The organism is Streptomyces sp. NPDC059355, from assembly GCF_042752335.1.
In the GTDB taxonomy this organism is placed as follows: domain Bacteria; phylum Actinomycetota; class Actinomycetes; order Streptomycetales; family Streptomycetaceae; genus Streptomyces.
Genome location: NZ_JBHYXN010000036.1, coordinates 1 through 54,909, shown reverse-complemented (window position 1 = coordinate 54,909; position 54,909 = coordinate 1). Strand labels below are relative to the sequence as shown.

Genomic DNA, 54,909 nt, shown 5'->3' with positions numbered 1-54,909 from the left:
GTCGGTCGGGGGCGCGAGAGGCGGGGGCGCAGCGGTGGAATTCATGGTCGGCGGCATGGCGATCAGCACGGTGGGGACGGACGGCGACGACCGGGCGATCGAGTTCCTGGTCGCACCGCGGAGCGGGGAGGGCGGCGGGGGCGGGGCCGGCGGCGCGGGCGGTGGGGGCGGTGGGGGCGCCGAGGAGGTCGAAGCGGCGCACTTCGCGATCCACCGCGAGCACGACCAGGGCTGGGAGGCCGCCCGCCTGACCATCGACCCGCTGTCGGGCAGCGTCCCGATCGCGGCGGTGGAATGGGCGATGGAATTCGCCCGCGAATACCTGTAGCCGCCGGACGCCCAGCCGGCCCAGCCCCACCGTGACATCGGAGCCGGCGCCGTTGTCGGTGGCCGCCCGTAAGGTCGTGGGCGGGGGAAAGGGGCGGGACATGGAGCAGCTTCGGATCATCGCGGGGGACGCGACGGGCCCGCAGGCCAAGGGGCCGAAGATCATCGCGCACGTCTGCAACGACATCGGCGGCTGGGGCAAGGGCTTCCTGCTGGCGCTCTCGAAGCGCTGGCCCGGGCCCGAGAAGGACTTCCGGGCCTGGCACCGGGGGCGCAGCGGCAACGACTTCGGCCTCGGCGCGGTCCGGCTGGTCCAGGTGCGGCCGGACACGTGGGTGGCCAACATGGTCGCCCAGCGGGGCATACGCACGGGCAGCGGCGGCCCGCCCATCCGCTACGACGCGCTGGAGCGCTGCCTGGCGGCGCTCGGCGGGCACGCGCTCGCGCTCGACGCCTCGGTCCACATGCCCCGCATCGGCTGCGGTCTCGCCGGGGGCAAGTGGTCCCGCGTCGAGCCGCTGGTCACCGAGGCCCTGTGCGCCCGGGGCGTGGCCGTGACCGTCTACGACCACGCCTGATCACGGGCGCGGACGCCGCCGGGGCTACGGGGTGATGATCACCAGGGGGATCGCGCGGGGGGAGGCGGACACCTGGTAGTCGTCGAAGAGGGGCCACAGGGCCGTCATCGCCGGCCAGTACACCTCGCGCTCCACCGGGCGGGCCGTGCGGGCCGTGGCCTGGAAGACGGCCGCGCCGACCTGGAGGCGGACCTCCGGGTGGTCGGTCAGGTTCCGGTACCAGGCCGGGTGCTCCGGGGCGCCCCAGTGGGCCGCGAGCACGATGTGGCGGCCCCCGTCCTCGACGTAGATCAGCGGGGTCCGGGAGGTCCGGCCCGTGGCACGGTCGAGCGTGGTGAGCAGGAGGGTGGGGACCCCGTGCCACAGGTGGCCGTCGAGTCCGCCGGTGGTCACGTAGTCCCGTACGTGGTCCCGTTCGCGGCTCTGGCGCGGGTCGGTGGGGTGGTCCCAGTCGATGGTGAGCGTCTGCATGGCGGTGCCTCCGAAATCAGACCCCCGCGCGGCTTAACGATCCTTCACCGATTCTGGATGCGGTCGGCCGGAAGCGCGCCGAAGTGATCGCCGCGGCGGCCGGGATCTCCGTCATCAACGGCCGCTGGACGCCCCGAACGCGGTGGTCGCCTGGATCGCGCTCGTGGTCGGACTGAGGCCGCCGCCGGCAGCGCTTCGCAGCGGCGCGTGCGGCCCCGGCCCGGGAACGGCGCCGCCCCCGGTCGGGGCCACCAGCAGCTCCGTGCGGCGTCACTGCCCTCCCTAGGGCAGGTAGCGCTCGATGACCTGCGGACCCTCCTTCTCGATCAGCTGGCGCGCCTTCTCGAGCCGCTCCGGAGTCGGCTCCATGCCTTGCACCATCACGAGGTCCTCAGGGTCGTACGGCCGTTCCCCGCCGCTGAAGAGCTTGGCCGGCCGATTGGGCTGCTGGCCCGATTCACTGTCCATCGGGATACCTCCTCGGAAATGCGCCTGCTTCCATGCCCCCGGTTCCCTCATCCTCCGGCGCCATCCCCATGAACGCACTTCGGACTCGTACCCTCCCTCCATGGACAAGATCGTTCTACGGCTCGAGGCCGCCGCCACGCCGACCGCCCCCGCTCTCCTGCTGCGCCCGTGGCGGCCGGCCGACAGCGGCGAGCTGGTCGAGGTGTACCGGGACGCCGCCCTGCGCCGCTGGACGGGCGCCGCCGTCCACGACGAGGCGAGCGCGGCGCAGTGGGTCCGGGACCAGCAGCAGGGAGGGGAGACGGGCAGCCGCCTCGCCTTCGCCGTCGTGGAGTCCCGGGCCGACGGGGAAGAGGAGGGGCGGATACTCGGGCACGTGGTCCTCAAGGGCGCCGTTCCCGGAGCCGCGTCCGCCGAGGTCGGCTACTGGACCGCCGCACACGCCCGCGGCCGGGACGTGGCACCGCGCGCCCTGCGGACGCTGACCGACTGGGCCTTCGCCTCCTTCGGCGTCGGGGGGCTGACGCGCCTGGAGCTCCTGCACCAGGTGGACAACCCGGCGTCGTGCCGCGTCGCGCAGAAATGCGGGTACGAGCTGACCGGGGTCCTGGCCGCGGATCCGCCCGCCCATTCCGCCGACGGACACCTGCACGCACGCGAACGCGCCCTCTGACGTTCCCGCCGCCCGTCGCGGCGCCTACGCCGAGGTGACGGCCGCCAGCGCCGTCACGGCCGCTATCCCCGCGCAGATGCTCAGGTTCACCGTCCGGTGCTCCCAGAACACCGCGACGAACTCGCGGAGGGTGGCGCTCGGCCAGAAGTACGTGGCCGTCGGGGAGCCGAGCACCTGGCCGTTGACCCCGGCCGTGCGGGCCGTCATCGCGGCCCGGAACGCGTGGAAGTTGTTGGTGACGACCACGCAGCGGTAGCCGGGGTCCGCGTCGGCCATGATCGTGTGGCTGAAGGCGAGGTTCTCCCTCGTCGTGGTCGAGCGGTCCTCCAGCCGTATCCGCTGCTCCGGGACGCCCCGCGCGATCAGCCAGTCGGCCATCGCCCGTGCCTCCGAGAGCTTCTCGTCCGACCCCTGCCCGCCCGAGACCAGCAGCAGCGGAGTCCGCCCGCCGCGGGCCACCTGGGCGGCGTGGATCTGCCGGCCCTTCTCCAGCCGGGAAGCCAGCAGCGGGGACACCCGCTCGCCGCAGATGAGCCCGGAGCCCAGCATCACCACGTAGTCCACGTCGCCGCGCACGGTGATCCGCCCGTACAGGAAGGCGTACACCAGGAAGCAGAGGAAGATGAAGGAGACGTAGCCGACGAGCATGACCAGGCCCGCCACCATCGTGTCCACGACCCGGGAGCCCCGCCCCGCCACCCCGAGGACCAGCGCGATCAGCCCGAAGATGCCCAGGCCCGCCGCCATGGAGAGCATGTTGGTCGGGCTGCGGCCCTCCTTGCGGACCATCGTCAGGCCGTTGCGGATCAGGTACCCGCCGAGGACGAGCGTGCCGAGCGTCGGCACGACCAGCACCAGCAGGACCGCGATCGCGTCCAGCGGTGACGGCAGCTCAGGTATCCGCAGCAGCAGGCCGATCGAACCGAGCATGAGGGTGAGGCCCAGGAGGACCGCGTTCCGGAAGCGCCGGCGGTCCTCCCGCACACTCACGCAGAAGAGGACGAAAAACAGCGCGGCGGGGACAAAGGCGAGCATGCCGCCCATCGTAGGCGGGACCGTCAACGGCCCCTGTACGGCGTCCTGCGGACCGACCGCCCCGCCAGGACGTCCGTCCTGCGCCCGTCCCGCATGACGAACTGCCCGTCGATCAGCACGTGCGGGATGCCGGCCGGCAGCACGCGCGGGTTCTCGTAGGTCGCCCCGGCCGCGACCGTGTCCGGATCGAAGAGCGCGAGGTCGGCCCGGTACCCGGCCCGCACCGACCCCCGGTCCGGGAGCCGCAGTCGGGCCGCCGGCCGGCCCGCCAGATGGGCCACGCACTCCTCCAGCGAGAGCACGCCGAGCTCGCGCACGTAGTGGCCCAGGTAGTGCGGGAAGGTCCCGTATGCCCGCGGATGCGGTTTCGCGCCCTGGAGGATCCCGTCGGAGCCGCCGGTGTGCACCCGGTGCCGCATGATCGCCCGGACGTTCTCCTCGTGCCCGACGTGCTGGAGGATCGTCGGCCCCAGCCGGTCCGCCAGCAGCAGCCGCCGGGCGCCCTCCCAGTCCCGCAGGCGCGTGCCCGCGTACGCCCCGTGCGCCGGGTCCGCCGTCCCCGCGATCTCGATCGTCGCCCAGTCGACCGGGACGCCGTGGCAGCCGTCCGACCCGGTCACCTCCAGCGCGTACCGGATCCGCTCGGCCTCCGCGTCGTCGCGCAGCCGTGCGAGCACGGCCTGCGGCCCGCCCTCGTTCGCCCAGCCGGGCAGCAGCGCCACGAGGGTGGTGCAGCCGGGGGTGTACGGGTACGAGTCGAGGCTGATGTCGGCCCCGTCGGCGAGGGCCCGGTCGAGGAGGGACAGCAGCTCGCCCGCCCGGCCCTCGTTCTCGGCGAAGTTCATGGTGGCGTGCGCGAGGTGCAGCGCGCATCCCGCCTCCCGGGCCAGAGCGACCATCTCGGCGTACGCGGCCGTCGCGCCGCGCCCGTACGAGCGGTGGTGCGGGCAGTAGTAGCCGCCGTACGAGGCCACCACCCGGCACAGTTCCGTCAGTTCGGCGCCGGACGCGTACATGCCGGGGGTGTAGGTGAGCCCCGAGGACATGCCGACCGCGCCCTGCGCGAGGCCCTCGGCGACGAGCGTCCGCATCCGGTCGAGCTCGGCGGGGGTCACGGGGCGGTCGCCCCAGCCGAGGGCGTACGCGCGGACGGTGCCCTGCGGGACGAGGTACGCGGCGTTGACGGCGATGCCGGAGCGGTCGAGCCGGTCCAGGTACCCGCCCACGTCCCGCCAGTCGAACTCCACGTCCTCGCCCGCGCCGTTCCAGCCGGTGATGGCCGCCCGCACCTCGGCGAGGGTGCGGTCGTCGACGGGCGCGTACGAGAGCCCGTCCTGGCCCAGGACTTCGAGGGTCACGCCCTGCGCGGCCTTGGCACTGTGGTCCGGGTCGCGGAGCAAGGCGAGGTCGCTGTGCGCGTGCATGTCGACGAAGCCGGGGGCCAGGGCGAGCCCGTACGCGTCGACGGTGTGCCGGCCGCCGGAGCGGATCCGGCCGATCTCGGCGATCCGTCCCTCGTGGACGCCCACGTCGGCGGTGTACGAGGGCCCGCCCGTGCCGTCGACGACGCGGGCCCCGCGGATGACGAGGTCCACCGGCGCGGCTCGGCTAGAAGAAGGTGCGGACGTAGTCGGTGACCGTGCCGTCGGCCTCGACGACCGGGATCAGCGGCCACTTCTCGAAGATCGTGCAGGGGTGGGACATGCCGAGCGCCACCCAGTCCCCGACGTTCACGTCGTCCGCGGATTCGGTCTCCAGCCAGGCGTGCTGGTCGGACAGCTTGACCACGCGGACGCCGGCGGCCGGGCGCTCCTCGCCGGTGAGGGCGTCGCGGACCAGCTCGGCCTCGGGCAGGCCGAGGTCGTAAGCGATGTCGCGCTTGCCGGCGTTGACGAAGGCCTGCGTGGGGGAGGGGCGGGAGACGACCTGGGTCCAGAGCCGGAAGGCGGGGCGCAGGCCGCCCTCCTCCGGGACGCGGTTGAAGGGGGTCAGCCGGGTGTACCAGCCGTGGTCGTGCGAGACGTAGGCGCCGGAGCGCAGGAGCCTCAGCACCGGCCGCGAGAGCTCCGGGAGTTCGGCGAACACGTCGGCGACGGCGTCGAACCAGGCGGAGCCACCGGCGCTGACGACGATCTCCTCGAGGTCGGCGGCGAACCGCCCGGCCCCGTCGAACTCCACGGCCAGCGCCGTGAGCCGGCGCAGGTACGCGTGGACGGATTCCGGATCGGCTCCGGGGACCTCGGCCTCGTACCCGGCGATGCCGACGAGGCGCAGGGCGGCGGACTCGGCCACGGCGTCGGCGACCGCCCGGCAGTCCTCGTCGGTCCGGGCGCCGGTGCGGGCGCCCTCGCCGGCCCCGAGCTCGACGACGACGTCGACGACCTGGGGCTGCCCCCGCAGGGCCCGGTCCATGAGCTGCACCCCGCGGACGGAGTCCACGTAGCAGACGAAGCGGAAGCCGGGGTCGGCGGCGAGCTCGGCGGCCACCCAGCGCAGCGCGGCCGGGTCGACGAGCTCGTTGGCGAGGAAGATCCGCTGGATGCCGAAGGCGCGGTAGACGCGGGCCTGGTGGGGGACGGCGGCGGTGATGCCCCAGGCGCCGTGGTCGAGCTGGCGCCGGAAGAGCTGCGGAGCCATGCAGGTCTTGCCGTGCGGGGCGAAGGCGAGGCCGTGGCGGGCGGCGTAGGTGCCGAGGGCGGTGAGGTTGTGCTCCAGCGCTTCGGCGTCGAGCGTGAGGACGGGGGTGGTGAACCCGCCGGAGTAGAGGTCCCGCTTCTCGGCGGCCAGTTGCCCGACGGTGAGGCCCGCCCGCTCGGCATCGGGCGGAAGCCCCTTGAACCGGTGGTCGAGCGGTTCGTCGGCGAGCCGTCGGACTGCGTCGCTGCCCATGCGGATTCCTCCTCGCGTTGCATTCTCTGCAACGTGCGTTGCGTATTGTGCCGCTTGCTGTCTAGCATCCTGCATACGAGGGGTCAACGGCCGGCCGCGTGTACGGGTTCCGGAAAGCCCGCGCCGCGGACGGCGGCGGCAGCAGGGAAGGACGCGGCGTGAGCCAGTCGGTGGACAGGGCGCTCGGCATCCTGCCGCTGCTCGCCAAGGGCGCGGCGGGTCTCGGGGAGGTCGCCGAGGAGCTCGGCGTGCACAAGAGCACCGCCCTGCGCCTCCTGCGCACCCTGCACGGACACGGCTTCGTCTACCGCCAGCCCGACGGCCGCTACCGCCTCGGGGCCCAGCTCTTCGCGCTCGCCGCCGAGGCGGTCGAGAGCCTCGACGTCCGCACCGTCGCCCACCCCCACCTCGTCGAGCTCAACCGCCTCACAGGCCACACCGTGCACCTCGCCCTCCACCAGGACGACGAGGTCGTGTACATCGACAAGGTCGAGAGCCGCTACCCCGTCCGCATGTACTCCCGCATCGGCCGCCCCGTCCCCCTCACGGTCGCCGCCGTCGCGAAGCTGCTGCTCGCCGACCTCCCCGAGGCCGAGCGGCGCAGCCTCGCCGAGCGCATCGACTACCCCCGCCACACCGCCCGCTCCACCCCCGACGCGCAGGCCTTCCTGCGCGAGCTGGCCCTCGTACGGGAGCAGGGCTGGGCCACCGATCTCGGCGGGCACGAGGAGTCCGTCAACTGCCTCGGCGCGCCCGTGCGCGGGCCGGGCGGCCGGGCCGTCGCCGCCCTGTCCGTCTCCGCGCCCAGCGTGGTCGTCACCGCCGAGGGGCTGCTCGAACTGCTCCCCCTGGTCCTGCGCACCGCCGACACCATCAGCCGGGAGTACTCCGGCTCCCCGCACGTCCCACAGAACGACGAGGACACCCCGTGACCGAGAAGACCGCCATCACCCCCGACACCCACACCACCCCGCCGGCCCGCTTCTCGCACGGCGTGCGCAAGGGGAACATCCTCCAGGTCGCCGGCCAGGTCGGCTTCCTCCCGCACGTGGACGGCCAGGCGCCCACCCCCGCCGGCCCGACCCTGCGCGAGCAGACCCTCCAGACGCTGGAGAACGTCCGCTCCGTACTGGAGGCCGGCGGCGCGGGCTGGGACGACGTGATGATGATCCGCGTCTACCTGACCGACACGGACCACTTCGCCGAGATGAACGGCCTGTACAACGCCTACTTCGAGGAGCAGGGCCTGAAGGAGGCCCCGGCCGCCCGCACCACGGTCTACGTGGGTCTCCCCGCGGGCCTCCTCATCGAGATCGACGCCCTCGCCGTCCTCGGCTGACCGGGCCTCAGAAGGGCCAGTTGACGCCCACCCACACCCCGCCCGCGGAGACGAGGGCGGACCCCAGCCAACCGATCAGCCGGGCGGGCCGCCGCCCCAGGCTCATCTCGAAGTCGCCGACGCGCAGCTCGAAGTACGGGCGGCGCGGGCGTGTGGACACGGTCATGGCGGAGCTCCTCCGGTCGGGGCCGGGGCGAGCGCTCCGGCCGTGACCGCCATCACGCCACGGCCGCGCCCGCACCTCCGCGTTCACGGACGGCCGCGGATCCGTTCCGGATGTCGGCCGGGATGTCCCGAACACGGCCCGTGGCGGCAGTCCGTGCGGAAGGATCGATGCCATGACCGACTCATGGCGCCGGTTCCGCTTCGATCTTCGAGCGTTGAAGACGGCCTCCGGCATGAGCTTCGCGGACATCAATGAAGCCAACGCCGATCTGCCCCGTTCCAGCGTGCACCGCCTGATGGAGGACACGAACAGGAAGGCCGGAAAGTCGTGCACCGAGCAGCTCGAGGAACTGGTGGAACTGCTGCTCGCGCGCACGGAGTCCGGGGATCCGGCCGCCTCACCCTGGCGGGAGAGGGATGTCTGGCAGGGGCGGTGGGAGGCACTCGACGACCGGGGCGGGCGGGACGCCGTGCCGGCCGGCGCCCCGACCGGGGCGCTCGGCTGGGACGACCCGCTCGAACGGGCCGGCATGGAGCCCGGCAAGGAGTCCGCCTGGCTGACGGACGCTCACCTCGCCCGCATCGCGGCCGTCGTGGGTGAGCTGGCGGGACTGGGCCTCTACCGCCAGGCCTGCGACGTCGCCGGGGAACTCCTGCGCTGCGCGCGGCGCGCCCTCGGGCCGCACGATCCGGGGATGCTCTCGGCCCGCCACGTCCTCGCCTACTGGACCGGGGAGGCGGGTGACGTGCGTACGGCGCGCGTACTGACCGCCGCCCTGTCCGCCGACTGTCTCGAACTGCTGGGTGCCCGGCACCCGCTCACCCGGCTCGCCGCGCTCCGCCTGGCCGCGTGGACCACCAGCGCGGGCGACCCGGCGCTGGGGCGACGGCTCCACCGGGACCTCGCCGGCAGCGGCCCGGCCGACCGGATCACCCTGCTCGCCCGGCTCGGCGCGGTCCGCGCCGGCTTCCTGGCCGGCGATGCGCAGGAGGCCCTGGAGCGCCTTGCGGGGCTGCTGCCCGACCTGACCGCGGAGTACGGGCCGCACCATGCCGTGGTGCTGGCCGCCCGGGTGCGGCAGGTCCGGGGGCGACGGCAGGCAGGCGGCCGGCGGCCCTGCACGCTGGACGCACTGGACGGGCTGGTCCGAGAGGCGAGCGAACACCTCGGTCCGGCGCACCCCCTGACCCTCTACACGAGGGCCTGCCACGCGATGTCCGTGTACCGCCACGGGGACCGGGCCGGCGCGTGCGGACTCGCGGAAGAGGCGTACCTGGAATCCGTGCGGGTGAACGGCCCGGACCACCCCGACAGCCTCGGCGCCGGCAACGCGCTGGCCGTCATTCTGGCCCGCGCCGACGGTCCGGCGGCCGGGTCCATGTTCCGGCAGTTGTACGACCGCAGCCGGGACGTGCTGGGCGCGGACCACTACCGCACGCTGCACATCGCACACAACCTCGCCGTGGGGGTGCACCGAGGCGACCCGCGCGCGGCGCGGCTCCTGTACGAGGCGGTACGGGAGGCGAGGACCCGCGTCCTCGGTGCGGAACACCCCCACACCCTGCACACCCGCTGCGCCCTCGCCCACACGGTGCTGCTCGTCGACGGCGAAGCGGCGGCACGCCCGCTCTTCGAGGAGGTCCATCGGGCCCGCGTCCGGGTGCTCGGGCCCGGGCACCGGGACACGCGGCGCACGCTGGCCTTCCTCTCCGCGACCTGACACGGGGCGGGGCGCCCCCCTGGCGGTGGGGCGCCCCCGATCCGGCTCCCGGATCACGTGCAGTACTGCGCCTGCTTCCCGATCGAGCGGTACATGCAGTCCGCGTTCTCCAGCAGCTGCAGCACGGCGTCGCGGTTGCGCGCCGTCTCGCGCTCGATCACCTCGTCCGGCGGGTAGAAGCCGCCCCCGCTGCCGGACTCGGACGGGTACATCTCGAAGGTGTACGTGAAGATCTTCTGGTTGCCCCACAGCCAGTCGTCGATCGTCCCGTCCGTGATGTACAGGTCGCTCGACTGCTCCGGCGTGTAGCCGTTGCTGCGGGCCATGCTCGTGCCGATGGTCTTGTAGACGGCGAGGTCGTCCGCCGTCAGGCCCGGCGCGGTGTCGTTGTACGTCCACCCGAACGGCCACAGCACCAGCTGGCTGTACGTGTGGAAGTCGATCGACGCGGTGATCTGCTGCTTGCCGCCGATCACGCGGCTGCGCACGAAGTCCGCGACCACCTTCACCTCGGGGGCCGACTCGCCGGCCGCCCCGCGGTAGGTCTCGGAGCTCTTGCTGCTGCTGGAGCCGCCGCAGCAGCCCCACTTGTAGTCCCAGTTGCGGTTCAGGTCGGTGCCGACGTACGAGGAGCCGGCATTCGGCTGCCGGTTCTTGCGCCAGGAGCGGTACGAGCCGGTCGCGATGTCGTACTCGCCGCCGTCCGGGTTGAGGTCCGGCACGACCCAGATCTCGCGGCCGTTGACCATGTCGGTGATCCGCGAGTCGGTGCCGTACTTGGAGCCGAACTCCTTGAGCAGGTAGAGCGCCATCTCGACGGTCAGGTGCTCGCGGGCGTGCTGGTGGTGCGTGAAGAGCACTTCGGGCTCGTTCTCGTCGGTCGCGACGTTGTCGCTGATCTTGATGGCGACGATGTCCCGGCCCTGGTACGACTTCCCGATCACCTTCTTGCTCATGATCGAGGGGTACTGCGCGATGCGCTGGTCGATCTCCGCGCTGGCCTCGGCGTAGTTGTGGTACATCGAGTCCTTGGACGGGAAGTCCATCGGGCTCGCCGCGACCCCCCGCTCGGAGCGGTCGGGCGGCCCGGGCAGCGCGGTCAGCTTGTAGCCGAGCGCCCGCAGTTCCCTGGCCTGGAGGGGGTCGGCGCTGACGACGACCGAGCGGGCGTCGACCTCGTCGATCGAGACGCCCGTACGGAGCAGGGCCGTTCGCTCGGCCGCCGTGGCCGGGCCCTTGATCTCGTACTGGGTGATGGCCTCGTCCTGGGTGGCGGTCGAGGGGGTCGGCGGCGGGGCCGCCGTCGCGCTCATGCCGTAGGCGGGTGCGCCGAGCGCGAGAGCGAGCAGGGCCGCCGTGACGGCGGCCCTGCGTCGGGTGTGGAGCCGCATGCGTTCTCCTGGGTGGGAGTGTGGGGGTAGCCGTGCGGACGCGCACAGCGTGCTCTTCTGGCATGTCCCGGTCAAGAACTCCATTCGGCCAGATCCGCCGGGATGGCGGCCCGCCGGACGGCCACCCACCGGGACGGCCACCCCCACACGTACCGCCTAGGGAAGGGCGTGAACCTTCGGACCCACCGCGTTGGACCAAGCGCCACCCGCCTTGGCGTCCCAGTTGGTCGACCACGTCATCGCGCCGCGCAGTCCCGGGTAGGTCCTCGACGGCTTGAAGGAACCGCAGTTCGTGCCCCTGGCCAGGCAGTCCAGGGCGTTGTTCACGATGGCCGGGGAGACGTACCCGCTGCCCGCGCCGCTCGGCGAGGCCGGTACGCCGATGCCCACCTGCGAGGGGTCGAGCCCGCCCTCCAGCTGGATGCAGGCCAGCGCGGTGAGGAAGTCCACCGAGCCCTGGGAGTAGACCTTGCCGTCGCAGCCGTTCATCGAGCCGCTGTTGTAGTACTGCATGTTGACGACGGTCAGGATGTCCTTGATGTTCAGCGCCGTCTTGAAGTAGCCGCCCGACGTCGACTGCATGTCGATGGTCTGCGGGGCCATCGTGATGACGAGCGAGGAGCCGGCCTTGGCGGACAGCGAGCGCAGCGCCTGCGTCATGTAGGTCGGGTCGAGGCCGTTCTCCAGGTCGATGTCGATCCCGCTGAAGCCGTACTCCTGCATCAGTGCGTACGCCGAGTTCGCCAGGTTGTTCGCGGAGGCCGGGTCGTTCACCGAGATGGTGCCCTTCTCGCCGCCGATGGAGAGGACGACGGACTTGCCGGCGGCCTTCTTCGCGGCGATGTCGGCCTTGAACCGGTCGACCGTGTAGCCGCCGAGACCTGCCGAGTCGAGGTTGAAGGCGATGGCCCCGGGCGTGGTCGTGGCATCGGCGAAGGAGACCGCGATGATGTCGTACTGGGCCGAGACGTCGGAGATCTTCTGGACGGTCGCGCCGTTGTTGAAGTTCTGCCAGTAGCCGGTCAGGGCGTGCTTGGGCACCGACGGGTTCGGGTCCGGGTTGCCGCCGCCGGTCGTCGTGCCGGTCACCGCCGCCGACTTCGGGCCCTCGCCCGCCGCGTTGTACGCGCTCACCTGGAAGGAGTACGAGGTGGCGGCGGTCAGCCCGGTGATCTGGGCGGGGGGCCCGGAAACGGTCTTGACGCGGGCTCCGTCCTGATAGACGTAATAGCCGCTCGCCCCGCTGACGGCGCTCCACGAAAGGGTGAGCCCGTTCGCGCTCTGGCCGGAAACGGCGGACCCGCCCGGGGCGCCGGGGACGGACGGGCCGGGGTCGGTGCCGCCGCCCCCGTCCGGGCCGAAGACGCTGAAGTCGTCGACGACGTAGGCGGGCTGCCCGTACCAGCCGTGCGTCCACACCGTGACCTGCGTGGTGCTCGCGCCCGTGGTGAAGGTGGTGGAGAGCTGCTGCCAGCCGCCGCCCGAGCCGGGGGTCCAGGTGGACACGTCCTGGGTGCCGGTCCCGGTCACGCCGAGGTACACGTACGAGCCCTGCACCTGCTCGCTGAGCGTGTACGTCGAGTTCGGCTTGACCTTGACGGTCTGACTGCACTGCGCGCTGTCCTGACCCGCCGGGGTGCCCTTGAGGGCGGCGGCCCCCGCGTGGACGGGCGAGGAGACGACGGCCCCGCTCCCGGAGGTGCAGGTCCAGTCGGCGAGACCGGACTCGAAGCCTCCGTTGCGGACGACGTTGATGTCGGCGGCCTGCGCGGTGCCGGTCGCAAGGGCGGTCAGGCCGCCCGCGGTCAGGGTGGCGGCGCCCAGGAGGGCGAGCGAGCGTATGCGGTTCACGTGGTCTCCGTGGGGGGAGAAGGGGATGTGAAGGGGGAGGTGGAACTGGTGAGCGAACGCACCCGGGGCCGTGGGTGGGGGGAACCCCGTTGGCGCGTCGCCGCGTTGGGGCCAAGTTGGTCCAGACCAATCTCCCTGTCAAGCCTCTTTGCAATGTGGCTTGAATCGATCGGCCCTCCGATCCCGGATGTCCGGGTTTCCCGCCACCTGTGACCGGGGCCGCCGGTACGGGAATTACCAAGGCCCTGCCCCGCCAGGGACGACGCGGATATGGTGCTGGGGCAAGGGGGAAGGGCGCCGATCGTTTGCGGTCGCGCAGGGGTGCGCGTACGCGACGGCTGCGCCGACGTATGGGGCGTACGGGGTGAGCAGGGGGATTCGCGTGCCGACCGCCATTGCCGTCACCAGCGCCGATCTGGTGCTGCCGGCCCCCGACCGGCACACACCGCCGGCCGTCGTCCTGCATCCGCCCGGACAGCTCGACCTCGCGGGCGCCCTCGCCGATACGAGCGCCCTGCTGGAGCGCCACGGCCACCTCGTGGCCGTCGTACCGCCCTGGCTGCCGACCGCGACCGTCCGGCGGCTGCACACCGTGCGGGCCATCCTGGAGACCGACCGGATCGCCCTCGTCGACATCGATCTGCCCCCGCTGGCCACGGCCCTGCTGGTACGTCAGCTGCGCCAGCTCAGCGTCTGTGACTTCAGCCCCGGAGTCATCGCCTCCGCCGCCCGGCTGCTGTCCCACTACATCCACGCCGGGGCCCTGCTGGGCTCCGTCGCCAAACTGGACCGGGTCCCGGTCGGCCTCAAGGCGCACGCCCGCTCCTGGTCGCCGAGCGCGCAGTTCGCCGTACTGGCCCACCCGACCCCGCACCTGGCCAAGCTGACCGGCTCCGGCGGGCGCGGCGCGCACGCCGGGGGCTCCGCCCTGCCGCCCGGCCCCGCCTACGCCACCCACCTCACCTTCGCGCGCGGCCAGCTCGCCTCCGACTGGGTGGCGGCCGAACTGGCGCCCGCCTGGCGGGTCCAGGGCGTCATGGAGAACCCGCTCCCGGCCGACTCGCCCGCCTGGTGGGCCACGGCGAAGCTGGTCGAGTTCGCCGCCGCCATCCCCGACCCGTCCGTGCTCTACCAGCTGGTCGCCTCCGTCCGCCGTGAGGAGTGCCACTGGTGCGGCCTCGAACTCATCGGCGACCGCTGCGGCTTCTGCGCCGCACCCCTGGCCGCCCCGCCGCCGGCCGGGACCGGGGAGCGGACGGGGCCGTCGGCCTTCGCCGGCGCCCCCAGACCAAGACACTGACCGGCTGAACGATCGAAGAACGGCGAGGTAGTACGGCCCATGAACTCACGCCAGCGCCGCGGCGTCATCCTGCTGCTCCTGTCGGTCCTGTGCGCCCTCGCGGCGTTCGGCGGGGTCCTCGTGGTGATCGGCGACGTCAATTCCAAGGTCGGGGCCGAGGTCACCGCCTATCGCGCCAAGGGGGACATCCCGCCGTACAGCCCGCTGTCGGCGGGCCAGTTCGAGGAAGTCTCCATCCCCCGGCGCTGGCTGTCCGACACCGCCGTCACCGACCTCGGCCTGCTCAAGGACAAGATCGCGCTCACCACCCTGCGCAGGGGCTCGCTGCTCCAGTCGGACATGTTCGTCGACAAGCCCCAGCTCCAGCCCGGGGAGCAGGAGATCGCCATCATGATCGACGCGGCGACCGGGGTGGCCGGCAAGATCTACTCCGGGGCCAAGGTCAACATCATCGCCACCTTCAAGGGCGCCAAGGACACCGAGCCCTCCCGCTCGGTGATCATCGTGGCCAACGCCCGCGTCCTGAACGTCGGCAAGCTCACCGCCCTCGACAAGGACAGCGACAAGAAGGGCCCCGCCGAGGCGGTCCCGATCACCTTCGCCCTGAACACCAAGGACACCCAGCGCGTCGCGTACGCCGAGTCCTTCGCGGAGCACGTACGCCTGGCCCTGGTGGCCCCCGGCACCGACTCCGCGCCCGGCCCGGGCGACCGTACGTACACCCTCGACGGGGACAAGTGAGGCCCGGATGACCACCCGAATCCTCCCCGCGGCCGGCGACCCGGACGCCGCCCGCGCCATCTCCACCCTCCTCAGCCAGCTCCCGGCCGCCGAGCCGGGCGCCCCGGTCCCCGACTCCACCACGCTGCTCGACACCCTGGGGCGGCTGGCCGCCGAGTCCATCGACGAACTGCCCGAGGTCGTCCTCGTCCACGAGCGGATCGGCCCGGTGCCCGCGCTCGACCTCATCCGCGAGGTCGCGCTCCGCTTCCCGGCGGTGGGCGTGGTGCTGGTGTCCTCGGACGCCGGACCGGCGGTCTTCTCCGCCGCCATGGACTCGGGCGCGCGGGGTCTGGTCGGGCTGCCGCTCGCCTACGAGGAACTCGCCGCCCGCGTCCAGGCCGCCGCCCAGTGGTCCGTCGGCGTACGCCGCCACCTGGGCCGGGGAGCCGACGTGTTCACCGGTCCCGGGGGCAAGGTGGTCACCGTCACCGGGGCCAAGGGCGGCGTCGGCACCACCTTCACCGCCGTCCAGTTCGCGCTGGCGGCGGCCGCCTCGGGGAGGCGTACGGCCCTCGTCGACATGGACCTCCAGGCCGGCGACGTCGGCTCGTACCTCGACGTGCAGTTCCGGCGCTCGATCGCCGACCTCGCCGGGATCCACGACATCTCCCCGCGCGTGCTCCAGGACGCGGTGTACGAGGACCGGACGGGGCTCGCGCTGCTGCTCGCCCCGGCGGAGGGGGAGCGCGGCGAGGAGGTCGACGAACGCGCCGCCCGGCACATCGTCGGCGCCCTGCGCAGCCGGTACGAGCTCGTCGTCATCGACTGCGGCACCCAGGTCACCGGCGCGAACGCGGCCGCGGTGGAGATGGCGGACGTGGCGGTCCTGGTCACCACGCCCGACGTGGTCTGCGTACGGGCGGCCAAGCGGCTGGTCCGGATGTGGGAGCGGCTCCAGGTCCGCAAGGCGGAGGACACCGCGATGGTGGTCAACCGCTGGAGCAAGCACACGGAGATCCAGCCCTCGCTGATCGAGAAGATCACGAAGACGCGGGCCACCCGGACCCCGGTCCCGGCGGCCTTCAAGGAGCTCCAGGCGGTGGTGGACGCGGGCCGGGTGCAGGACCTCGACAACCGCTCCAGCGTGAAGCAGGCGCTGTGGACGCTGGCCGGCGAGCTCGGCCTGCTGACGGCACCGTCCGCGGCGGAGCCCGAGGCCGCCGGAGCGGGTAACCCGGGCGCGGCCCTCGCCGTACGGGCCGCGGGCCCGGTGGCACGGCTGCGCCGCGGCCGGGAGGGCTGACGGATGTCCGCGCGGAGACCCGCACGGGCCGCCCGGACCGCCCTTGCCGACCGGCGCGATCGCGGCCAGGTGGCGCTCGAGTTCGTCGGCATGGTGCCGCTGATCCTGCTGCTCGTGGCGGCGGTGTGGGAGTGCGTACTGATCGGGTACGCGTTCTCCCTGGCGGGCAACGCGGCGGACGAGGCGGCGCGGGTGGGCGCGGTGCACGGGGAGGGAGCCTGTGACGCCGCCGCGCGGCGGCACATCGGGACCGCCTGGCACGTGAGCGTGAGCTGCGGGGAGTCCGGCGACGTCTACAAGGCGACCGTGGAGCTGGGTCTGCCGGTCTTCTTCCCGGGCCTGGACATCGGCACCCCGATCACGGGCGAGGGCGGCTCGGCCAAGGAGGACGAGTGAACCGACACCGGAACCGATACCGATACCGACACCGACACCGGGACCGGAGCCGGAGCCGGAGCCGGGATCAGGACCGCGACCGGGGCCAAGTCGCCCTGGAGTACATCGGCTTCATCCCGATCCTGCTGTTCGTCGCGCTCTGCGGGATCCAGCTCGGCTGGGTCGCGTACGTGGAGCAGCAGGCGGACACCGCCGCCCGCACCGCGGCCCGCGTGGAGGCCCGCAGGGGCGAGGGCGGGGCGGCGGCCGGCAAGGCCGCGATCCGGCCCAGCCTCGCCTCGCTCGCGCAGATAGACGTAGATCCGGGGCCCGACGCGGTCACGGCGACGGCCCGCATCACCGTCAGGTCGATCGTGCCCGGCCTGGACTCGTACACGGCCGTGCGCACTGCCGTCATGCCCAACGACGATCCGAAGGGGTGAGCGCACCATGAGCCTGCGTTCCCGCGTCAACACCCCGGACGACCGGCACAGTCCCCGCGAGGACGGCCGGCTCGTCTCCGCGTACCGGGCCAAGCTGCTGGAGGAGATCGACCTCGCCGAGATGTCGGCGCTCGCGCCCGCCGAGCGCCGGGCCCGGCTGGAGCGCGTACTCGGGCACATCATCAGCCGTGAGGGCCCGGTCCTGTCCACCGTCGAGCGGGCGCAGCTGATCCGCCGGGTCGTGGACGAGGCGCTCGGCCTCGGCGTGCTCGAACCGCTCCTCGAAGACGCCTCGATCTCCGAGATCATGGTCAACGGACCGGACCAGATCTTCGTCGAGCGCGCAGGCCGCGTCGAGCAGCTGCCCCTGCGCTTCGCCTCGAACGAGCAGCTGATGCAGACCATCGAGCGCATCGTCTCCACCGTCAACCGCCGCGTGGACGAGGCGAATCCGATGGTCGACGCCCGCCTGCCCAGCGGCGAGCGCGTCAACGTGATCATCCCACCGCTGTCCCTGACCGGGGCCACGCTCACGATCCGGCGTTTCCCGCGCGCGTTCACCCTGCACGAGATGATCGGCCTCGGCTCGCTGGACGAGCAGATGCTCCTGCTGCTGTCCGGCCTGGTCCAGGCGAAGATGAACGTCATCGTGTCCGGGGCCACCGGCACCGGGAAGACCACGCTCCTCAACGCCCTCTCCGGCCTGATCCCGGAGGGCGAGCGGATCATCACCATCGAGGACTCGGCGGAGCTCCAGCTCCAGCAGGCGCACGTCATCCGCCTCGAATCCCGCCCGGCGAACGTGGAGGGCAAGGGCCGGATCACCATCCGCGACCTCGTACGCAACTCCCTGCGCATGCGCCCCGACCGCATCATCGTCGGCGAGGTCCGCGGCGGCGAGACCCTCGACATGCTCCAGGCGATGTCCACCGGCCACGACGGCTCCCTCGCCACCGTCCACGCGAACAGCGCCGAGGACGCGCTCATGCGCCTGCAGACCCTCGCCTCGATGTCCGAGGTGGAGGTCCCCTTCGAGGCCCTCCAGGACCAGATCAACAGCGCGGTGAACGTGGTCGTCCAGCTGACCCGCTTCGGCGACGGCTCCCGCCGCCTCACCGAGATCGCCATCCTCGACTCGCACGGCCGCGAGCCCTTCCGCATCACCACCGTCTGCCGGTTCGCCGCCCGGCCCATGGGCGCCGACGGCCGCGTCCACGGGTACTTCGAGTACTACCCGCTGCCGCGCCGGATCGCGGACCGCCTCTACATGAACAACCAGCCGATCCCCCAGGCCTTCGGGGTCGCCATGTCCGACGACCAGCTCGCCACCCGCATCACCCGGACCGTCCTGTGAACCCACTGATCCTCCTCACCCTCGGCGTCACCCTGCTGGCCTGCGTCCTCGTGGTCGCGGGCGTCCAGGCGTACGCCGCCGGCCGCGCCCAGCGCGCCGCCCTCGTCGAACGCCTCGCCGCCGACGGCGCGCCGGAGCAGTCGGGCCGCAGGCGCCGCTTCTCCGGCGTGGACCGGCGCCTGCGCCGGACCGCGCTCGGCAAGCGGATCGAGCTGAAACTGGCCGTGACCGGCCTGGACCTCACCCCCGGCGAGTTCTTCGTCTACGTGCTGATGTCCGTCGCCGGGGTGTGGCTGGTCGCGGCGAGCTTCCTGGCCCCGTTCTTCGGCCCGGTGGCCGCGCTGATCGGCCTGTGGGCGGCCGACGCCTTCCTCAACTGGCAGCGGGCGCGCCGCAACGAGCGCTTCATCAACCAGCTGCCCGAGCTCGCCCGCATCCTCGCCAACGCCACCCAGGCCGGGCTGGCCCTGCGTACGGCGATCGCCATAGCGGCGGAGGAGCTGGAGGCCCCGGCGGGCGAGGAGCTCTCGCGGGTCGCCGACCGCCTCGCCGTCGGCCACTCCGTCGAGGAGTCGCTGGGCGAGATCGCCGAACGGCTGCCCTCACGGGAACTGGTCGTACTGGTGTCGACGCTGGTGCTGTCCGCGCGGGCGGGCGGCGCGATCGTCGGCAGCCTGCGCAACCTGACCGTGACGCTGGAGCAGCGCAAGGAGACGCGGCGCGAGGTCCGCACCCAGCTCTCCCAGGTGACCGTGACGGCCTATCTGGTGCCGGCGATCGGACTCGGCTCGCTGCTGCTGGTGAACGCGATGATGCCGGGCGCGCTGGACCGGATGACCGGAGCCTTCATCGGCCAGACGGCGGTGCTGGTGGCGATCGGGCTGTTCACGCTGGGCTTCGTGCTGATCCGCCGGCTCTCGAAGATCGACGTGTGAGGGGGCGACGACGGACATGACGGCTCTGCTGCTGGCCCTGTTGCTGGGGATGTCGGTCTTCGGCGTCTTCCACGGCATCCGCCTCTACCGCGCCGAGGTCAAACTGCCGAGCGACCTCGCGCTCGCCCTGGAGGTCGGCGCCACCCGTACGACGGCCGTCGGCTCCGCCGTCGACCGGCTGGGCATCCGCTGGGCACCGCTCGTCCTGCGGCTGATGGGCCCGAACCGGGTCGCCCGCAAGCGCCGCCAGATCGACCTGGCGGGCAATCCGGCGGGCCTGACCATAGACCGGTACGCGGCGCGCCGCGCCGTGTACGGGTTCCTGGGGGCGCTCGGCGCCTTCTCGATGCTGATCAACGGGCAGCTCGTACCGGCCCTGCTGATGGTCGCGTTCGGCCTGTTCTGGATCGAGGTCGGCCTGTGGTCGGCGATCCGGGTCCGCCGCGACCACATCGAGCGGACCCTGCCGGACTTCCTGGACGTGCTCGCGGTCGTGGTGAGCGCGGGGCTCGGCTTCCGGCAGGCGCTGGAGCGCGTGGCGGCCAAGTACGACGGCCCCTGGTCGGACGAGATCCGGATCACCCTGCAGCAGATGGACATGGGCGTCAGCCGCCGCCAGGCCTTCGACGAACTGCGGCGGCGCAACGACTCCGAGCAGGTGGCGCAGTTCGTGACGGCGCTGCTGCAGGGCGAGGAGCTGGGCTCGCCGATCGTGGACACACTGATCGCCATCGCCGAGGACATGCGCCGTACGGATGCCCAGAACGCCCGCCGCCGGGCGGCCCGGGCGGTTCCGAAGGCCACCTTCGCGGTGACCATGTTCATGCTGCCGGGAACGCTGATCCTGCTGGTCTGCGGCTTCGTGTACGGCGCGGACGTCGACTTCGGCGCGCTGCTCGGGGGCGGGTGAACATGGCGGTCCTCCACATCCCCCTCGCGGGGCGCTCCGTACGCGGGAAGACGGCGGGGGAGCCCTCCCCGGCACTGCGGTCCAACGCCCTGCAGGCGCTCTCCCGCCGGGTCTTCGCCTTCCGGATGGTGATGATCGGCCTGGGCGCGCCGCCGGCCCTGGGGCGCACCGCCGCCGGTGGGCCGGCGTACCTCGTGGGCGGCGCGATCCTGCTCACCTTCATGCTCTCGTACGTGCTCTTCCGTGACTGGGAGCGCTTCGGGCCGCTGCTGCTGCGCCACCGGTGGCTGCTGGCCCCGGACCTGGCGTGCTGCGGGCTGCTGCTGGTCACGGCGCGGCCCGAGTCCCCCCTCGGCTTCGCCGTGCTCTGCACACCGCTGCTGGCCGGGCTGGTCCACGGGTGGCGCGGCGCGGCGGTGTACGCGGCTCTGGCGGCGGTGGCCGTGGCCGCCGTGGCCGGCGGGCCGACACTGCCGGCGCTGTGCCTGCTGGCGGGGGCGGCCGGAGCCTCGCTCCGGGACCTCCTCTTCCGCTTCGGCGCGGCCAGCCAGGCCCTGACGGAGACGCGGGCCCGGCTGGCGGCGGCCGAGGCGGTGCGCGCCGAACGGGACCACCTGGCCCGCGAGATGCACGACTCGGTGGCCAAGACCCTGCACGGCCTGGCCCTGGCGGCTGACGCCCTCGCCCGCACCACGGACCCGGCGGCCCTGCGCCGCCAGGCCGTCTTCCTCTCCGGCGCGGCCCGCGCGGCGGCGGCGGAATCCCGGGCACTGCTGACGGACCTGCGCCGGGAGACGCAGGCGCCGGGGGTCTCGCCGGCGGCCGAACTCCGCCGCCTGGCCGCCGCCGCGGACGCGGAGTTCCGCACGCGGGGAGTCCTCCCGTCGTTCCCCTCCGCGGTCGCGCACCACGTCCTGTCCATCACCTCGGAGGCCCTGGAGAACGCCCGCCGCCACGCGGGAGCCTCGCGCGTGCTGGTCGAGGCGGAGGTGGGCGCCGACGACCTCACCCTGACCGTCGAGGACGACGGCTGCGGCCTCCCGCCTGACGCCTGGCACCGCGGGGACCGCTTCGGCCTCCTCGGCATGACGGAACGAGCGGCGGCGATCGGCGCCCGCCTGCACGTCGGACCCGGGCGGTCCGGCTCCGGGACGCTGGTCCGACTGGACCTCCCGCTGACGGCCCTTACCCCGGAGGCCCCGGAGGGGAGCCCGTGAAGCCGCTCCGCGTCCTGATCGCAGACGACAACCCGGTGGTGCGCGCCGGCCTCGCCGCACTGCTGGCGACGGCGGAGGACATGGAGGTCGCCGCCCAGGCGGCGGACGGCCGCGAAGCCCTCGGCCTGACCCGCCGGCACGCCCCGGACGTGATCCTGCTGGACGTGCGCATGCCGGGCGTCGACGGCATCTCGGCCCTGCCGCACCTCGTACAGCTGGCGCCCGTACTGATGCTGACGTACAGCCGGGAGTCGGAGGTGGTCCGAGAAGCGCTCCTGCTGGGCGCGGGCGGCTACCTGGTCCACGGCGAATTCACGCCGGAGGACCTGCTCCGCGCGGTCCGCGACGTACGCGAGGGCCGGGCCCACTTCACGACGACGGCGGCGAGCGCACTCCTCGCGGAACTCCGGACCTCTTCGCAACCGCAACGAAGTGTGGCACGCTCTCCTGAGCGGCTGCACAACTCGGTTCTCTTCGGCTTGAGTTCGAGGGAGGTGGAGATCATGGATCTGATCGCGTCCGGGATGAGCAACCAGCAGATCGCGGCCACCTGCTTCATCAGCGAGAAGACGGTGAAGAACCACATCAACCGCATCTTCGCGAAGCTCCAGAGCGCGAGCCGCAGCGAGGCGATAGCGCGCTGGCTGGGAACCGCCCGTCCAGGGGTGAGCGGCCATGGGTAGACGGAGTGCGCAGTGGGTCCGTAATTGGGCCCCGGGACCCTTGGTTATCACCGGTGACTCCCCGTACGGTCCGCAAACCAACAGCGTCACCGGCCCGGGAGGAAACCCCCATGTTGCAGAACACCCTGGCGAGGATGCGGCAGCGGTACGGAACGAAGGCCGCCCGGGACCGAGGCCAGACGGCCTTCGAATACCTGGGCATCATCCTGGTGGTGGTGGTCATCATCGGCGCGATCGTCGGCACGGGCATCGGCCAGACGATCACCAACCGGATCGCCGCAGCGGTCACCGCGGTCACCGCTGGGAAGTGATCTCGGCGAAGTTCGACGAACGAGGGCAGGCATTCCCCATCTACATCGTGCTGGTGGCGGGGATGCTCTTCGCCGCGTTCGCCTTCTTCGTCTTCGGGCAGGCGGCACTCACGCGCAGCAATGCGCAGGGTGCCGCCGACGCGGCTGCCCTTGCAGCGGCGCGTGATGCGCGAGATCACTTGATCCCGGGCCTGGACTTCGCGAAGTTCGAACCCGATGACTGGGAGCGGATCCTTCGCGGCGAGTTCCTGGACTCGACCGGATCCTGCGCGGCGGCGAGCAGCTTCGCGGCCAAGAACGACGCGTCGGCGACCTGCACTCCGCGGACTCGTGAGTTCGCGGTCGAGGTGACGACCGACGGGACGGTGGGTAAGTCGGTCGTTCCGGGCACCGACAGCGTGCACGGGCAAGCCAAGGCGACCGCGGCGATCGCGCCGCGCTGCACTCTGGACGCCGTTCCGGCGCCTGGACCCACCCCATCCCCGACCGCCACCCCGGGCCCCACTCCGGCGCCGAGTCCGGCGCTGCCGGTGACGTTCAACTGCAAGGGCGGGAAAGCCCTGGTGCTGGACCCTTCGAAGCCCGATCCCTGGCGCAAGATCGCCAGGACCCTGTTTGACGTGCGCTTGGTCGATTGACAGTGAATGAGAGAGGGAAGCGGCATAGATGAGCACTCGGCACTCGGTGAAGGTCCGCGGGGGAGCCGCCGCCGTAGCTGTGGCGGTTCTGGCGATCACGATGGCCGGATGCGGAGGCGGCGACGACAACAAGCCCAAGGCGGCCCAGAGCCCGTCGTCGAATTCGCAGGGAGCCGCACCTCAGTCGAAGGCGCCCGGCAGCAGCCCCACGCCCACGCCGACCGAAGTGCTTGCCACCGTCAACGGCGAGAGCGGCATGACCCTCACCATCAACTCCGCAATGCGTGACGCGGGCGGCTTCCTCACGGTCAGCGGCCAGCTGAAGAACACCGGCAGCCAGGCCTTCGCCAGTACTGCAGCCTGGCGGGGCAATGAACTCAACAGCAGTGGAGCCTCGGTCGCGGGCGTCACCTTGGTCGACAAGGCCGGCAAGAAGCGGTACTACGTGCTGCGGGACACAGACGGCAGATGCCTGTGCACCACGGGCCTGACCGTCATCGACGCCGGCCAGACGGTGCCCTTCTTCGCACAGTTCCCGGTGCCTCCGAACAACACCACTCAGGTGGACTTCAACCTCCCCACCTTCGCCACGGCGACCATCAAAATCTCCGGGTGACCCCATGAATAAACGCCATCGTGTCTCCGCTGCGACAGCCGTCGTCGGTCTCGTCATGGCCTGTGCCCATCTGATGGGGGCGACCAACGCCTACGCCGACGACGTGAAGCCGTCCGCGCCTCCCGGCACGGAACCCTCCGCCGTCGCGCCGGTGCCGATCGACTCCAACGCCCCCGGCCTGAAGATCCCCCAGGGGGGGACCCTCGCTCCGATCAAGGTCCTGGACATCGCCGAGGTCGTCGAGGACCTCGGCGGTGAGCAGCGGCGGCAGGAGACCAATCAGACCGTCATGATGGCCCTGCAGTCCGAGGTGCTCTTCCCCGAGAACAGTGCCGTCTTCAACGCCCAGGCGGCCGCCCGGATACAGGCCATCGCCAACGAGATCAACACGCAGAAGGCGACCCGCGTCCGGGTGTTCGGGTTCACCGACGACCAGGGCAGCTACGAGCACGGCAAGGAGCTGTCCAAGCAGCGCGCCGACGCCGTTCAGGCCGAGCTCGCCAAGACCGTCACCAGCCCCGGCGTCATCTACGACGTACGCGGCTACAGCGAGGACTACCCCATCGCCGACAACGGCACCGAGGAAGGCCGCAAGAAGAACCGCCGCGTCGAGATCACCTTCCCCCGCAGCACCCCCGCCGGCGCCAGCTAGCCCGTCTCGCGGATCACGGCCGGACCTCTAAAGGTCCCGCCGGGCAGCTGACGGCCGACGCCGTCGGCGGCGCGCACGGCGCCAGGAGGAGCGGTGCGGACGCCCCGCACTCGGCGCGTGCGCGTCCCTCTAGCGCATGCCTGCGCCCGCCCGGGCGAGGAGCACGGCCGCCGCCTCGCCGGCCCGGAGGGCCGGATCCGGGCCGGGGTCCAGGGCCGCCACCACCGTCGCACCCTCGACCAGGATCAGCAGCTGGTCCGCCAGCTCCTCGCGCCCCGGCCCGGCGGCCTCCGCCAGCAGCTCCCGCAGCTCCGCCTTGTGGCGGCGTACGACGTCCAGCACCGCGGCGGGGCCGGTGCCCAGCTCCCCGTACGCGTTCAGGAACGCGCAGCCGCGGAAGTCCGGCTCCGAGAACCACGCGGCCAGCCATTCGAAGACCGCCCCGACCGGGTCTGCGGCCTCGGCCACCGCGCCCCGCAGGCCGGCCGTCCACCGCTGGTCGCGGCGCTCGAGATAGGCCGTGACCAGGGCCTCCTTGGCCGGGAACACTTTGTAGAGCCGCTTGAGCGGCACGCCCGACTCCGTGCGGATGCGGTCCATGCCGACGGCCTGGATGCCCTCGGCGTAGAACAGCGCCTCCGCCGCGTCCAGCAGCCGGGTCCGGGCCTCGTCATCGTCCATGAAGGCAGCGTAGCCCAGGATCGCTTGCATTGAGAACGGTCGTTCTCTAGGGTCTGAGAACGGCCGTTCTCCGCCTTTCCCACCCACCCGCTCCCCCTCTCCCAACCGAGGTGACCGCCATGACCGACACCCCCGTCGTACGTCCGCCCCTGCCCCCCTTCACCGAGGAATCCGCCCGCGCCAAGGTCCAGGCCGCCGAGGACGCCTGGAACAGCCGCGACCCCGAGCGCGTCGCCCTCGCCTATACCGAGAACTCGTTCTGGCGTAACCGCGACCGCTTCCTCAGCGGCCGCGACGAGATCCGGGAGTTCCTCACCGAGAAGTGGGAGCGCGAGCTCGACTACCGGCTCCGCAAGGAGCTGTGGGCCTACACCGGCAACCGCATCTCCGTCCGCTTCGAGTACGAGTGGCACGACGCCTCCGGCCAGTGGTGGCGCAGCCACGGCAACGAGCAGTGGGAGTTCGACGGCAACGGGCTGATGCGCCGCCGCGAGGCCAGCATCAACGACATCCCGATCACCGCCGAGGACCGCCGCCTCACCTGACAGGTGTGCCGTCCCGCGCCCCGCGGTATGTGTCTGCGCGATCACTCACCCCCTGTGAGGAGGCTCGGCATGACGGGACGGGCTCGCGTGAACGGCGTGGACCTCTACTGCGAGGTCGTGGGCGAGGGCGAACCCCTGGTCCTCGTCCACGGCTCGTGGGTCGACCACGAGACCTGGCAGCGCGTCGTCCCCCGCCTCGCGCAGTCGTTCCGCGTACTGGTCTACGACCGCCGGGGCCACAGCCGCAGCGAGCGCCCGCCGGGCCAGGGCAGCCGGCGCCAGGACGAGGACGACCTCGCGTCGCTCATCGAGATCCTCGGCGCCCCGGCCCACGTCGCCGCGAACTCCTTCGGCGCCTCCACCGCCCTCGGCCTCGCCACCCGCCGTCCCGAGCTGCTGCGCAGCCTGAGCGCGCACGAGCCGCCGCTCATGGACATCGTGGGCGACGGGGACCGGCAGCTCCGCCCCGTGCTCCAGGCCATGGAGGCCGCCCTCGACGGCGTCCTCAGGGCCCTGCGCGCGGGTGAGGACCGGGCGGGTGCGCAGCGGTTCGTGGACGACGTCGCCGTGGGCCCGGGCGGATGGGAGCAGATGCCGGAGCGGTTCCGCCGGACGATCACCGCCAACGCCCCCACGTTCGTCGACGAACACGGTGACCCGGACTGGGCCCGCCTGGACCTCGCGCGCCTCGACGGCTTCCCGGGCCCCGCGCTGCTGACCTTCGGCAGCGAGAGCCCGCCGTGGTTCCCGGTGATCGTCGGCAAGCTCGCGACCGCGCTCGGCGGCCGGGCCCGGATGCGCACGCTGGTGGGGGACGGCCACGTACCCCACCTCACCCACCCGGACCGCTACGCCGACGACCTCACGGCGTTCATCCGGTCGACGGGGATGTAGCGGCCGGCCTCACGACGCCTGGTGAGCCTGGGTGATGAGGTCCGTCGCGACCTCCAGCGCCGCCTGGCGGGTCTCCTCCCGGTCGCCCTCCACGTGCTGGAGGAACATCATCCCCGCGTGCAGGGTGAACAGCGCGCTCACGCACCGCACCTGGTCCGCCAGCGGCCCGTCCTCCGTGCGCAGCAGCTCCACGAGCGTGAACAGCCGGCGCTTCACCGTCTCGCCGATGCTCAGCTCCCGCATCGTCGCCTGGTTCTCCTGCATGAAGCGGTACAGCGGCGCGCCCGCAGCCATCGCCTCGCTGTAGCGGCGCAGCACCTCGCGCTTCATCTCCAGCGTCCGGGGCTGCTGCTCCGCCCAGTCGATCAGCTCGTCGATCGGCCTGGTCAGGTCCTCGAAGACGCTGATGATGATGTCTTCCTTGGTCTTGAAGTGGTAGTACAGCGCCGCCTTCGTGACCTCCAGCCGCTCCGCGATCTCGCGCAGCGACGTCTTCTCGTACCCCTGCTCGGCGAAGAGCTCCAGTGCGACGTCCTGGATGCGCTGGCGCGTGTTGCCGCGGCGCGCCTGCGGACTGCTGCTGGACATGGCTCTCCTCAAACTACTTACTTACTTGACGACCGGCTAGTGACGGGTCTACCTTCCCCAGTGTAGTGAACTAGCCGGGCGGCAAGTAAGGGCCTGGAGCACATGGGTAAACGGGGAGTGACATGGCTGAAAACATAAAGGCGGCGGAGATCTCCGAGGGGGTGAAGCCGCGCAGCGTCCGTGTCGTCCTCATGGCTCTCATGATCGCGATGCTGCTGGCCATGCTCGACAACATGATCATCGGTACCGCGATGCCGACGATCGTCGGCGAGCTCGGCGGTCTGGAGCACCTCTCCTGGGTGGTCACCGCGTACACCCTCGCCACCGCCGCCTCCACTCCCATCTGGGGGAAGATCGGCGACATGTACGGGCGGAAGGGCTCCTTCCTCACCTCCATCGTGATCTTCCTGATCGGCTCCGCGCTCAGCGGCATGGCCCAGGACATGGCCCAGCTGATCGGCTTCCGCGCCGTCCAGGGCCTCGGCGCCGGCGGTCTGATGGTCGGCGTCATGGCGATCATCGGCGACCTGATCCCGCCCCGTGAGCGCGGCAAGTACCAGGGCATGATGGCCGGCGTGATGGCCCTCGCCATGATCGGCGGACCGCTGGTCGGCGGCACCATCACCGACCACCTCGGCTGGCGCTGGTCCTTCTACATCAACCTGCCGCTGGGCGCCGTCGCGCTCGCGATGGTCACCGCCGTCCTGCACCTGCCGAAGAAGGACGGGGGGCAGCGGCCGAAGATCGACTACCTGGGCGCGGCCCTCCTGACCGTCGCCATCACCTCCACCGTGCTCGTCACGACCTGGGGCGGCACCGAGTACGCCTGGGGCTCCGGCCAGATCATCGGCCTGATCGTCGTCGGCATCGCGTCCATCGCCGCCTTCCTCTTCGTCGAGACCAAGGCTGCCGAGCCCGTCATGCCGCTGCACATCTTCCGCAGCCGCAACTTCACGCTCATGTCGGTCATCGGCTTCCTCGTCGGCTTCGCGATGTTCGGCGGCGTGCTCTACCTCCCGCTCTTCCAGCAGTCGGTCCAGGGAGCCTCCGCCACCAACTCCGGCCTGCTGCTCCTGCCGATGCTGCTCTCGATGATGGTCGTCTCGCTGATCGCGGGCCGCGTCACCACGAGCAGCGGCAAGTACAAGATCTTCCCGATCGCGGGCGGCGCGCTCATGGTCGCGGGGCTCTTCCTGCTCGCGCAGATGGACACCGACACCACCCGCCTGATGTCCGGCGTCTACATGGCCGTCCTCGGCGCAGGCCTCGGCTTCCTGATGCAGATCACCATGCTGGTCGCGCAGAACAGCGTGGACATGAAGGACATGGGCGTCGCGTCCTCGTCGGCCACCCTCTTCCGTACGCTCGGCGGCTCGTTCGGCGTGGCCCTGATGGGCTCGCTGTTCACCAGTCAGGTCACCCAGACCATGACCGACCGCCTCGGCCCGGGTGCCGCCCGGGCCGCGGGCTCCGCCCAGCTCGACGCGGCCAGCCTGGCCAAGCTGGAGCCGACGATCCGCGACGCCTACCAGCACGCGGTCGCCGCCGGTACGCACTCGGCGTTCCTCCTCGGTGCGGGTGTCGCCGTACTGGGCTTCGTGGCGGCCTGGTTCGTCAAGGAGGTCCCGCTGCGGGGCGCGGGTCCGGCCAAGGGTGACGGCGCCGGCGACGGCAACGCGGCGCAGGCTCCGGCGGAGTCCCTCGCCCACTGACGCTCCGGAACCACCCGGTCCACGCGCACCGGCCCGGCCCCGGCGGATTCTTCCGCCGGGGCCGGGTTTTTTCATGGGCCGAAGCCGTTGCCCGTGGGGCAGGCGAGTGTCAGTGATGCAGGGGAGATTGATCTGGTTCCGTCCTGATTCAGGTGGGGTCCAAATCGGGACGATCAAGGGCTAAGGTCCTATTAGCTGGATTTTATAGGGGAATTGGCGGGAACCCGTCCCGTTCGAGGGTCGTCCTGGAAGGCAGAGCGCACACAAACACGGACGGGGAGGGGACGGTTCATGGGCTTCATGGCGCGCGCGGACAGGCGGGGCATCCGGGCCGGGGCGGTCGTCGTGGCGGCGGCCGTCGCGGTGGCCGGGACGGTGTGGGGAGCGGCGTCCCTCGTCGGACCGGGGCACGGGACGGGACAGCAGCCCGCGCACGAGAACGTGGCACGCCGGACCGGCGCCCCCGGCGTCTCCGCCACCCCCGGCGACGGCGCCACCCCCGGCGACGGCGCGAAGGGCGGCGGCGCCCGAGGTGCAGGCGGCGCGCCGCAGTCGCGCATACCCGACGGCATAGCCCACGCCTCCGAAAGCGGAGGCAATTTCGTCAACATCACCATCGACGACGGCCCGGACCCCCAATGGACCCCCAAGGTCCTCGACGTACTGAAGAAGTACGACGTGAAGGCGACCTTCTGCATGATCGGACCGCAGGCCAAGGCCCACCCCGATCTCGTCAAGCGCGTCGTCGCGGCCGGCCACCGGCTCTGCGACCACACCATGGACCACAACACGACCATGGACAAGAAGCCCGTCGCCTACCAGGAGCGGCAGATCCTGGACGCGAAGAAGATGATCGAGGACGCGGCGGGCGGCGGCGCCGAGGTGGAGTACTACCGCGCCCCCGGCGGCGCGTTCACCCCCGACAGCCGCCGCATCGCCGCCGCGAACGGCATGCGCCCGCTCGGGTGGAACGTCGACACCAAGGACTTCGGGAAGCCCGGCGTCGCCGCCATCGTCAACGCGTTCAAGAGCGAGATCGGCAACGGCCCGACCGCCCTCTTCCACGACGGCGGCGGCAACCGAGCCCAGACCGTCGAGGCCCTCGACCAGGTGCTGGCCTGGCTGAAGGACCAGGGCCGCCCCACCGGATTCCCCGTCCGCACCGCCCCGGACGGTTCCTGACACGCCGTCCGGCGGCGAACGGGTGAAGGTCGCCGCCCGGGCGCCGCCCGCGGTGTTCCCTGGTCGCGCACAGAGCCGGCGCGGCCTGCGCGCGGCCCGCACGGAGCCGCGCGCAGCCCGCGTACGGAAAGCCCCGTACGGAAAGCCCGTACGACCGCCCAGGAGGCCCCCGTGATCCCACCGGAGCAGCTGACCGACCCCACCGTCCGCGCCTTCGTCAACGCCGTCAACGCGGGTGACCGGAGTGCCTTCCAGGCCGTCCTCACCCCGGGCGCCACGATGTCCGACGACGGCTCGGACCGTGACATCGCCCAGTGGGCCGACAAGGAGATCTTCTCCTCCAACGGGCACATGGACGTCGAGAAGGAGTCCGACGGCGGCCTCGCCCTCATCGTCGACTACCGCAACGACACGTGGGGCGAGATGCGCACCGCCTGGCGGTTCGTCACCGACGGAGGCCGCGTCAGCCGCTTCGAGACGGGCCAGGCCTGAGCCGCCGCAGCTGCCCGCGGCACCACCAGCGGCACCGCCGCCCCGGGGTCCGTTCTCCGGGGCGGCCCCGCCCGGGGCGGCGGCCGCGCGATCGCGGGACGTCCCGTCGCCCGGATCCCGTACGGGTGAAAGCGCGCCCGGCCTCGTTCCAGCCCGCCGCGGGCCCCCGTTGGAGCGGTCATGAAGCGCACCCGTACCGCCGTTCTCGCCCTCGCCGCCGCCGCTGCGGCCCTCGCCCCGGCCCTCGGCCAGGCCGCCGCCACCGCCGCGGACGGCGGGTACCTCCAGGACCCGGCCGGCGGCGAGAAGACGATGAAGTCGCAGTGGACCAAGGACGAGATGCACAAGGTGGAAGGGCAGTTCCGCCTCTACCCCGGAGTGCAGTACAAGACGGTCACCCGCCCCGGTCCCCCGGGCGCCCCCGACTACGAGCGCCGTGTCGCCGACCCCAAGACCCTCGCGTGGCAGCCGTCGTTCGACTTCGGCTGGGCGGTGTCGGACTCGACGCTGGTGAAGAAGGCCGTGACCACCAAGGACGGCAAGCACCCGATCGTCGTGCACGCCGTACTGCGGCGCTCGTCGGACCGCGCCAAGGCGGTCGAGGTGCACCAGGAGCTGACGAACCGGCCGGCGACGGGGCGGGCCAAGGTTTTGGGTGGCAAGCGGATCGCCTGCGACACCGGCGAGTACACGGTGGAGTGGTCGGTCACGCGCTCGGGCTACGGGACGCTCACGGGAACGCTGCGCTGGGATTCCGGCTGTGAGCAGTACCGGACGGCGTTCTCGAGGGAGAACGGCAAGGTCTGAGCCGGAGGGGGGATGGCCAAGGGGAGGGCCAAGAGGGAGAGGGCCGGCCGCCCCGCGCACCTTGTGGGTGGTCGGCGGCGACTGGTCCGAGGCCTTGGATCAAGAGCCGTGGCAGCCATTCTGCCGCACGGGGTGGGGTGCGACAGGGTCTGAAGTCCCGTGTCGGACGGGATGTTCGGCAGTTTCAGCGGTCAAGTACCGCTTCGGGCAGCGCTTCTTCGGTCAGTGCTTCTTCCTGGTTTCCTCGTTCGCCTTGGCCGCGATCTCCTCGAGCACGGCCTTCGCGTCGCCGTTCGGCTCCACGGCGCGGCCGATGTTGCGCTTGATGGTGTCGCTGACCGTCACCCACGACGGGTCGTTCACCGGGTACAACTGCGCACCGCGCAGGGCGGTCAGGAAGAACTGGTCGTTGCTGTCGAGGCCGGCGCCCGACGGGTTGCGGGAGGCCGAGACGGTCGACGGCAGCAGGTGGTAGCGGTTCGCGAAGTCCGACAGGTTCTTGTCCTGGTAGACGAAGTCCAGGAACCTGCCGATCTCCACGCGCCTGCCGTGCTGCTTGAACGCCATCATCCAGTCGGCGACGCCCACGGCCGGGGGGCTTTCCCCGGCGCCGAGACCGTCCGCGACCGGCATGGGCGCGGTGCGGACGTCGATGCCCTTGGCGCGCGCCTCGTGCAGGAGCTGCGGGTAGCCGTTCAGCATGCCGACCTCGCCGCGGGTGAAGGCGGCGAAGGCGTCGGCGCGGTTGAGCCGGGACGGCGGGACGGGCCCGGTCAGGCCGGGGCCGACCAGGTTGTCCTTGAGCCAGCGGAAGGTCGAGATGTTCTGGTCGGAGGCCAGGTTGTAGTTGCCGCTGCTGTCGGCGTAGCCGCCACCGTTGCTGAGCTCCCAGATCATCGCCTCCGCGTGCGCCTCCTCCGGTCCCAGGGGGAGGGCGTAGGGGTACTTCACGCCCTTGTCCTTGAGCGCCTTGGCGGCGGACTTCAGGTCGGACCAGGTCTTCGGCTCGCCGACGCCGGCCTGCTTGAAGAGGCCCTGGTTGTAGAAGAGGAGCCGGCTGCTCGCCACCCAGGGCAGGCCGTAGAGGGTGTTGCCGACGGAGCCGGCCTCGGCCAGCGGCTGGAGGAAGTTCGCCTCGGCGGTGACCGAGAGGAGTTCGTCGGCGGAATAGAGCTTGTCCTGCGCCGCGAAGTCGGAGTACGAGCCCATGAGGGCCATGTCCGGCGCATTGCCGGACTTGACCATACGGGAGACCTCGCGGTCGATGTCGGCCCAGGGCATGAGCTGGACCTCTACCCTGATGCCGGGGTTGGCCTTGGTGAAATCCTCCGTCACCTTGTCCCAGAAGGCCTTGGAACTGGTGGCCTGGTTGTCCCCGTATTCCGCGGCGACGAGGCGAAGCGTGCCGCTGTCACCTGCACTGTTACCTGAATCGCCGCATCCGGACAGTGGGATCAGCAGACCGAGTACCACCGCGGTCGCACTCGGGCCGAAAATTCTTCGTTGCACGGGTGTATTCCCCTGAATTTCTTTTGAGTCCCGTTACTGCTTATGAGTCGCTCCGGGCCGGGGTGTCCGTCCGTGGCCCGCTGGCCGGAATTCTCTCCTGTGCGAGGGCGATTGATTCCATTGGGTCGGAACTTGTGGTCAATGCTCCAAGTGCGGCTTTTCCTGCTGGTGTTTTCCGATATGTGATCAACAAATCGGACGCGCGTAGACATGCCGAATGGCCCGATTCCGGCCCATTGGGGCCGCGGAACGGGTCGGGGGTGCGGATCAGGTCAGGGCGCCGGAGCGGCAGGTCTTCAGTCGGCGAACTCGCCGGCGTACGGATCGGGCTCGCCCGTCTCGGGGTTGCGGCCCTCCTGCCAGCGGCGCTGGGCCTTGCGCCAGTGCACGAAGCTGAGGTGCCCGCCGTCCCAGAAGGTGATGCTGACCGGGCTCACGTCGAACTCGTCGGAGCAGAGCCGGAACAGGAACTCCGCCATGCCGTATGGGTACACGGCGAAGGTGTCGGCGGTGTGCCGGCCGACCACCAGGACCGGCCAGCGGTCCGGATCGGGGTCGGTGGTGAGCCAGCAGAGGACGTCGGAGCCGCCGGTCACGCCCCACGCGATGATCGACTCGGGGTCGACGCCGAAGGCGGCCCGGCCGCCCTCCGCCTCCCAGAGCTGGCGGGCGTTGGCGGTTTCCTCGGCCATCTCGGCCGGGTCCCACTGGAGGCCGGGCTTGGGGAGGGGCAGGAGGATGCTGGCCTCGCCGTTGATGGAGCCCGCGCCGAAGCGGCCCATGAAGGCGATGAAATCCGCCGGGAACCGGGTGCGCCAGGTGGCTTCGGCAGCCGGCCAGTCGATGTCCTCGTCGGCGCCGTGCGTCGCCGGCATGATCTGCTCCAGCGCCTTGATCCGCGCGTTCTCCGTCATGCCGCTCCCCTGAGACCCCAGCTCAACCGCCCCAACCTACCGCCGTCCCCGCGCCGCGCCTAGCGAAGGCCGAGACGGGGCGGGCCGCCGCCCTCGACGGACAGCACGGAGCCGACCCGCAGGCCCCACGCGGCCATGGCGCCGGCCTCGGCCTCCAGGACGTGCCGGGAGCGGAGCCGGGGGAGGCCGAGGCGGTTCGGCGCCATCGTGGTCAGGGCGATGACGCGCAGGCGGCGGTCGAGGTACGCCACGTCGATCGCGAACCGCATCCGGAACGTGTGCACGCTCCCGGCGGGGGTCAGGAGCAGGGCGGCGCCGGGGATGCCGTCGCGGCCCAGGAGCCCGCGGGTGCGGGCGCGGTAGGAGGCCGCGATCTCCACGGGCACCGCCGGCAGGTCCGGTCCGAACCGGAGAAGGCCGTTGCTGGTGGTCATGGCGGCAGGGTAGGGGTGGTTGGGCCCCCGGGCCCATGCGGGTGCCGGTGTCCGCGCCTACGGTCGGCGGATGGTCCTGCTCGTGATCACCGCCGCCGCGGTCGCCTACGGCCTCGCCGGGGGGCTGTTGCTGCCGCGGGCGGCGTACCGCCTGTCCGTCGAACCGGACGCCGCATGGCGCGACCGCTGCCCCGAGGGCCACCCCATCCCCGGCTGGCTGGGCCTGCCCCGCTGCCGGGCCGGCGGGCCCGGTTCCGCCCGCCATCGGTACGGAGCCGGCCCCGTGTGGACCGCCGGCGCCGCCGGTGCGGTGTGCGGGGTGCTGGGGGGAACCGTCGGCGGGCGGCCCGAGGCCGTGGTGCTCGTCGCCGTGGCTCCCGTACTGCTCCTGCTCGGGATCGTGGATCTCGCCGTGCAGCGGCTGCCCGACGTGCTGACCCTGCCCCTCGCGGCCGGTCTCGCCCTCGGGCTCGGCGGTGCGGCCCTCGTTCCCGGCGCCGGGGGGTCCTGGACGGGGGCGCTGACCGGCGGGGGCGCGCTCGCGGGGGCGTACCTCCTGCTCCACCTCCTCAACCCCGCCGGCCTGGGCTTCGGCGACGTCAAGCTGGCGCTCGCGCTCGGGGTCACTCTTGGGTGGTACGGCTGGGGGGTATGGGCCCTCGGGGCCTTCCTGGGCTTCCTCTACGGCGCCCTGTACGGCCTCGCCCTAGTGCTGCGGGGCCCCGGAGGACGCCGGACGGCCTTCCCGTTCGGCCCCTTCATGACCGCCGGATCCCTCACCGCAGTGCTGCTGGCCGGTTTCGGAGCGTAATCATCTTGCGCCAATGCACGCATCAGGCTTTACGAAGGGTTATGGTGGAACCCCCCCCCTCGGGCCGGTCCGTATCCCCCCCACGGACCGGCCCGTTTTTTGTTTCCACCACTCCACGCCCAAAAGCGCAGGTCAGCCGCGCTGGGCCCAGATGTTGGTGCCGGGGGTGGACACCGCGAAGGAGTCGATCTCCTTCAGCTCCTCCTCCGACAGCGGCGCGCCGCCCAGTGCGGCCACGTTCTGCTCCAGCTGGGACACGCTCGAAGCGCCGATCAGGGCCGAGGTCATCCGCTCGTCCCGGAGCACCCAGTTCAGCGCCAGCTGCGCCAGCGACTGCCCGCGGCGCGCCGCGATCTCGTTCAGGCCGGCGAGGCGGCGGACCACGTCCTGCGACAGCAGGTCCGGGTTCAGGGACTTGCCCGCGGCCGCCCGGGAGTCCTCCGGGATGCCCTTCAGGTACTTGCCGGTCAGCAGCCCCTGCGCGAGCGGCGCGAAGGAGATGCAGCCCATGCCGGCCTCCTCCAGGGTGTCCAGCAGCCCGTCCTCCTCCGTCCAGCGGTTGATCATGGAGTACGAGGGCTGGTGGATGAGGGGGCGGATGCCCATCTCGCGCAGGATCCGCGCCGCCTCGGCCGTCTGCTCGGCCGTGTACGAGGACACGCCCACGTACAGCGCCTTGCCCTGCTGCACCGCGGACGCGAGCGCGCCCATGGTCTCCTCCAGCGGGGTCTCCGGGTCGAAGCGGTGCGAGTAGAAGATGTCGACGTAGTCCACGCCCATCCGCTTCAGCGAGGCGTCGAGCGAGCTGAGCAGGTACTTGCGGCTGCCCCACTCGCCGTACGGCCCCTCGTGCATGAAGTAGCCGGCCTTGGTGGAGAGGATCAGCTGGTCGCGGTAGGAGGCGAAGTCCTGCGCGAAGATCTTCCCGAAGTTGAGCTCGGCCGAGCCGGGGGGCGGGCCGTAGTTGTTCGCCAGGTCGAAGTGGGTGACCCCGAGGTCGAAGGCCCGGCGGAGGATCGCCCGCTGGGACTCCAGGGACTTGTCGTCGCCGAAGTTGTGCCAGAGGCCGAGGGAGATGGCGGGGAGCTTGAGGCCGCTGTGGCCGGTGCGCCGGTACTCCATGGAGTCGTAGCGCGAGGGCTCTGCCCGATAGGGATTGTTATCAGTCACGTTGTCCTCCCTATCACGGACTTGTGACAGACCGAGTTGGGTACCCGATCCCACCGCGCAGTAATGTGGCGGCCTCGGGGGAAGGACCGCATTTCGCACGGGGGCATTGCACGGAGGGGCTGGAAGATCGTGAAGCTGCGCGACCTGGTGTACAGGCTCTACGCACGCCGGGTGGAAGGCCGCCTCGACCATGACGCGTCGCCCAAGCACATCGGCGTGATCCTGGACGGGAACAGGCGCTGGGCGAAGGCGTCCGGAGGCACGACGGAGCAGGGCCACCAGGCGGGGGCCGACAAGATCTCCGAGATGCTGGGCTGGTGCACCGAGACGGACGTCGAGGTCGTCACCCTGTGGATGCTGTCCACGGACAACCTGGACCGTCCGGAGGTCGAGCTCCGCCCGCTGCTCAACATCATCGAGAACACCGTCCGGGGCCTCGCCGCGGACGGACGCTGGCGCGTCCACCACGTGGGCAACCTCGACATCCTGCCCGCGCAGACCCAGTCCGTGCTCAAGGAGGCCGAGCAGGCCACCCACGACGTGGACGGGATACTGGTCAACGTCGCCGTCGGCTACGGCGGCCGCCAGGAGATCGCCGACGCGGTCCGCTCGCTGCTGCTGGAGCACGCGGAGAAGGGCACCTCCTTCGAGGAGCTCGCCGAGATCCTCGACATCGACCACATCGCCGAGCACCTCTACACGCGCGGCCAGCCCGACCCGGACCTGGTGATCCGCACCAGCGGCGAGCAGCGGCTGTCCGGATTCATGCTGTGGCAGAGCGCGCATTCCGAGTACTACTTCTGCGAGGTGTTCTGGCCGGCCTTCCGCAAGGTCGACTTCCTCCGGGCCCTGCGCGATTACGCCGCCCGCCACCGGCGCTACGGAGCCTGACGCCCGGGCGGACTGACGCCCCCCTCGGCCCCGGCCGTCCCCCCTGCGAGGCCTTCACCAGGGATTCACCGAGCGTCCGTCATATGCCATGGCATGGCCGGGCCTGATCGGGGAATATCCCTTTCAGGTCGATGCCCGATCCACGGGTGTCGAGTCTCAGCGGGCGACATGGGGTCGTCCGCCCGGGAGGCCCTTTGCACCAGGACGCACGTGCGGTTCGCACGGACGGAGTGGGAGGGCCGGAAATCGGCCCCGCAGGGGTGCCGATGACCGGTCCGGTCTTCATGGCCCGACCTCTTCCGAGGGGGTACGTCCTTCCGTGGTGACCAGCACAAAGCGCCGCCTGCCCGACAGGCGGACCTATGTCCTCGACACCAGCGTCCTGCTGGCAGACCCCAACGCGATCACGCGCTTCGACGAGCACGAGGTCGTGCTCCCGATCGTGGTGATCACCGAGCTGGAGGCAAAGAGGCACCATCCCGAACTCGGCTACTTCGCCCGTCAGGCCCTGCGCCTGCTCGACGACTTCCGGGTTCGCTACGGTCGCCTCGACGCCCCCATCCCGTTGGGCGATCTCGGCGGCACCCTCCGTGTCGAGCTCAACCACTCCGACCCCGGTGTCCTGCCGGCCGGCTTCCGACTGGGGGACAACGACTCGCGGATCCTCGCGGTCGCCCGCAATCTCCAGGCCGAGGGCTACGACGTCACGGTCGTCTCGAAGGATCTCCCGCTGCGCATCAAGGCCTCCTCCGTGGGGCTGCTCGCCGAGGAGTACCGGGCGGAGCTCGCGATCACCGATGCCGGCTGGACCGGCATGAGCGAGCTCGCGCTGTCCGGGGAGCAGGTCGACCTGCTCTACTCCGAGGAGCGGCTGTACGTACCGGAGGCCGCCGAGCTGCCCGTCCACACCGGGCTGGTCCTCCAGTCCGAGCGCGGCAAGGCCCTGGGCCGGGTCACGCCGGACGGCAACGTGAGGCTCGTGCGGGGCGACCGCGAGGCCTTCGGACTGCACGGCCGCAGCGCCGAGCAGCGCATCGCCCTGGACCTCCTGCTCGACCCGGAGATCGGCATCATCTCCATGGGCGGCCGGGCCGGCACCGGAAAGTCGGCGCTGGCGCTGTGCGCGGGCCTGGAGGCGGTGCTGGAGCGCAGGCAGCACCAGAAGGTGATGGTCTTCCGGCCGCTGTACGCGGTGGGCGGCCAGGATCTCGGCTACCTGCCCGGGGACGCGTCCGAAAAGATGAGCCCCTGGGCGCAGGCGGTCTTCGACACCCTCTCGGCGGTGGCCGGGCGCGAGGTCATCGAGGAGGTGCTGAACCGGGGGATGCTGGAGGTCCTGCCGCTCACGCACATCCGCGGGCGCTCGCTGCACGACGCCTTCGTGATCGTGGACGAGGCGCAGTCATTGGAGCGCAATGTCCTGCTGACCGTTCTGTCCCGGATCGGTGCGAATTCGCGGGTCGTTCTGACCCACGATGTCGCCCAGCGGGACAATCTGCGGGTCGGCCGGTACGACGGAGTGGTCGCCGTCGTTGAGAAGCTGAAGGGGCATCCGCTCTTCGCGCACGTCACGCTCAACCGCTCCGAGCGCTCGCCGATCGCCGCGCTGGTGACCGAGATGCTCGAATCGCTGTAGGTGCTATGAGGGGCAAACCCCCCATAGCGGGAAAGTGAGTTGGCGCCGCCCGGCAAAGGTCCGAGAGCCTAGCCGGGCGGCGTCGTGCTGCACAGCCTTTTGGGGAAACCAACGGCAACATGCCAGGTGTGACCTTTCACACGCAATGGATAATTGCCTTGCGGTGTCGGGGTCCGGCAGAGTCTGTTTTCCGTCAGGCCCCGCATACGGCACACTCCCCCACGACTTCGTCTGGGGGGACCCCGGTATCTCCCGTTACTACGACGGGAGGTGCGCGCAGCACCACAACTCCAGAGTCGTTCGCCGTATGCCGCCCGAGTCATCACGCGGCAGCCCCCGCAAGGGAGTTGCCCACGGGCCCGCGCTTCCAGTGATCACAGCACCACGGAGGCCAGTGTCGAGGGGCACTATTGCGCCCGCCCGGTCACTGCGGACGCTGCTGGAAGGACACCGTGTGAGCCGGATCTCGGTCCGGGGATTCGCAGTGGCTTCGGCCACCGCAGTCACCACCGTTGGCGCAGTCGTAGGCGTTGCCACTGGCGACCCCGCCTCGAACGATCTCGAGACCACCGCGTCCGGGGCGACCCTCCTCGCCGACATCCCGGTCGGCGAGCAGGCGCAGGTCCAGAACGCGTCCCTGACGCAGCAGGCCGACGCCATCGCCCAGGGCGCCGACACCGATGCCAAGCGTGTCGCCGAGGAAGCCGCTCGCATCCAGGCCGCCGAGGACGCCAAGTCCAAGAAGGCCGAGGCGCAGAAGGCAGCCGACGAGAAGGCGAAGAAGGACCGCGAGGAGAAGGAGCAGATCGCCTCCCGCTCCGCGGCCCGCAGCGCCGGAGACTTCGCCGTCCAGAGCTCCTACACGGTCGCCCAGGTCAAGGACATCGCCCGGCAGATCGTCCCGGCCGGTCAGTTCCAGTGCTTCTCGAACATCATCAACGAGGAGTCCACCTGGAACTACAAGGCCGTGAACTCGTCCTCGGGCGCGTACGGTCTGGTCCAGGCGCTCCCGGGTTCGAAGATGTCCTCGGTCGCCGACGACTGGCGGACCAACCCGGCCACCCAGATCCAGTGGGGCCTCAACTACATGAACGAGCGGTACCACAGCCCGTGCGCGGCCTGGAGCTTCCACCAGGCCAACGGCTGGTACTAGAGCCCGCCTCCGCTCAACCTCGAAGAGCCCCGCACCGTCCTACGGTGCGGGGCTTCTCGCGTGTACGGTCTTTCGAGGTGTGTCCACGGGCGGGGGAAGGGAAAGACATGGCGAAGAGGGCAGGCTGGCTCGGCCGGCTCGGGAACAGGCTGAGCCGCGTGGAGGCGCGGCTGCAGGCGCGGCGTGCCGAGGTCGAGGCGGAGAGCATCGGCGCGGCAGCGGTCCCGGCCGGCGCTTCCGGCACTGCCCGTTCCGGCGTGGGTACGAGCGCGGGCGCGGGCGCCGGCGCGGCGACCCCGGCGGCCCCGGCTGCCGCTGCGGCACCCGAGACGCCGGCCGGGCACCCCGCCCACGCCCCGCACCCGCCCGCCCTGCACGGCCGCCCCGACCCGGTGAGCGTCGTCCCGTGGGGCATGCGGGTCGCCGCCGAGGTCAGCTGGCGGCTCCTGCTGCTCGCGGGGATGCTCTGGGTCGTCATGAAGGTGATCAGCGAAGTCCGCCTGGTCGTCCTCGCCTTCGCCGCCGCCCTCCTCGTCACCGCCCTGCTCCAGCCCTTCGTGGTCCGGCTGCGCCGCCTCGGCCTGCCGCGCGGGCTCGCCACCGCCGTCACCGCGATCCTCGGGTTCGTGGTCATCGGGCTGGTCGGCTGGTTCGTGGTCTGGCAGGTCATGGAGAACCTCGACGACCTCTCCGCCCGGGTCCGCGACGGCATCAACGAGCTCAAACTCTGGGCACTGGACAGTCCGTTCCACGTGACCGAGAAGCAGATCAACGACATCGCGAAGAACCTCAGCGAGACCATCGGCACCAACACCGAGCAGATCACCTCCGCCGGCCTCCAGGGCGTGACGGTCCTCGTCGAGGTGCTCACGGGCATCCTGCTCGCGATGTTCTCGACGCTGTTCCTGCTCTACGACGGCAAGCGGATCTGGACGTGGGTGCAGGGCCTGGTCCCGGCCGCCGCCCGCCCCGGCGTCGCGGGCGCCGGTCCGCGCGCCTGGCGCACGCTGACCGCGTACGTGCGCGGCACGGTGCTCGTCGCGCTGATCGACGCCATCTTCATCGGCCTCGGCATCTACTTCCTCAAGGTGCCGATGGCGGTGCCGCTGGCCGTCTTCATCTTCCTGTTCGCGTTCATCCCGCTCGTCGGCGCGGTGGTCTCCGGCGCCCTCGCGGTGGTGGTCGCCCTGGTGACCCAGGGGCCGTGGACCGCGCTGATGGTGCTGGCCGTCGTACTGGCCGTGCAGCAGATCGAGGGGCACGTGCTGCAGCCCTTCATCCTGGGCCGGGCGGTACGGGTGCACCCGCTCGCGGTGGTGCTGTCGGTGGCCGCGGGCGGCATGGTCGCGGGCATCGGCGGAGCGGTGGTCGCGGTCCCGCTGGTCGCCGTCACCAACACGGTGGTCGTCTACCTGAGGGCCTACTCCCGGGACCAGCTCCTGCACGGCGCCGCCGCCATCGGCCCGGGTCCGCACGGCTCGACCGCGTTCGAGCAGGCCGCCCGGGAGGCCGGAAGTGATCAGCGAGCCTGAGCTCGAGGGGGAGTGGGACACCCACCGGCCGCCGACGGCTGCCGAGGAGCCCGAGTCCCCGCGCGAGCGCGTACGGGGGCCCCGCAGGGGCTGGTTGTGGGCGCTCGGCGGGGCCGTGCTGGCCTCGGCCGTCTGGGCGGGCGTCCTGGTGGCGCAGGATCGTTTCGGCGCCGACGGGCCGCGGATCGCGTACCGGCACGTCGAGGACCTCTGCGAGGGCCGGGACATGGCCGCGCTCGCCAAGACCGCGGTGAAGCCGGGCAGAGGCCTTCCGGGGCACGGAGAACATCCCGCGCTGGACTGGTCGTACTGCACCTACCACGGGGAGTACACCGAGAAGGAGGCCGTCTACTTCCAGGTGCAGGCGCTGGTCGAGCTGCACAAGAAGACGGATCCGCAGGCCGAGTTCGGCACGGGAGCCGGGACCGGACGGGACCTGTTCGCGGGCGTCGACGGTCCGGCGGAGCAGGTGTCCGGGCTCCCCGGCCGGGCGGAGTTCCACTCGGCGGCCGGAGGCGGCCGGCACTGGCTCCAGGTGCTCGACGGCGGTGCGGTCTTCACGCTCCACGTCCAGTGGTTCGGGCCGGGCCCGGGCTCCGAGCCGGACACGGACGCGATCAAGGCGGCGATGGTCGAGGACATGCGCGCCCTGATCGCGAGCCTGCGCAAGTGAACGACAGGGCCCCCGCGGCCGGGATCGGCTGCGGGGGCCCTGGAGTCCGTACGGCCATCCGCACGAAGGGGTGCTACTCGGCGGCGAGGGCGGCCTCGGCGTCGAGGGTGACCGCGACGGCCTGGATCACCGAGGCGATCTTGAAGGCCTCCTGGACCGTCTCGCGGTCGACGCCGGCCTTGCGCAGGACCTGCTCGTGCGAGTCCAGGCACTGGCCGCAGCCGTTGATCGCGGAGACGGCGAGCGACCACAGCTCGAAGTCGACCTTCTCCACGCCCGGGTTGCCGATGACGTTCATCCGCAGGCCGGCGCGCAGCGTGCCGTACTCCGGGTCGGAGAGCAGGTGGCGGGTGCGGTAGAAGACGTTGTTCATCGCCATGACCGCGGCCGCGGACTTGGCGGCGGTGTACGCCTCCGGCGACAGTGCCGCCTTCGCCTCCGGCTCCAGCTCACGCAGGACGCGCGGGGAGCGGGCGGCGATCGCGCAGGACAGGACGGTGCCCCACAGCTGCTGCTGCGAGAGGGTGTCCTGGTTGCCGATGACCGAGCCGAGGTTCAGCTTCAGGTCCTTGGCGAAGTCCGGTATGGCGGACTTGAGGGAGTCGAGGGACATCCGTCACTCACCGGCCAGCAGCGCGCCGGCGTCCAGGGTGCCCTCGCCCTTGTTCCAGTTGCAGGGGCACAGCTCGTCGGTCTGCAGGGCGTCGAGGACCCGCAGGACCTCCTTGGGGTTACGGCCGACGGAACCGGCGGTCACCATCGTGAACTGGATCTCGTTGTTCTGGTCGACGATGAACACGGCGCGCTGCGCGAAGCCGTCCTCGCCCTGCACGCCACAGGCCTGCATGAGCTCGTGCTTGGAGTCGGCCAGCATCGGGAAGGGCAGGTCACGCAGGTCGGCGTGGTCCTTGCGCCAGGCGTGGTGGACGAACTCGGAGTCGCCGGAGACGCCGAGGACCTGGGTGTCGCGGTCCTGGAACTCCTCGTTCAGCTTGCCGAAGGCGGCGATCTCGGTCGGGCAGACGAAGGTGAAGTCCTTCGGCCAGAAGAACACCACGCGCCACTTGCCCTCGTAGGTCTTGTGGTCGATCTGGGCGAACTCGCTGCCGGCTTCGAGCGAGACGCAGGCGGTCAGATCGTAGGTGGGGAACTTGTCACCGACAGTGAGCACGTGCTCTCCTTGCGAGATGGGAAAATAGTCCCTTTTGGGGCTTTCCCTGAGGGGTTGGACGTGTCTCACATGCTGGCACAGGGTGCATTGATCGCGGAAATCGCAAAGGGTGGTCGTGGTGATCAGGCTTCCCTATCAATGCGTCCATGTGGACAGAGAGGGACGGAGAGTGATCAGTTCCGCGACAGCTACTTGCAGAACTCCGACGCGGCCTTCGCGGCGCCCTCGTTGTAGCCGGCGAGCCATTCGGGGTCGGGCTGGACGGCCGTCTGCGGCGGAGTGGTCTGGCAGGTGACCTTGGTCTTGTCGTAACCGAGCTTGTAGCCCTTGTCGTGCTCGGAGGTGCCCGTCTGCCCGTCCGTGTTGCCACCGCAGAACGTCTTGGCAGCCAGTGCGGCGCCGTTGTCGTAGCCCTTCTGCCAGCTGGGGTCGACCTCGCCCAGGGTCTGCGGCGGCTTGGCGCTGCAGCTCCCCCTGATCGTCTGGAACCCCTTCTGGTAGCCCTTGTCGTACTGGGCCTTCGCGTCGGCGCCCGTGTCCGTGCCCGTGCCCGTACCGGCGCCGACGGGGTCCTTCCCGCCCGCGCACGTGACGCCCCCGACCGTGTAGTGCCCCTGGGGCACGCTGCCCTCCCGGATGCTGCCATTGGTGACCTTGGAGGAAGCGTTGCTGTAGCCGTTGTCGCCCTTGACCGCGACGGTGTCCCCGGTGAATCCGGAGCCGTTGACCGACCAGTTGTTCGGTGGTGGGGCGTAGCCCTGCACGACGTTGCAGGTGCCGGCCGCGGGCGCCGCCGCCGCGGAGTGGGCCGGCACGGTCGGGCCCAGGACCAGAGGTGAGGCCGCCAGTGGGGCCAGGACGGCGATCCGGACGAGCCTGTTCATCATGATTGCCTCCCGGGCGAAGGCCGTGGTGTGGCCCTTCTCGCCCTACCTCCACTCTCACGCGCCGCAGGCCGGCCCGCAGCGCGCGGGGGTTCCGGGGGGATCGGCCGGAGCTAGTCTGGTGGCGGGTGATCGGAGGTACCTGTCAGTGGCCGTCGGGAACAGGGGAGCGAAGCAGGCGACGCTCGCGCAGCTGCGCGCGTTCGCCGCCGTCGCCGAACACCTGCACTTCCGGGACGCCGCCGCGGCGATCGGGATGAGCCAGCCGGCGCTCTCGGGTGCCGTCTCCGCGCTGGAGGAGGCCCTCGGGGTCCAGCTGCTGGAGCGCACCACCCGCAAGGTGCTGCTCTCCCCGGCGGGCGAGCGGATCGCGGCCCGGGCCCGGGTGGTGCTCGACGCCATGGGCGGGCTGCTGGAGGAGGCCGAGGCCGTACGGGCCCCCTTCACCGGGATCCTGCGGCTCGGGGTGATCCCCACGGTGGCCCCGTACCTGCTGCCGACCGTGCTCGGACTGTTCCACCGTCGCTACCCGCGGATGGACCTCCAGGTGCACGAGGAGCAGACCTCCTCCCTGCTGGAGGGGCTGGCCGGCGGGCGGCTCGACCTGCTGCTGCTCGCGGTGCCGCTCGGCTTCCCCGGTGTCACCGAACTCCCCGTCTTCGACGAGGACTTCGTCCTCCTCGCGCCGCGGGAGCACCCGCTCGCCGGGCGCCGGGACATCCCGCGCGAGGAACTGCGCGGCCTGCAGCTTTTGCTGCTCGACGAGGGGCACTGCCTGCGCGACCAGGCCCTGGACATCTGCCGCGAGGCGGGCCGCCCCGACGGCGCGGCCGTCACCACGACCGCGGCCGGGCTGTCCACCCTCGTACAGCTGGTCGCCGGGGGGCTGGGCGTGACGCTGCTGCCGCGCACCGCGCTGAGGCTGGAGACCGCCCGCAACGAGCAACTGGCCACCGGGTACTTCGCCGAGCCCGCGCCCTCGCGGCGGATCGCACTGGCCATGCGGACGGGCACGGCCCGCCAGGAGGAGTTCCGGGCCATCGCGGGCGCCCTGCGCGAAGCCGTACGCCCGCTCCCGGTGTGGCCGGCCGAATAGGGCGGGCCTCCGGGGGCGGGCGTACGGATGTGCCCGCTACTCCGTACGCAGTCCGTCCGGGCGCATCAGCCGCAGCAGCGGCGGCAGGCTGAGCAGGGTCACCGCGACGGCCACCCCCGCGCCGACGCCGATCATCGAGGCGACCGAGCTCCAGTCGACGCGCACCGGGACGGCGGCCATCCGCATCAGCACGGTGCCGAGGGTGAGCCCCACCACGGTGGCGAGTGCCAGGCCCAGGCCGATGGGGATGGCGGTCTGCCACAGCACCGACAGGCTGAGCGTGGAGCGCTTCGTACCGAAGGCGACCAGCGCGGCCAGCAGCTTCTTGCGGTCCCGCAGCTGCTCCAGCTGCGAGACCAGCAGGCTGGCGCCGATCAGGATCAGCACGCAGGTGGCCCCGGCGAACAGGCCGGTGCGGATGGAGGCGAAGCGGTCGTCGGTGGCGGTCGACTGCAGGGTCATGGGCACGGCCAGCGGGTCGGCCTTGTACGACGCCGTCCGCACCCGCTCGATCGCGTCCGGGTCCTTCGGGTCGAGCTTGACGTAGACCTGCGAGGACTGGAAGTCGCCGAGCCCCTCGGGGGCGGCCGCCGGGGTAACGAGCAGACCGCTGCGCAGGCTGCCGTTCGGGTCCTTGCGGGGGGTCACCGTCGGCGCGTCGGCGGGCACGTTCCACGGGACGGCCGCCGGGCCGTCGTTGCCGTGGACGTTCCCGGCGAACAGCTTCTCACCGGCGTGGGCGGCGACGCTGTCGTACCGGTCGCGGTCGGCGGAGGCGGGGAGCACGAAGACGTCGCCGTCCTTGCAGGAGGGCAGGGCGCCCAGCTCGGCGAGGGCGGAGCAGCCTCCGATGGTGAGCTCGACCGTCAGGCCCTCGGCGTTCGGGGTCGGCGAGGCCGAGACGGAGCGCAGCGGAAGGACGTCGGTGACGCCCTGGGCGGCGGCGATCCTCCCCGCGAGGGCGTCGACCCGCGCGGGGTCGCTGCCGCGGTTCAGGATCGAGACCGAGGCCCGCGCCGGGTCCTGGCCCGTCTTCTCGGTGTACGAGGCCGAGGTGGCGGCGAAGAGCATCTGCAGGGCGATGGCCCCGGCGACCGCGACCGCGATGCCGTTGACCAGGCGGGCGCCGGTGCCGCTGGCGATCTGGAGCCGCCGGACGGCCAGTTGCCAGGACACCGGTCCGGCTCCGCCGAGCCGGCCGACGGAGCGTTCCAGCACCCAGGGCAGCAGGATGGTGACGCCGATCAGCAGCAGGACCACACCGGCGGAGACCTGGTACTGGTTGAACCGGCCGCCGTCGTTGCCGCGGCCCGTCATCGGGACGAGCAGGCCCACGCCGGCCAGCGGGAGCAGCAGGCGCCACCAGATCCGGCGCCGGCGCGGGGTGGCCGTACGGACCACGCCGAGCGGTTCGATGACCACGCCGCGCAGGGCGAACAGGGTCACGGCGACGGCCGCGCCGGGCACCGCGACGGCGACGAGGGCGGCCAGCCAGGGGGCCGGGTTCAGGTCGGCGGGGAAGACGCTGCGCTGGTACAGGGTGAGGGCGGGGGCGAGCTGCCGGGCGAGGAGGAAGAGGACGGTACCGGCGACCAGGCCGATCAGGGATCCGGCGAAGGCCTCGCCCGCCGCGATCCGGCGGACCATCCGGGCGTCGGCGCCGACCAGGCGCAGTGCGGCGAGCCGGCGGTCGCGGCGGTCGCCGCCGAAGCGGACGGCGGCCGCGATGAACACGGCGATCGGCATGAGCAGGGCGACGAAGACCAGCACCACGAGGAGTGCGAGGACGGGGTCCAGCGGCCGCTTCTCACGCTCCTCGCCGAAGCCGGTGACCCGGTGGACGTACGCGCTGGTGCCGGCGTCGGCGGCGTACTGCGCGAGCCGGTCGGTGCCCTCGTAGAAGTAGAGGTCGCCGGGGCCGACCAGGCCCGCTTCGCCGATGACCGAGACGACGCGCCCGTCGAGGCGCTCGCGCAGGAGCTTGCCCTCGGAGGTCTTCATCAGCTCGTCGAGGGCGGGGGAGACGGCCAGCTCGCCGGGACCGGGGTACTGCTTCAGACCGGGCGGCAGCGGGGCCGAGGCGCCCTCGGGCTGTACGAGCAGGCCGTCGATCCCGTACGAGCGGTACGACTGGTCCGCGCCGGCGGTCAGGACGGTGTCGGGACCCGGCCGGCCGCTCTCGCGGGCCGAGTCCACCAGACGGGCCGCGCCGCGGTCGTCGCGGGCGGACAGGGCGCTCGGCACCGCGCTGGTGATCAGCAGCAGCGCGGTGCCGAGGCCGACGCCCAGGCCCGTGAGGAGGGTGCGCGTCCAGCCCTCGCGGCCACCGCCGAAGGCGAAGCGGGCGCCGAGGCCGAGGTCGCGGGCCCAGACCCGGAGCGTGCCCCGGCTCATACGGCGCGCTCCATGTCGCGGGACCTGCCGTCGCGTACGACGATCTCGCGGTCGGAGTACGCGGCCACGCGGGTCTCGTGCGTGACGAGGACGACGGCGGCGTTCGCGGAGCGGGTGGCCTCGGTCAGCAGCTGCATGACGAGCTCGCCGTTGAGGGAGTCGAGGGCGCCGGTGGGCTCGTCCGCGAAGAGGACCCGCGGGCCGGTGACGAGGGCGCGGGCGACGGCGACGCGCTGGCCCTGGCCGCCCGAGACCTCGCCGGGGCGCTTGCGGCCGATCTCGGCGACCTCCAGGCGGGCCATCCACTCCAGGGCGGTGCGCTCGGCCTGCCTGCGCTTCACGCCGGTCAGGCGCAGGGGCAGCGCGACGTTCTCGACGCAGGTCAGCTCGGGGACGAGCTGGCCGAACTGGAACACGAAGCCGAACTCGCCGCGGCGCAGCGCGCTGCGCTCGGCGTCGTTCATGGCGGACAGCTCGCGGCCGGCGTACGTGATGGTGCCCGAGTCGGGCGGGACGATCCCGGCGAGGCAGTGCAGGAGCGTCGACTTGCCGGATCCGGAGGGGCCCATGACGGCGACGACCTCGCCGGGGTGGATGGAGAAGTCCGCGCCGTCGAGCGCGGCGGTGGACCCGTACGTCTTGTGCAGGCCGGTGGCGGAGAGCAGGCTGCCGGCCGGGGGCATCGTGCTCATCGGCGCACCTCCCGGCCGAGCTGGTCGAGGCGGGCGGCGGTCAGTTCCAGCCAGCGCAGATCCGCTTCGAGGTGGAACAGGGCGTGGTCGCAGACGAGCTGGTCGGCGAGGTCGCCCTTGCGCTTGCGCTGGGTCAGGATGCGCATGAGCCGCAGGTGCTCGGCCCGCTGGGTGTCCAGCAGGTCGGCGGCGCTGCGGCCGGTGAGCAGGGCGAGGACGACCTTGGTGTAGAGGGTCGACTGGAGGTACGGCTCGGGCTTCTCGGGCTGGGCGAGCCAGCCGTCGACGTCGGTGATGCCGGCGTCGGTGATGGCGTACCGCTTGCGGTCGGGACCGCCGCCGCTCTCTATCCCCTCGACCTCGACGAGGCCGTTCTTCAGGAGGCGGGACATGGTCGAGTAGACCTGGCCGTAGGCGAGCGGCCGGTCGTGGCCGAACTTCTCGTCGAAGGCGCGCTTGAGGTCGTAACCGTGGCGTGGACCGGCCTCGAGGAGGCCGAGGAGCGTGTGACCGATGGACATGCCGAGGACTATACATCCGGTGTATACGCTCGGTGTATACCCGGGGTGTAGAGAGGGCTTTCGGCCTGCCGTACCGGCGGCTCTTCGGGACTTCGTCCTGATCCGCTCACGTGTGGGGCGTCAGGCGGGGGGCCCGGGGCCCGAGGCCTGGCGCCTCGGGCATCAGGCCTCAGGCCTCGGGCGGGACGCGGGGGCGGCCGCGCGGCGGGATCGGGGCGGCGCCGCCCGGGAGGCGGCCGGCCTCGGACAGGGCCCGCCGCAGCAGGAACTCGATCTGCGCGTTGGCGCTGCGCAGCTCCTCGCCGGCCCAGCGGGCGAGGGCGTCGTACACCTGCGGGTCGAGCCGCAGCAGCACCTGCTTGCGCGCCTGCCGCCCCGCCCGTGCGGGCGGCCGTTCCCGGCCCTCGCCCGTTCCGGGCTCCCGCGGCTCGCCGGCGGGGCTCACTGGTAGAGCGTGCCCGTGTTGAGGACCGGCTGGGCGGCCCGGTCGCCGCACAGGACCACCATCAGGTTCGACACCATGGCGGCCTTGCGCTCCGGGTCCAGGTCCACGATGTCCTGCTCCGCCAGTCGGGTCAGGGCCAGTTCGACCATGCCCACCGCCCCTTCCACGATCTGCTTGCGGGCCGCCACGACCGCTCCCGCCTGCTGGCGCTGCAGCATCGCGGAGGCGATCTCCGGAGCGTACGCGAGATGCGTGAAGCGGGACTCGATGATCCGGACGCCGGCCGCCTCCACCCGCGCGTGCAGTTCGAGCGCCAGCTTCTCGGTGATCTCCTCGGCGTTGCCGCGCAGCGAGAGCCCGCCCTCGTCGTGCGCGTCGTACGGGTACTCGATCGCGATGTGCCGGACCGCCGCCTCGGTCTGGGTCTCGACGAACTGCGTGAAGTCCTCCACCTCGAACGTCGCCCGCGCCGTGTCCTCCACCCGCCACACCACGACGGCCGCCAGCTCGATCGGGTTGCCGTAGGCGTCGTTGACCTTCAGGACGGCCGTCTCGTGGTTGCGGACCCGGGTGGAGATCTTCTCCCGCGAGGTCAGCGGGTTGACCCAGCGCAGGCCGTCCGTGCGGACCGTCCCCCGGTACCGGCCGAACAGCTGGACGACGCGGGCCTCGCCCGGAGCCACCATGTTCAGCCCGCCCATCGCGAAGGCCGAGGCGGCCATGAGGAGGACGCCGAGCACGATCAGGGACACGTGCGCCGCCGAGGCCTCGGCGGTCGCGCCCAGGGCGACCAGTCCGGCACCGGCCACCACCCCCAATAGCCCCAGCAGCAAGGCCAGTCCACCGCCCACGCTGCGGGCCGTGAACTCCCGTACGTCGCCACCGATGGTCTCTGCATTCGTCATGATCTGCCCCCATTTGCTTGGTCGCGGCCGATCGGGCCACTTAGCAAAGTGATATCACTTTTTACGGCTGCCGCAACCCTACGGGCTCGCCGCGCGTCGGTTCCCTTGACGTGGGTGCTGATTCTCACGTCCGAATTGACCGGTATTGGCCAAGGTTGATCAACCTTTGTCACAACCTGCGGTGTTAGCTTTCTGAGCTGACGTCGGGGGGGAAATCGAGCGGAGCGGGAGCGATGGGCCGAGCAGAAGCGCGTAAGGCGCAGCAGCGCAGTGCGCGACGGGCGCCGCGCGGGAGCGCCACCGGGAAGGGGCGTGCCGGCAAGCGGACCGGCATACGTCGCTTCTTCACATGGAAGAAGATCCTGGGGGCCTTCTTCGGGATCGTCCTGCTCGGCATGGGCGCACTCGTCGCCCTCTACTTCTACGTGGACGAGCCGGACCCGAACGCCGACGCCATCAAGCAGAGCAACGTCTACAAGTACGCGGACGGCTCGGTCATGGTGCGCGACGGCAAGATGAACCGTGAGATCGTGCCGCTCGGCCGGGTCCCCAAGGACGTGCAGACCGGCTTCATCGCGATCGAGAACAAGTCCTTCTACCAGGACCAGGGCGTCGACTTCCTCGGCATCGGCCGCGGCCTGTTCAACACGGTCACCGGCAAGGGCAAGGCCGGCGGATCGACGATCACCCAGCAGTACGTCAAGAACTTCTACCTGAACCAGGACCAGACCGCGACCCGCAAGCTCAAGGAGCTGGTGATCTCCCTCAAGGTCGACCAGCGCATGGAGAAGCCGGACATCCTCGCGGGCTACCTGAACACCAGCTACTTCGGGCGCGGCGCGTACGGCATCCAGGCCGCCGCCCAGGCCTACTACGGCGTCGACGTCGACAAGCTGACCCTGGAGCAGGGCGCGTACCTCGCGGCCGTCCTCCAGGCGCCCAGCGACTACGACCTGGCGACCGCGGGCCCGAACGGCACGCGGCTGGTCAAGATCCGCTTCAACGGCGTGCTCGACAACATGGTCGAGATGAAGGCGCTCGACCCGGAGAAGCGCAAGCAGCTCCAGCTTCCGATGCCGATCAAGCCCAAGGCCGCCCCCGGCATGGAGGGCCAGAAGGGCTACCTGAAGCAGGCCGCGGACGCGGAACTGCGGCGCCAGACCGGCATGAACACCCAGGAACTGCAGGCCGGCGGCTGGGAGATCACCCTCAACATCGACCCGAAGAAGCAGGCCGCGCTGGAGAAGGCCGTCCAGGACGAGCTGGAGTCCAAGCTCGACCGCAAGGACCGGCCCGTCGACGCGAGCGTGCAGGCCGGCGCCACCTCCGTGGACCCGAAGACCGGTGCGATCGTCGCGATGTACGGCGGCACCGGGCTCTCCGACCACTGGGCGAGCAACGCGCTGCGCCAGGACTTCCAGCCCGGCTCGACCTTCAAACCGGTCGTGCTCGCCTCCGCGCTGGAGAACAAGTCCACGACGCACGACAAGAAGCCGATCACCCCGAACGCCCTCTACGACGGCACCAGCAAGCGCCCGGTCGTCGGCGGCGACACCCCGTTCGCCCCGCAGAACCAGGACAACGCGAACTACGGCGACCCGCTCCTCACCGTCCAGGCGGCCACCAACTCCTCGGTGAACTCGGTGTACGCCCAGATGATCGTGGACGTGGGCCCGCCGGCGGTGAAGAAGACGGCGCTGACGCTCGGCATGAAGGACCGCGACGGCTGGCCGGCCGACAAGCCCGCCATGTCGCTCGGCACGATGAGCGCCAACACCCTGGAGATGGCCGGCGTCTACGCCACCTTCGACAACCACGGCAAGAAGATCACCCCGGCGATCATCAAGGGCGCCAAGCACGCCGACCGCGCCTTCAAGACCGTCGAGTCCGTGGGCGGCCAGGCCCTCACCCGCGAGACCGCCGACACGGTCACCAAGGTGCTCACCGGCGTCGTCCAGGACGGTTCCGGCAAGGCCGTGAAGAGCTCCGCGTACGAAGCCGCCGGCAAGACCGGCACCACCGAGTCCAACGTGGCCGCCTGGTTCACCGCGTACACGCCGGAACTCGTCACCGTCGTCGCGATGTTCGGCGAGGAGCCCGGAACGGCCAAGCAGGTCACCCTGACCGGTACCGCGGGCGGTGGCCGAGCGGGTGGTTCCAGCTTCCCGGCCGAGATCTGGAAGGCGTACACGCTGGCCGCGCTCAAGGGCGTGGACACCGGCGAGTTCGACCTCTCCGAGGCGAACATGGGCGCCACCCAGGCGCCGAGCCGCAGCAGCTCCCCGTCCTCGTCGAGCTCCTCGTCCGCCGGCACGCCGTCGGCGCCCGTCTCGCCGTCGAAGACCGTGGACCCGACCAAGAGCGCGGACCCGACCAAGGGCACGCCGTCGGCGCCCGTCTCGCCGTCGAAGACCGTGGACCCGACCAAGACCGCGGACCCGACCAAGAGCCCGCCGATCACGATCCCGTAGCGCCCGCCCGCGGCGCCCGTACGGGCCCGGACGCACCGCCGCCCCGCAGCATCCACGCTGCGGGGCGGCGGTGTTTCGACGTGGTCAGCGGCGGTCGGGCGTTCCCGGCAGCGGGAGTTCGAACCAGACCACCTTTCCGCTGCTCAGCCGGGTGGCGCCCCAGCGGCGGGCCATCCGGTTGACCAGGAACAGCCCGCGGCCGCCCTCGTCGGTGTCCCGGGCCCGGCGCTGGCGCGGCAGCTGCGGGGAGTCGTCGCCGACCTCGCAGCGCAGTACGTCCGTCCGCAGCAGGCGCAGGGTCACGGGCCGTTCGGCGTACCGCACGGCATTCGTGACCACCTCGCTGACCAGCAGCTCCAGCGAGTCCTGGAGCTCCTCCAGGCCCCACCGGGTCAGCGCGCGGCGGGCGAACCGGCGGGCGCGGCCCGGAGCGGTCTCCTCCGGGTCCAGGAACCAGTACGCGACGTCGCTGGGCGCGATCCCGTCGAAGCGGGCCGCGAGCAGCGCGATGTCATCGTCCCGGTCGCCCGGGCCGAGCATGTCGAGGACGTCGTCGCAGAGCGCCTCCAGCGGCGGCGGGTGGTCCAGCCCCGTCAGCTGCGCGGTGGTGGCCAGGCGCTCGCGGAGCTGCTCGATGCCGGTCCACACGTCGCGCAGCCGGGATTCGACCAGCCCGTCGGTGTACAGCAGCAGGGTGGCCCCCGCGGGCGCGTCCAGCTCCACGGCCTCGAAGTCCACGCCGCCGACGCCGATGGGGGCGCCGGGGGGTACGCGGAGCACCTCGGCCCGGCCGCCCAGGTGCAGGAGCACGGGCGGCGGGTGGCCGGCGTTGGCGATGGTGATCCGGTGCGAGACGGGGTCGTAGACCGCGTACAGGCAGGTGGCCATCCGGTCGGAGCCGAGGCGCTGCGCCTGTTCGTCCAGGTGGTGCAGGACCTCGGCGGGCGGCAGGTCCAGCTGCGCCAGGGTCTGGGCGGTGGTGCGGAGCTGGCCCATGATCGCGGCGGAGGTCATGGAGTGGCCCATGACGTCGCCGACGACGAGCGCGACCCGGCTGCCGGGCAGCGGTATCGCGTCGTACCAGTCGCCACCGACCCGGGCCGTCTCGGCGGCGGGCAGGTAGCGGGAGGCCAGCCGGACCCCGGTGGGCTGCGGAAGGCTGTCGGGCAGCATGGTGCGCTGCAACTCGTCGGCGATGTACGCCTCGCGGCCGTACAGGACCGCCTTGTCGATGCCGAGCGCGGTGTGCGTGGCCAGCTGCGCGGCGACCAGGAGGTCGTTCTGCTCGAACGCGGGCCGCTCGGGGCTGCGCAGGAACACCGCCGAGCCGATGACGCGGCGGCGCCCGCGCAGCGGCGCGAGGATGGCCCGCTGGCCGCGCGGTATCGGGTGCTCCGAGCCGAGCAGCTCCGGCAGCGCGTCCTTGGCCCCGGCGGCGGACCCGAAGACGGGCCGTACGCCGCGCAGCACCTCGGCGAGGGCGCCGCCGGGGCGGATCTCGCAGAGCTCGGCCGCGGGCAGGTCACCCTGCGGGCCGACCAGCGGCAGCTGGCTGAAGTCGAGCTCGCCGGCGGCCCCCGCCGCCCCGGCGCCCTCGGTTCCCGTCCCCGTCCCTGCCCCTGTTCCGGTTCCTGCTCCCGCTCCCGTCAGATCGTCGATCGGCCGGAGCCGGTCGGTGCGGCGCAGCCTTAAAACGACCGGGCCGACGGGACGTTCGTCGCCCACGGGGAGAGGATCGCGCAGGTAGACGAGGATGGCGTCCGAGAAGGTGGGCACGGTGGCCCGGCACAGGCCGAGGACGATCTCGTCGAGGTCGATGCCGCGGGCGATGCGCCGGGTCGCCGCCCCGACGAACCGCAGCCGGTCCCCTTCCCGCCGGGCCACCCCGTCGGGCCCCTGCGTCCCGGCGCCGACCGCACCGTCCGGCGCGGCGACGCCCTGGCCGTGCGCCGCGCCCGCGGCCGGGTCCGGGTCCGCGCCGCCCTGGCCCTCGTACGCCCCGCCGACGGCCGTGCCCGCGCCGCCCTCGGCGCCCTGCTCGCCGCCGGCTCCGCTCTCGCGGGGGCGGGAGGCGTCCGGTGTCACCGCCGGGCGGTCCGGGGCTCCGCCGCGGGCCTCGTGGGGCCGGCCGACGGCGAGGTCGGCCGCGTCCTCGCCGTGGGCGGCGTTCCGTGCCGCCTCCCCGTCGCGCCGCCGGGAACCGCCCGCCGGTCCGCCTGCCGATGCGCTTCCCGATGCGCTTCCCGATCCGCCCGCCGCCGCGGCGTCGCGTACGGCGCTGCGGGCCGCCTCGGCGTCACGGCCGCGGCGGCCGGCCGCGCCCGATGCCGCGGTGCCC

The 54,909-nt window shown here is 71.7% G+C and carries 57 protein-coding genes; 34 read left to right on the top strand and 23 right to left on the bottom strand.

Annotated elements, in window-relative coordinates; translation table 11 throughout:
* Window positions 1-55 precede the first annotated feature (55 nt).
* Window positions 56-328: a hypothetical protein gene (locus ACFXGI_RS28500; RefSeq protein ID WP_384712468.1), complete on the top strand. Its 273-nt coding sequence runs from the start codon at window positions 56-58 to the stop codon at window positions 326-328.
* 100 nt (window positions 329-428) lie between these two features.
* On the top strand, window positions 429-905 hold the full coding sequence (locus ACFXGI_RS28495) for a macro domain-containing protein (RefSeq protein ID WP_384712465.1): 477 nt from the start codon (window positions 429-431) through the stop codon (window positions 903-905).
* Between the two features lie 24 nt (window positions 906-929).
* Here ACFXGI_RS28495 and ACFXGI_RS28490 read toward each other — a convergent pair whose 3' ends face one another.
* On the bottom strand, window positions 930-1,376 hold the full coding sequence (locus ACFXGI_RS28490) for a nitroreductase family deazaflavin-dependent oxidoreductase (protein ID WP_384712462.1): 447 nt from the start codon (window positions 1,374-1,376) through the stop codon (window positions 930-932).
* Window positions 1,377-1,658: 282 nt separating this feature from the next.
* The gene (locus ACFXGI_RS28485) at window positions 1,659-1,844 is read right to left on the bottom strand and encodes a hypothetical protein (protein WP_030159484.1); all 186 of its coding nucleotides are present in this window, start codon (window positions 1,842-1,844) and stop codon (window positions 1,659-1,661) included.
* A 100-nt stretch (window positions 1,845-1,944) separates the two neighbouring features.
* Between ACFXGI_RS28485 and ACFXGI_RS28480 the strand changes: the two genes are divergently transcribed.
* On the top strand, window positions 1,945-2,517 hold the full coding sequence (locus ACFXGI_RS28480) for a GNAT family N-acetyltransferase (protein WP_384712459.1): 573 nt from the start codon (window positions 1,945-1,947) through the stop codon (window positions 2,515-2,517).
* Window positions 2,518-2,541: 24 nt separating this feature from the next.
* Here the strand turns inward: ACFXGI_RS28480 and ACFXGI_RS28475 are convergent, their stop codons facing one another.
* Genes ACFXGI_RS28475 through ACFXGI_RS28465 form a run of 3 tightly spaced genes read right to left on the bottom strand, consistent with a single transcriptional unit; the run spans window position 2,542 to window position 6,441 of the window.
* Window positions 2,542-3,552: a YdcF family protein gene (locus tag ACFXGI_RS28475; RefSeq protein ID WP_384712456.1), complete on the bottom strand. Its 1,011-nt coding sequence runs from the start codon at window positions 3,550-3,552 to the stop codon at window positions 2,542-2,544.
* Window positions 3,553-3,575: 23 nt separating this feature from the next.
* The gene (locus ACFXGI_RS28470) at window positions 3,576-5,147 is read right to left on the bottom strand and encodes an amidohydrolase family protein (protein ID WP_384712453.1); all 1,572 of its coding nucleotides are present in this window, start codon (window positions 5,145-5,147) and stop codon (window positions 3,576-3,578) included.
* A gap of 13 nt (window positions 5,148-5,160) precedes the next feature.
* Window positions 5,161-6,441: an amino acid deaminase gene (locus ACFXGI_RS28465; RefSeq protein WP_384712450.1), complete on the bottom strand. Its 1,281-nt coding sequence runs from the start codon at window positions 6,439-6,441 to the stop codon at window positions 5,161-5,163.
* A 158-nt stretch (window positions 6,442-6,599) separates the two neighbouring features.
* Between ACFXGI_RS28465 and ACFXGI_RS28460 the strand changes: the two genes are divergently transcribed.
* Together ACFXGI_RS28460 and ACFXGI_RS28455 are read left to right on the top strand one after the other, a co-directional pair.
* The gene (locus ACFXGI_RS28460) at window positions 6,600-7,373 is read left to right on the top strand and encodes an IclR family transcriptional regulator (protein ID WP_384712446.1); all 774 of its coding nucleotides are present in this window, start codon (window positions 6,600-6,602) and stop codon (window positions 7,371-7,373) included.
* Complete coding sequence (locus ACFXGI_RS28455; RefSeq protein WP_384712443.1) at window positions 7,370-7,780, top strand: RidA family protein; 411 nt, start codon at window positions 7,370-7,372, stop codon at window positions 7,778-7,780. Before ACFXGI_RS28460 ends, ACFXGI_RS28455 begins: the two co-directional genes overlap by 4 nt.
* Window positions 7,781-7,787: 7 nt before the next feature.
* Here ACFXGI_RS28455 and ACFXGI_RS28450 read toward each other — a convergent pair whose 3' ends face one another.
* Entirely contained in the window at window positions 7,788-7,946 is a 159-nt protein-coding gene (locus ACFXGI_RS28450; protein ID WP_384712440.1) for a hypothetical protein, read from the bottom strand.
* 172 nt (window positions 7,947-8,118) lie between these two features.
* Here ACFXGI_RS28450 and ACFXGI_RS28445 point away from each other — a divergent pair, with 172 nt between their 5' ends.
* Window positions 8,119-9,666 (top strand): tetratricopeptide repeat protein, encoded by a 1,548-nt coding sequence (locus ACFXGI_RS28445; RefSeq protein WP_384712437.1) that lies wholly within the window; start codon window positions 8,119-8,121, stop codon window positions 9,664-9,666.
* Between the two features lie 53 nt (window positions 9,667-9,719).
* Here ACFXGI_RS28445 and ACFXGI_RS28440 read toward each other — a convergent pair whose 3' ends face one another.
* Window positions 9,720-11,057 carry a M14 family metallopeptidase gene (locus ACFXGI_RS28440; protein ID WP_384712434.1) on the bottom strand — a complete coding sequence of 446 codons (1,338 nt, stop codon included), beginning with the start codon at window positions 11,055-11,057 and terminating at the stop codon, window positions 9,720-9,722.
* Between the two features lie 156 nt (window positions 11,058-11,213).
* Window positions 11,214-12,908 (bottom strand): chitinase, encoded by a 1,695-nt coding sequence (locus ACFXGI_RS28435; protein ID WP_384712431.1) that lies wholly within the window; start codon window positions 12,906-12,908, stop codon window positions 11,214-11,216.
* A 382-nt stretch (window positions 12,909-13,290) separates the two neighbouring features.
* Here ACFXGI_RS28435 and ACFXGI_RS28430 point away from each other — a divergent pair, with 382 nt between their 5' ends.
* From ACFXGI_RS28430 to ACFXGI_RS28365, 14 genes are all read left to right on the top strand, one after another.
* On the top strand, window positions 13,291-14,208 hold the full coding sequence (locus ACFXGI_RS28430; protein WP_384712428.1) for a hypothetical protein: 918 nt from the start codon (window positions 13,291-13,293) through the stop codon (window positions 14,206-14,208).
* Window positions 14,209-14,247: 39 nt separating this feature from the next.
* Window positions 14,248-14,949, top strand: coding sequence for a Flp pilus assembly protein CpaB (gene cpaB / locus ACFXGI_RS28425; protein WP_384712425.1), 702 nt, complete (start codon window positions 14,248-14,250; stop codon window positions 14,947-14,949).
* A gap of 7 nt (window positions 14,950-14,956) precedes the next feature.
* Entirely contained in the window at window positions 14,957-16,234 is a 1,278-nt protein-coding gene (locus ACFXGI_RS28420; protein WP_384712422.1) for a CpaE family protein, read from the top strand.
* A 3-nt stretch (window positions 16,235-16,237) separates the two neighbouring features.
* Window positions 16,238-16,630: a TadE family protein gene (locus ACFXGI_RS28415; protein WP_384712419.1), complete on the top strand. Its 393-nt coding sequence runs from the start codon at window positions 16,238-16,240 to the stop codon at window positions 16,628-16,630.
* The gene (locus ACFXGI_RS28410) at window positions 16,627-17,052 is read left to right on the top strand and encodes a TadE/TadG family type IV pilus assembly protein (protein ID WP_384712416.1); all 426 of its coding nucleotides are present in this window, start codon (window positions 16,627-16,629) and stop codon (window positions 17,050-17,052) included. The genes ACFXGI_RS28415 and ACFXGI_RS28410 overlap by 4 nt, the downstream gene beginning before the upstream one ends.
* A gap of 7 nt (window positions 17,053-17,059) precedes the next feature.
* Entirely contained in the window at window positions 17,060-18,406 is a 1,347-nt protein-coding gene (locus tag ACFXGI_RS28405) for a CpaF family protein (protein WP_384712413.1), read from the top strand.
* The gene (locus tag ACFXGI_RS28400; protein ID WP_384712410.1) at window positions 18,403-19,341 is read left to right on the top strand and encodes a type II secretion system F family protein; all 939 of its coding nucleotides are present in this window, start codon (window positions 18,403-18,405) and stop codon (window positions 19,339-19,341) included. The genes ACFXGI_RS28405 and ACFXGI_RS28400 overlap by 4 nt, the downstream gene beginning before the upstream one ends.
* A 16-nt stretch (window positions 19,342-19,357) precedes the next feature.
* On the top strand, window positions 19,358-20,251 hold the full coding sequence (locus ACFXGI_RS28395; protein WP_384712407.1) for a DUF5936 domain-containing protein: 894 nt from the start codon (window positions 19,358-19,360) through the stop codon (window positions 20,249-20,251).
* Window positions 20,252-20,253: 2 nt separating this feature from the next.
* The gene (locus ACFXGI_RS28390) at window positions 20,254-21,468 is read left to right on the top strand and encodes a sensor histidine kinase (protein WP_384712404.1); all 1,215 of its coding nucleotides are present in this window, start codon (window positions 20,254-20,256) and stop codon (window positions 21,466-21,468) included.
* Window positions 21,465-22,151 (top strand): response regulator, encoded by a 687-nt coding sequence (locus tag ACFXGI_RS28385; RefSeq protein WP_384712401.1) that lies wholly within the window; start codon window positions 21,465-21,467, stop codon window positions 22,149-22,151. The genes ACFXGI_RS28390 and ACFXGI_RS28385 overlap by 4 nt, the downstream gene beginning before the upstream one ends.
* A 110-nt stretch (window positions 22,152-22,261) precedes the next feature.
* The gene (locus ACFXGI_RS28380; RefSeq protein WP_327133377.1) at window positions 22,262-22,462 is read left to right on the top strand and encodes a hypothetical protein; all 201 of its coding nucleotides are present in this window, start codon (window positions 22,262-22,264) and stop codon (window positions 22,460-22,462) included.
* Complete coding sequence (locus ACFXGI_RS28375) at window positions 22,459-23,100, top strand: pilus assembly protein TadG-related protein (RefSeq protein ID WP_384712397.1); 642 nt, start codon at window positions 22,459-22,461, stop codon at window positions 23,098-23,100. Before ACFXGI_RS28380 ends, ACFXGI_RS28375 begins: the two co-directional genes overlap by 4 nt.
* Window positions 23,101-23,128: 28 nt before the next feature.
* On the top strand, window positions 23,129-23,716 hold the full coding sequence (locus ACFXGI_RS28370; protein WP_384712394.1) for a hypothetical protein: 588 nt from the start codon (window positions 23,129-23,131) through the stop codon (window positions 23,714-23,716).
* A gap of 4 nt (window positions 23,717-23,720) precedes the next feature.
* The gene (locus tag ACFXGI_RS28365) at window positions 23,721-24,368 is read left to right on the top strand and encodes an OmpA family protein (protein ID WP_384712391.1); all 648 of its coding nucleotides are present in this window, start codon (window positions 23,721-23,723) and stop codon (window positions 24,366-24,368) included.
* A 129-nt stretch (window positions 24,369-24,497) separates the two neighbouring features.
* Here ACFXGI_RS28365 and ACFXGI_RS28360 read toward each other — a convergent pair whose 3' ends face one another.
* Complete coding sequence (locus ACFXGI_RS28360) at window positions 24,498-25,049, bottom strand: TetR/AcrR family transcriptional regulator (protein WP_384712388.1); 552 nt, start codon at window positions 25,047-25,049, stop codon at window positions 24,498-24,500.
* Between the two features lie 119 nt (window positions 25,050-25,168).
* Here ACFXGI_RS28360 and ACFXGI_RS28355 point away from each other — a divergent pair, with 119 nt between their 5' ends.
* Both ACFXGI_RS28355 and ACFXGI_RS28350 read left to right on the top strand, forming a co-directional pair.
* Window positions 25,169-25,594 (top strand): nuclear transport factor 2 family protein, encoded by a 426-nt coding sequence (locus tag ACFXGI_RS28355; RefSeq protein ID WP_384712385.1) that lies wholly within the window; start codon window positions 25,169-25,171, stop codon window positions 25,592-25,594.
* Between the two features lie 69 nt (window positions 25,595-25,663).
* Entirely contained in the window at window positions 25,664-26,488 is an 825-nt protein-coding gene (locus ACFXGI_RS28350) for an alpha/beta fold hydrolase (RefSeq protein ID WP_384712382.1), read from the top strand.
* Window positions 26,489-26,497: 9 nt separating this feature from the next.
* Here ACFXGI_RS28350 and ACFXGI_RS28345 read toward each other — a convergent pair whose 3' ends face one another.
* Window positions 26,498-27,076, bottom strand: coding sequence for a TetR/AcrR family transcriptional regulator (locus ACFXGI_RS28345; protein WP_384712379.1), 579 nt, complete (start codon window positions 27,074-27,076; stop codon window positions 26,498-26,500).
* A gap of 122 nt (window positions 27,077-27,198) precedes the next feature.
* On the opposite strand from ACFXGI_RS28345, the gene ACFXGI_RS28340 reads away from it, so the two are divergent.
* From ACFXGI_RS28340 to ACFXGI_RS28325, 4 genes are all read left to right on the top strand, one after another.
* Window positions 27,199-28,788 carry an MDR family MFS transporter gene (locus ACFXGI_RS28340; protein WP_384712376.1) on the top strand — a complete coding sequence of 530 codons (1,590 nt, stop codon included), beginning with the start codon at window positions 27,199-27,201 and terminating at the stop codon, window positions 28,786-28,788.
* Between the two features lie 300 nt (window positions 28,789-29,088).
* Window positions 29,089-29,970: a polysaccharide deacetylase family protein gene (locus tag ACFXGI_RS28335; RefSeq protein WP_384712561.1), complete on the top strand. Its 882-nt coding sequence runs from the start codon at window positions 29,089-29,091 to the stop codon at window positions 29,968-29,970.
* A 171-nt stretch (window positions 29,971-30,141) separates the two neighbouring features.
* The gene (locus ACFXGI_RS28330; protein ID WP_384712373.1) at window positions 30,142-30,462 is read left to right on the top strand and encodes a nuclear transport factor 2 family protein; all 321 of its coding nucleotides are present in this window, start codon (window positions 30,142-30,144) and stop codon (window positions 30,460-30,462) included.
* Between the two features lie 180 nt (window positions 30,463-30,642).
* Window positions 30,643-31,269 carry a hypothetical protein gene (locus ACFXGI_RS28325; RefSeq protein WP_384712370.1) on the top strand — a complete coding sequence of 209 codons (627 nt, stop codon included), beginning with the start codon at window positions 30,643-30,645 and terminating at the stop codon, window positions 31,267-31,269.
* A gap of 222 nt (window positions 31,270-31,491) precedes the next feature.
* Here the strand turns inward: ACFXGI_RS28325 and ACFXGI_RS28320 are convergent, their stop codons facing one another.
* The 3 genes from ACFXGI_RS28320 to ACFXGI_RS28310 all read right to left on the bottom strand — a co-directional run bounded on the left by ACFXGI_RS28320 (window position 31,492) and on the right by ACFXGI_RS28310 (window position 34,126).
* The gene (locus ACFXGI_RS28320; protein WP_384712367.1) at window positions 31,492-32,778 is read right to left on the bottom strand and encodes an ABC transporter substrate-binding protein; all 1,287 of its coding nucleotides are present in this window, start codon (window positions 32,776-32,778) and stop codon (window positions 31,492-31,494) included.
* A 296-nt stretch (window positions 32,779-33,074) separates the two neighbouring features.
* A complete protein-coding gene (locus ACFXGI_RS28315; RefSeq protein ID WP_384712364.1) occupies window positions 33,075-33,692 on the bottom strand; it encodes an SMI1/KNR4 family protein in 618 nt (205 codons plus the stop codon).
* Between the two features lie 59 nt (window positions 33,693-33,751).
* Complete coding sequence (locus ACFXGI_RS28310; RefSeq protein WP_384712361.1) at window positions 33,752-34,126, bottom strand: DUF192 domain-containing protein; 375 nt, start codon at window positions 34,124-34,126, stop codon at window positions 33,752-33,754.
* 70 nt (window positions 34,127-34,196) lie between these two features.
* Between ACFXGI_RS28310 and ACFXGI_RS28305 the strand changes: the two genes are divergently transcribed.
* Complete coding sequence (locus ACFXGI_RS28305) at window positions 34,197-34,937, top strand: prepilin peptidase (RefSeq protein WP_384712358.1); 741 nt, start codon at window positions 34,197-34,199, stop codon at window positions 34,935-34,937.
* A gap of 132 nt (window positions 34,938-35,069) precedes the next feature.
* On the opposite strand, the gene mgrA is transcribed toward ACFXGI_RS28305, so the two are convergent.
* A complete protein-coding gene (gene mgrA / locus ACFXGI_RS28300) occupies window positions 35,070-36,107 on the bottom strand; it encodes an L-glyceraldehyde 3-phosphate reductase (protein ID WP_030867369.1) in 1,038 nt (345 codons plus the stop codon).
* A 129-nt stretch (window positions 36,108-36,236) separates the two neighbouring features.
* Here mgrA and ACFXGI_RS28295 point away from each other — a divergent pair, with 129 nt between their 5' ends.
* The 5 genes from ACFXGI_RS28295 to ACFXGI_RS28275 all read left to right on the top strand — a co-directional run bounded on the left by ACFXGI_RS28295 (window position 36,237) and on the right by ACFXGI_RS28275 (window position 41,992).
* Window positions 36,237-36,998 carry an isoprenyl transferase gene (locus ACFXGI_RS28295; RefSeq protein ID WP_030159549.1) on the top strand — a complete coding sequence of 254 codons (762 nt, stop codon included), beginning with the start codon at window positions 36,237-36,239 and terminating at the stop codon, window positions 36,996-36,998.
* Between the two features lie 319 nt (window positions 36,999-37,317).
* Window positions 37,318-38,634, top strand: a complete 1,317-nt coding sequence (locus tag ACFXGI_RS28290) for a PhoH family protein (RefSeq protein ID WP_384712354.1) — start codon at window positions 37,318-37,320, stop codon at window positions 38,632-38,634.
* A 436-nt stretch (window positions 38,635-39,070) separates the two neighbouring features.
* Window positions 39,071-39,787, top strand: coding sequence for a transglycosylase SLT domain-containing protein (locus ACFXGI_RS28285; RefSeq protein ID WP_229345119.1), 717 nt, complete (start codon window positions 39,071-39,073; stop codon window positions 39,785-39,787).
* Between the two features lie 107 nt (window positions 39,788-39,894).
* On the top strand, window positions 39,895-41,319 hold the full coding sequence (locus tag ACFXGI_RS28280) for an AI-2E family transporter (protein WP_384712351.1): 1,425 nt from the start codon (window positions 39,895-39,897) through the stop codon (window positions 41,317-41,319).
* Complete coding sequence (locus tag ACFXGI_RS28275; protein WP_384712348.1) at window positions 41,303-41,992, top strand: hypothetical protein; 690 nt, start codon at window positions 41,303-41,305, stop codon at window positions 41,990-41,992. Before ACFXGI_RS28280 ends, ACFXGI_RS28275 begins: the two co-directional genes overlap by 17 nt.
* A gap of 73 nt (window positions 41,993-42,065) precedes the next feature.
* On the opposite strand, the gene ACFXGI_RS28270 is transcribed toward ACFXGI_RS28275, so the two are convergent.
* From ACFXGI_RS28270 to ACFXGI_RS28260, 3 genes are all read right to left on the bottom strand, one after another.
* Window positions 42,066-42,605, bottom strand: a complete 540-nt coding sequence (locus tag ACFXGI_RS28270) for an alkyl hydroperoxide reductase (protein WP_030867387.1) — start codon at window positions 42,603-42,605, stop codon at window positions 42,066-42,068.
* Between the two features lie 3 nt (window positions 42,606-42,608).
* Entirely contained in the window at window positions 42,609-43,163 is a 555-nt protein-coding gene (locus ACFXGI_RS28265; RefSeq protein ID WP_351770076.1) for a peroxiredoxin, read from the bottom strand.
* 188 nt (window positions 43,164-43,351) lie between these two features.
* Entirely contained in the window at window positions 43,352-44,050 is a 699-nt protein-coding gene (locus tag ACFXGI_RS28260) for a hypothetical protein (protein WP_384712344.1), read from the bottom strand.
* A 145-nt stretch (window positions 44,051-44,195) separates the two neighbouring features.
* Here ACFXGI_RS28260 and ACFXGI_RS28255 point away from each other — a divergent pair, with 145 nt between their 5' ends.
* A complete protein-coding gene (locus ACFXGI_RS28255) occupies window positions 44,196-45,143 on the top strand; it encodes a hydrogen peroxide-inducible genes activator (protein WP_384712341.1) in 948 nt (315 codons plus the stop codon).
* A 36-nt stretch (window positions 45,144-45,179) separates the two neighbouring features.
* Here the strand turns inward: ACFXGI_RS28255 and ACFXGI_RS28250 are convergent, their stop codons facing one another.
* The 5 genes from ACFXGI_RS28250 to ACFXGI_RS28230 form a co-directional block, all read right to left on the bottom strand.
* On the bottom strand, window positions 45,180-47,537 hold the full coding sequence (locus ACFXGI_RS28250) for an FtsX-like permease family protein (RefSeq protein ID WP_384712338.1): 2,358 nt from the start codon (window positions 47,535-47,537) through the stop codon (window positions 45,180-45,182).
* Window positions 47,534-48,229 carry an ABC transporter ATP-binding protein gene (locus ACFXGI_RS28245; RefSeq protein WP_384712335.1) on the bottom strand — a complete coding sequence of 232 codons (696 nt, stop codon included), beginning with the start codon at window positions 48,227-48,229 and terminating at the stop codon, window positions 47,534-47,536. The genes ACFXGI_RS28250 and ACFXGI_RS28245 overlap by 4 nt, the downstream gene beginning before the upstream one ends.
* Window positions 48,226-48,750 (bottom strand): PadR family transcriptional regulator, encoded by a 525-nt coding sequence (locus ACFXGI_RS28240; RefSeq protein ID WP_384712332.1) that lies wholly within the window; start codon window positions 48,748-48,750, stop codon window positions 48,226-48,228. The genes ACFXGI_RS28245 and ACFXGI_RS28240 overlap by 4 nt, the downstream gene beginning before the upstream one ends.
* A gap of 169 nt (window positions 48,751-48,919) precedes the next feature.
* Complete coding sequence (locus tag ACFXGI_RS28235; protein ID WP_384712329.1) at window positions 48,920-49,195, bottom strand: hypothetical protein; 276 nt, start codon at window positions 49,193-49,195, stop codon at window positions 48,920-48,922.
* Window positions 49,192-50,100 carry an SPFH domain-containing protein gene (locus ACFXGI_RS28230; protein WP_384712326.1) on the bottom strand — a complete coding sequence of 303 codons (909 nt, stop codon included), beginning with the start codon at window positions 50,098-50,100 and terminating at the stop codon, window positions 49,192-49,194. The genes ACFXGI_RS28235 and ACFXGI_RS28230 overlap by 4 nt, the downstream gene beginning before the upstream one ends.
* 233 nt (window positions 50,101-50,333) lie before the next feature.
* On the opposite strand from ACFXGI_RS28230, the gene ACFXGI_RS28225 reads away from it, so the two are divergent.
* Window positions 50,334-52,571 carry a transglycosylase domain-containing protein gene (locus ACFXGI_RS28225; RefSeq protein WP_384712324.1) on the top strand — a complete coding sequence of 746 codons (2,238 nt, stop codon included), beginning with the start codon at window positions 50,334-50,336 and terminating at the stop codon, window positions 52,569-52,571.
* A gap of 84 nt (window positions 52,572-52,655) precedes the next feature.
* Here the strand turns inward: ACFXGI_RS28225 and ACFXGI_RS28220 are convergent, their stop codons facing one another.
* A complete protein-coding gene (locus tag ACFXGI_RS28220; RefSeq protein ID WP_384712558.1) occupies window positions 52,656-54,656 on the bottom strand; it encodes a SpoIIE family protein phosphatase in 2,001 nt (666 codons plus the stop codon).
* Between the last annotated feature and the right edge of the window lie 253 nt (window positions 54,657-54,909).

Bases quoted from the DNA above. Each gene is read 5' to 3' on its own strand.
- ACFXGI_RS28500 (WP_384712468.1), top strand. From the start codon at position 56: ATGGCGATCAGCACGGTGGGGACGGACGGCGACGACCGGGCGATCGAG.
- ACFXGI_RS28495 (WP_384712465.1), top strand. From the start codon at position 429: ATGGAGCAGCTTCGGATCATCGCGGGGGACGCGACGGGCCCGCAGGCC.
- ACFXGI_RS28490 (WP_384712462.1), bottom strand. From the start codon at position 1,376: ATGCAGACGCTCACCATCGACTGGGACCACCCCACCGACCCGCGCCAG.
- ACFXGI_RS28485 (WP_030159484.1), bottom strand. From the start codon at position 1,844: ATGGACAGTGAATCGGGCCAGCAGCCCAATCGGCCGGCCAAGCTCTTC.
- ACFXGI_RS28480 (WP_384712459.1), top strand. From the start codon at position 1,945: ATGGACAAGATCGTTCTACGGCTCGAGGCCGCCGCCACGCCGACCGCC.
- ACFXGI_RS28475 (WP_384712456.1), bottom strand. From the start codon at position 3,552: ATGCTCGCCTTTGTCCCCGCCGCGCTGTTTTTCGTCCTCTTCTGCGTG.
- ACFXGI_RS28465 (WP_384712450.1), bottom strand. From the start codon at position 6,441: ATGGGCAGCGACGCAGTCCGACGGCTCGCCGACGAACCGCTCGACCAC.
- ACFXGI_RS28450 (WP_384712440.1), bottom strand. From the start codon at position 7,946: ATGACCGTGTCCACACGCCCGCGCCGCCCGTACTTCGAGCTGCGCGTC.
- ACFXGI_RS28445 (WP_384712437.1), top strand. From the start codon at position 8,119: ATGACCGACTCATGGCGCCGGTTCCGCTTCGATCTTCGAGCGTTGAAG.
- ACFXGI_RS28440 (WP_384712434.1), bottom strand. From the start codon at position 11,057: ATGCGGCTCCACACCCGACGCAGGGCCGCCGTCACGGCGGCCCTGCTC.
- cpaB (WP_384712425.1), top strand. From the start codon at position 14,248: ATGAACTCACGCCAGCGCCGCGGCGTCATCCTGCTGCTCCTGTCGGTC.
- ACFXGI_RS28420 (WP_384712422.1), top strand. From the start codon at position 14,957: ATGACCACCCGAATCCTCCCCGCGGCCGGCGACCCGGACGCCGCCCGC.
- ACFXGI_RS28415 (WP_384712419.1), top strand. From the start codon at position 16,238: ATGTCCGCGCGGAGACCCGCACGGGCCGCCCGGACCGCCCTTGCCGAC.
- ACFXGI_RS28405 (WP_384712413.1), top strand. From the start codon at position 17,060: ATGAGCCTGCGTTCCCGCGTCAACACCCCGGACGACCGGCACAGTCCC.
- ACFXGI_RS28395 (WP_384712407.1), top strand. From the start codon at position 19,358: ATGACGGCTCTGCTGCTGGCCCTGTTGCTGGGGATGTCGGTCTTCGGC.
- ACFXGI_RS28390 (WP_384712404.1), top strand. From the start codon at position 20,254: ATGGCGGTCCTCCACATCCCCCTCGCGGGGCGCTCCGTACGCGGGAAG.
- ACFXGI_RS28380 (WP_327133377.1), top strand. From the start codon at position 22,262: ATGTTGCAGAACACCCTGGCGAGGATGCGGCAGCGGTACGGAACGAAG.
- ACFXGI_RS28370 (WP_384712394.1), top strand. From the start codon at position 23,129: ATGAGCACTCGGCACTCGGTGAAGGTCCGCGGGGGAGCCGCCGCCGTA.
- ACFXGI_RS28365 (WP_384712391.1), top strand. From the start codon at position 23,721: ATGAATAAACGCCATCGTGTCTCCGCTGCGACAGCCGTCGTCGGTCTC.
- ACFXGI_RS28360 (WP_384712388.1), bottom strand. From the start codon at position 25,049: ATGGACGATGACGAGGCCCGGACCCGGCTGCTGGACGCGGCGGAGGCG.
- ACFXGI_RS28355 (WP_384712385.1), top strand. From the start codon at position 25,169: ATGACCGACACCCCCGTCGTACGTCCGCCCCTGCCCCCCTTCACCGAG.
- ACFXGI_RS28350 (WP_384712382.1), top strand. From the start codon at position 25,664: ATGACGGGACGGGCTCGCGTGAACGGCGTGGACCTCTACTGCGAGGTC.
- ACFXGI_RS28345 (WP_384712379.1), bottom strand. From the start codon at position 27,076: ATGTCCAGCAGCAGTCCGCAGGCGCGCCGCGGCAACACGCGCCAGCGC.
- ACFXGI_RS28340 (WP_384712376.1), top strand. From the start codon at position 27,199: ATGGCTGAAAACATAAAGGCGGCGGAGATCTCCGAGGGGGTGAAGCCG.
- ACFXGI_RS28335 (WP_384712561.1), top strand. From the start codon at position 29,089: ATGGCGCGCGCGGACAGGCGGGGCATCCGGGCCGGGGCGGTCGTCGTG.
- ACFXGI_RS28325 (WP_384712370.1), top strand. From the start codon at position 30,643: ATGAAGCGCACCCGTACCGCCGTTCTCGCCCTCGCCGCCGCCGCTGCG.
- ACFXGI_RS28315 (WP_384712364.1), bottom strand. From the start codon at position 33,692: ATGACGGAGAACGCGCGGATCAAGGCGCTGGAGCAGATCATGCCGGCG.
- ACFXGI_RS28310 (WP_384712361.1), bottom strand. From the start codon at position 34,126: ATGACCACCAGCAACGGCCTTCTCCGGTTCGGACCGGACCTGCCGGCG.
- ACFXGI_RS28305 (WP_384712358.1), top strand. From the start codon at position 34,197: ATGGTCCTGCTCGTGATCACCGCCGCCGCGGTCGCCTACGGCCTCGCC.
- ACFXGI_RS28280 (WP_384712351.1), top strand. From the start codon at position 39,895: ATGGCGAAGAGGGCAGGCTGGCTCGGCCGGCTCGGGAACAGGCTGAGC.
- ACFXGI_RS28270 (WP_030867387.1), bottom strand. From the start codon at position 42,605: ATGTCCCTCGACTCCCTCAAGTCCGCCATACCGGACTTCGCCAAGGAC.
- ACFXGI_RS28260 (WP_384712344.1), bottom strand. From the start codon at position 44,050: ATGATGAACAGGCTCGTCCGGATCGCCGTCCTGGCCCCACTGGCGGCC.
- ACFXGI_RS28250 (WP_384712338.1), bottom strand. From the start codon at position 47,537: ATGAGCCGGGGCACGCTCCGGGTCTGGGCCCGCGACCTCGGCCTCGGC.
- ACFXGI_RS28245 (WP_384712335.1), bottom strand. From the start codon at position 48,229: ATGAGCACGATGCCCCCGGCCGGCAGCCTGCTCTCCGCCACCGGCCTG.
- ACFXGI_RS28240 (WP_384712332.1), bottom strand. From the start codon at position 48,750: ATGTCCATCGGTCACACGCTCCTCGGCCTCCTCGAGGCCGGTCCACGC.
- ACFXGI_RS28230 (WP_384712326.1), bottom strand. From the start codon at position 50,100: ATGACGAATGCAGAGACCATCGGTGGCGACGTACGGGAGTTCACGGCC.
- ACFXGI_RS28225 (WP_384712324.1), top strand. From the start codon at position 50,334: ATGGGCCGAGCAGAAGCGCGTAAGGCGCAGCAGCGCAGTGCGCGACGG.